Source organism: Paenarthrobacter sp. UW852, assembly GCF_024608385.1.
In the GTDB taxonomy this organism is placed as follows: Bacteria; Actinomycetota; Actinomycetes; order Actinomycetales; family Micrococcaceae; genus Arthrobacter.
In genome coordinates this window covers 343,478-397,786 of record NZ_JAMSGY010000002.1, presented here as the reverse complement: position 1 = coordinate 397,786, position 54,309 = coordinate 343,478, and the positions used below count along the sequence as shown (strand labels likewise).

Genomic DNA, 54,309 nt, shown 5'->3' with positions numbered 1-54,309 from the left:
CCTCCGCAGGCTGGACCTCACCGGCAGCCCTCGGCTTGCTGGCTGGCAGCATCGCGTCCTTCGCGGCCTTCTGGCTCATCGAAAAGAAGCGCGAAACCCCGTTGGTTGCAGTCCACCACCTCCGTTCGCGCCAAGTGTGGCCCGTTATCGCCACCACCGTGCTGACGCTTGCCGGCATCTTCGCCATCATCAACTTCACCGTGGTGCTGCTCAGCCAGGACAAGGAAAACGGCTTCGGCCTCTCCGCGTCCGTTGCGGCGCTCCTGTTCCTCACCCCCGCCGCGTTGATCGGCGTGTTCGCTGCACCGCTGGCCGGTTGGATCGCCGACCGTCGCGGCTGGATCAAGACCGTTCGCGTTGGCACCGCCACCAGCCTCGCCTGCGCGATCGTGGCCGCACTGTTTGCGCACAACCAGGTCACAGTCCTCATCGCCATCGCCGCACTGGGCATCTTCTACAACGGCTTCTTCCTCACCGCGATCAACGGCCTGTCCGTCCTGCTCTCGCCCAAGGAAGCGCCGGCCGCGTTGCCGGGCATCAACGGCGCCTCCTTCGGGATCGGGGCGAGCCTCGGCGTCGTGATTGTTGCGCCGTTCGCCGGCTTGGGCACTGCGGCCGGATACTCCACGGCCCTCTGGATTTCGGTGTCCATCACAGCGCTGGCGTTCATTGTTAGCCTGTTCATCGCAGCGCCGAAAGGCGAAAAGATCTAACGCACGACGCCGGCTCCCACCTAATGCGGGCCGCCCACTGCCGCTTCACCACAGTCCACTTCACCCGAATCGAGAGACCTCAATGACCCAGCCCGCACCCTTCTTCCTTGATTGCGACACCGGCATCGACGATGCCCTGGCCCTCGCCTACCTCCTGGCCACCCCACGGGCCAACCTGGTGGGGATCGGCACCGTCAGTGGGAACGTCTCCGCCGCCGGTGGCGCACGGAACACCCTGGATCTGCTGAACCTGGCAGGCCACCCGGACATCCCCGTGGCCGTCGGTGCGCACGATCCCCAAGTGGGCACGTTCCATGGGGGCGCTCCGCACGTCCACGGCGACAATGGGATTGGCGGGGTGGACCTGGCGCCCTCAGACCGGGAGCCTGTCACGGCCTCGGCAGCGGAGCTGTTGGTCCAACTGGCACACCAGTACGCAGGGGAGTTGCGGGTGGTCGCCATCGGTCCGCTGACCAACATCGCCGACGCCCTGCGGCTGGAACCCAAGTTGCCGGAACTGGTCGCCGAGCTCACCATCATGGGCGGCGCCGCGCTGGCTCCGGGCAACATCACGCCCGTGGCCGAAGCGAACATCGCCAACGATCCTGAAGCTGCGGCAGAAGTCCTGGCCGCCGACTGGACCGTCACCATGGTGCCCTTGGATGTCACCATGACCAATGTCCTGGAGGAAAACCACCGGCAGGAACTGCTCGCAAACGATCACCCGGTTTCGCAGGCCCTCGGTGAAATGCTGGGGTACTACTTCGGTTTCTACATCGACATCTTCGGCCGTGCATGCTCGGCCATGCACGACCCCCTGGCCGCAGCCATCGCCGTCAGGGGAGTGGAGCTGGCCTCAGCTCCCACCGTTCGCGTCCAGGTGGACACCACGGACGGACCCGGCCGCGGCCAAACGGTGTGCGACCTTCGTGGACAGTACGCCGGTTTCCCGGAACAACGCGGTGCCCGTTGCCGGGTGGTGCTCTCCATCGGCGAGGACTTTGCTCCGCATCTGCTGGGCACACTGCAGGCGGCGTGGCTTACTGAAGTTCAGGTCGCTTAGGTCGGCTACGCGTACATGAGTGAGCCGGGTGTGGTGAGGGTTTCGCCGGTCTCCAGCCAGGTCTTCAAGCCTGAGAGGATCATGGGCCAGCCGCCGTACAGTTGGTCGTTGGCGCCCTCGCGGAGTTGATCGTGCGTGACGGTGAGGTGGCACGAATCGCCGACCGGTTCGATCTCCCAAGTGATCCGGGACGTGCCCTCGGCCTTCACATCCTCGCCCCACAGCGCGGTCATGGTCTGGACGAGCCTGCGCGGAGGATCAACCTCGATGTTCTCGCCCTCGCCCAGCGGCGCATCGGCTTTGGGGTTCCGCATTTCGAAGTGGCCGCCCTGGGTCCAGTCCGAGGTCAGGGTGTTCCCGAACTGGTACTTGCTGCGGATCTCGCTGTTGGTGATGGCCTCCCACAACCGTTCCGGTGTGGTCTTGATGTAAATCTCGAAGATCTTTTCCATGGGACTTTCCAATCTGGATTTGAGGTCGCTGAGTGCAGCGGCCCATGGTTCTGCGAATTTACTCACCCAGCGGTCGTGGATGAGGCGGATGGGGACCGGGTTCAGGAAATGCAGCTTTTCACGACCACGACGGCGGGTAACCACCAGCCCTGCATCTTCGAGCAGCTTGAGGTGCTTAGCGATGCCGAACCGGGTCATCTCGAAACGTGCTCCCAAGGCGGAGGCAGACTGGCCATCCTCGCGGAACAGTTCGTCCAGGAGTTCCCTGCGGGTGGGGTCTGCCAGCGCCTTGAACACGGTGTCCATGGCCTCAGAATAGGTGACTATTTGGTCACGTGTCAACGGATTTTCGGCGGGTCCCGGTGAGTTCGCGGGAAGCGTGCGAGTTCGCAGGGTCCCCTCCCGCGAACTCGCGGCATTCCAGCGAACTCGACCCGCCCTACGCGTCGGCGCTGGTGATTTGTTCGCGCAGGATGTCGGCGTGACCGCAGTGCTGGGCCAGCTCCCGGAGCATGTGGAGGTACACCCAACGCAGCGGGAGCGGGCCGCGGCGGTTTCCGAGGACAAGATCGTCCAAGGCCAGCTGCGCCGCCGCTCTCCTGGATGCTTCGCATGCCTCCACATGGGCTGCCCGAATGCTGGCGATCGTGTCCTGGTCATCCAGGATGAACGACTCGTCAGGCGACGCCGGGATGCCTATTTCGGCACGGGACCGGCCCGTGATGGCTTCGTCGAACCACACCTTTTCCACGAAGGTGGCGTGCTTCACCAGGCCCAGCAGCGTAGTCCGGGACGGGACCAGCCGCCGTCGTGCCTGTTCTTCAGTGAGCCCATCGAGACTGTCGTTCAGAGCCCGACGGTGCTCGTCCAGGAAGGTATCGAACTGGACCCGTTCGCTGTTGTTGATGACGTCCTCCGTTGAAGTGTGCGTGCTCATCCGAAAACCACCGTGCCGTCGTCGTTGATTTTCCAGCCGGGGTTGTGCGCGATTTCCCAGACGATGTCGTTGGGGTCCTTGACGTGCCCATGGAAGATGCCGCCGAACGCGCCGGCCTGGGCGGGTTTCAGCAGCATGGCGCCGGCTGCGACCAGGGCATCGATGGTGCTGGTGACGTCCTCCGCGCTGCCGACATTATGGGAGAGGGTGACTCCGCTGACTCCGGAGGTGGCGGTGGTGTTGTTGAGGTCCTGGTCGAACTTTTCGGCGTCGAACAGGCCGAGTACCAGGCCCGGCGCAACCTGGAAGAAGAGGATCTCGCCAGGGACATCCATGAGCGGTTCCCACCCGAGGCCGGCCTTGTAGAACGCGCGGGCGGCGTCGAGGTCCCGCGTGGCAAACGTGATGAAGTGCAGTTGCTGGTCCATAGGGGAATAGTAGCGAGCGGTCCTGTCCTGTTGAGTGCCCGTCCTGTTGAGTGCCCGTCCGGGCCGGTGGGAGGATGGAGCGGTGGAACCCCTCTTCGATTTCCTTGGTCATTATTGGTGGCTCATCTTTCCCATTGGCGGCATGGCTGGTGGCTGGGCGAGGTCGTGGTCCAAGGCCAGCGAAGAGCGGCACCGCCGCAAGGTGGAGTTGCTCAAGCTGAGGAACCAGCTCGCCGTGCACGAGGAAGCCAACCAGGCAGAGGTCGTCTCGCTCATAGCCGCCCACGATTCCGTGAACCACCGATGGCTGGACTACGAGCTGGACGTCGGCAACCTCATCGACTTCCCCCTCATGACCGATGTGCGCGAGCCCCTCACGGTCGCCTTCCTCAAGGCCAAGAAAGAGGCCGACGGCTTGAGGCCCGCAGCGCCGGAGGACATCACGACGCCGGCCCGGCTGGCTCAATATCGTGCAGCGGTCCACAGTTACGAACTCGCTTTCGATGTCGCCGAGCGCGAAGCCCGACGCATCAAGGACGGCAATTTCAGCGGCCCCGAACGCCAACGGCTGGCGACCGCGCGCAAGCTGCTGCGCATTGCCGAAGACACCGCCGCGACCCCTGCCGAACGTCAGACCGCATACAAGCGTGCACGCAAGGAACTCGACGGGTTGATCGTGCTTCCCGAGGCCACGGTCGCGGCGCTGGAAGGGAAGATCGCGGGGATGCTGGACACCCGGAAGGACCCGGACACGGACGCTCGGTTCGCTTGATGGGGGAGTCCGGAAGCGGTAGCTAAGCCAGCTGCACACCCATCACGGTCCGGGTTACCGGCCCGTCCGTGTCATCCTCGATGTGGCGCATGCCGATCCGTTCAGCGACCCGGCGGGAGGCGGCATTTTCGGGATGAATGATGGCGACAAGTGAGCTCGCGCCGACCACGTCCGGCGCATATTCAAGGCAGACCGTAGCTGCTTCCGTGGCGTAACCCCGGCCTTGAAGGTCCAGGCGGACGTGGTAGCCAACCTCAAGCTCGGACCTGCCGTTGACCTTCTGCCATGTCAGCCCGCAGTCTCCGACGAAGTCGCCGGCGTGCGTTTCCACGATCCAGAGTCCGTAGCCGTGCTGCGCATAGTTCGCCTGGTTCCCGTCGATCCAGGCCGCTGCTTCGTCCCGGGATTTCGGTGCCGGGTAATACGTCATGACGTCGGGGTCGCCCAGCATGGCGCTCATGGCGTCGAGATCATCCGGTGTCATCTCGCGGAAGCGCAGCCGGTCGGTGGGGTGGGGGAGCATGCCCACAGCTTACGGACTGCGATCAGACGGGGCCGGAATACGCTTAGCCCCGGCCCAGGCTGGTCGAGGGGTCGCCGCTGCCCTCGGAGGGGTCTGCGCGCAGATCGTCGGGGTCGCTGCTGGGCAAGCCGGCTGGGCCTGCGACGTCTCCCGAGGAGGCTTCGGACGTGGCGTCAGAGGTGACGTCGTCGCCCCGGTGAGTGCCGCCGTCGGAATCCGATGACGCGGCGCGAGTCCCGCCGTCGGGTTCTCCCGGCGCGCGACGGCGACCCGTGGGCTTTGGGGAAAGGTCCTCGTCCATGGCATTGGAGCCTTCGCTGATGGAGGAGTGGACCTGGATATCGTCGTCCTTCTCGCCCGGCTCGGGAACCTGCTGGTCGTTCACTGGCTTGGAGGTGTTCGCCAGGTCTTCCATCGCGTTTTCGGTGGCCTTGCGGATGCTGTCTTCGACGCCCATGAGATGACTCCTTTGCAGAAATGGTCCGGGATCGAACCCGGCTCACATAGTAAGCCTACTTAGTTGTTGCACAAAGCGACACCCTGCACTGACTTGACAGGAAGGCGGTAAGTGGGTCGTGTCTGTGCAGGTCAAGCCGTCACGGGCTGAACTTTGTACCGTCGTTCGTTGGGCGATAAGGTATTTCCAGACCGTTTTGCAGAGGGCGGCAATTTTCGCTCCTTTGCTGTCTGCTGGGGACGCATTTCAGTCAGTAGGAACGTCTCATATGTCTAACCCCCGCCCCGAGCAGGAAGCTCTCCGCAACGGATACTTCCTCGATCTGGTCCTCGGCAGCGAAGATGTCGAGGCGTTCCTCACAGATCTAGCGGCATTCTCCGCCGAGAGCCTCTCCCACGGAACGGACCCCGTTTTCTCCGGGATCACGGTGTTGCGCCGAAAGAAATCAGCCACGGCGGCCAGCAGCGATGAGCGCGCCCGCGTCATGGATGAATTGCAGAGCGAGTATGACGGCCCCTGCTTGACGGCCATGGATAAGCTCACGTCCGTCCTGGTCCCGGATCTCGCAAGCGAGCATCGCTGGCCGGACTATGTCGAAGCCGCTTCACAGCAGGGCCTCGCATCCATCCTGAGTGTGCCGCTCCTGGTTGAAGGCGACACCCGTGCCGCACTGAACCTCTACTCGGAACGCACCCACGCTTTCGGCCCGGACGACGTGGAGAGGGCAGAGGTTTTCGCGTCGCACGCTGCCAAGTCGCTTCGCCTTGCGTTGAAGATCGCCCAGCTCAGCGATGCCCGGAACGACCTCGCCGCCGCGATGCAGTCGCGCACCGTCATTGACCTTGCGGTGGGCGCCATCATGGCCCAAAACCATTGCAGCCAGGAAGAGGCGTTCACCATCCTCCGCACCGCCTCGAGCAACCGCAACATCAAGCTGCGGCACCTGGCCCGGTCCATCATCGCGGCCGTTTCCTCGGGTAAGATCACAACCCACTTCGAGGAGTAATCACCGACGCAGCGCGCCCTCCCACACCAGCTTCACCGCGTTGCGGACGCGTTCCCGTGTCTCAGCAGCAGTGGCAGCATCGGAACCTGGGGGGCGCACTACGAACTGGTAGTAGTACAGTCCGTTGATGAGGTCGATCATGGCCTCGACGTCCACGTCCGGCGCCAGTTCTCCTGTGGAGATACCCCGCCGGATCTCCGCCGCGATGGGTTCCCGCCGCCGGGAGACATGCCGGTCCCATGAGAGGGCGCGGAGATCGTCGTTCTCCAGGCCCATGGCCACACGCTTTTTCACCAGCGCACCGACGCGGCCGTCGACGTCGATCGTGGCTTCCTCGTAGGAGTTGAGGATGGTCTCCAGCGTCGTGGTCGCGCGCTTCAGGCCAATACCGGATCGGACGCTATCCAACGCCGCGGCCAGCAGTTCCTCGCGGCTGTTCCAGCGCCGGTAGAGCGCTGCCCGGCTAACGCCCGAGCGCTCGGTGATCGCCGAGACAGTGACTTCGCGAGTGTCCCGTTCCAGCAACAGTTCCACCGTGGCGGACAGGACGGTGGACTCCAGCGCGGTGTCGCGTGGCCGCCCGGGCCGCCGCTCAGCAACTGCTACGGAATCATGCATCCGCAACCACCAGTCGCTCATGAAGCTGCGCAATAGTCGCGTCGGTTAGTCCGGCCTTGCGGATCGGCGCCAGCACACTCCCATGACGCTCAATCAGCACGTTTTGCATGGCTTCCATCGACTCCACGTGCGCGCCCATCATGGCACCCATGCCTTTGATAGCTTTCTCGTCCAGGACCCGGTCCGGCATGAGTCCGCCCATGATGGCGCGGAGCCTCGGGAACAGCTGTGGCAAGCGTGTGGCCGTGACTGCGTAGTCCGCGGAAATGGTTTCGGGAGTGGCGCCCAAGGCCGAAAGCACGACGGCGGCGAACACTCCCGTACGATCCTTGCCTGCCGCGCAGTGGAAGACAGTTGCGCCGTCCGCCATGGCCACGAGGGTTACGCCGAGGGCGAGCTGCCGGGCCTGGGTTTCAAGGAGGTTCGCGTACCAGGCACCCACATGTTCAGGAGTAGTGGTGGAGGACATTATTTCGTGGCTGATGTCCTCTGGCGATGAAACGGAAGCCGTCAATGCGAGGTGGTGGTAGCTCACGCCGGGCACAGTGAGGGGTCCACGCCCGGTGAACAGCGCCTCTTCGGGGGACCGGAGATCAATGACGGACGTGACGCCGTCGTCGATCATTTGCTGGGCGAAAGCGGCAGGCATGACCGAAACGTCATCGCTGCGGAGCAGCACACCTGGGCGGGTGGTGCCACCGTCTACGGGCAGGCCGCCGAGGTCGCGCAGGTTGACGGGGGCGAGGTCCAGAGTTTCCAAGTGGGATTTCCTAGCTGAGTTTGGCGCGGATGAAGGCGCTGACCCGGTCGATGATGGTCACCAGCACGACGATGCTGATGATGATGGCGCAAAGGTGTCCGTAGTCGTACATGCGCATGGCGGTAGTCAGCTCCAGGCCGATGCCGCCAGCCCCCACCAATCCGAGGATGGTGGCACCGCGCACGTTGCCTTCGAACAGGAGCAATGTGTAGCTGACCAGCAGGGGGGCGGCCTGGGGGAGCACTGCGTAGGTGATGATCTGCCGCTTGTTGGCGCCGACGGCGGTGAGTGCTTCCACTGGTCCAGTCTGCACGGATTCCATGGCTTCGGCGTACACCTTGCCGATGGACCCGACCGAGCCCAGCACGATCGCCAGGATGCCGGCGAACGGTCCCAGGCCCACAGCGGAGACGAACATCAGGGCGAAGATTAGTTCCGGAATCGAGCGCAGAACGTTCAGCACCGCACGGCAGGACGTGTACACCCAGCGCGGGGCGACATTGCTGGCCGCCCCAAAGCTAAGCAGCAGGGATGCCAGCGCGCCAAGCACGGTACCAACCAGCGCCATCTGGAGCGTTTCGACCAGCAGCTTGATGATGATGCCGAACTTGTCGAACGTGGGCGGGAACAGGCGGCCCAGGAAGTTGCCCATGTTGGGGATACCGCTGAGCAGCTTGTCGGGGTTGAACCCCGCTCCCATTCCGGCCCAGACCAGCACGACGGCAACAATCACCCAGAGCGCAGCGCCTCGTGGTGTGGGGAGGCCGAAGGGGCGGGAGAGCCGGAGGCGGTCAGCCTCGGGGAGTGTGGTATTGATGGTCTTGGATGCATCTGCGGGGGCTTCAGTTTTCGAGGAGCTCAGTGTCTGTTCCATAAATCTGGTGCACCTCCTTTTCCGTGATGTTGGTGGCGGGTCCGGCGAACACGAGCTCACCCGAGTGGAGGCCGAGGACCCGATCGGCATAGCGGCGGGCGAGGCCCACGACATGCAGGCTGACGATCACGGGGATCTGTTCTTCGTGGGCGATGTCGCGGAGCAGGCCAAGGATGTTCCCGGCGAGCCGCGGATCCAACGACGCAACGGGCTCGTCGGCCAGGATGAGGCGTGGCTGCTGCATGAGCGCCCGGGCGATTGCGACGCGCTGCTGCTCACCACCGCTCAGGCTGCGGCACGGCTGCTTGGCCTTATGTGCCAGGCCCACACGGTCCAGCAGTTCCAACGCCATGGTCCGCTGCGCCCTGCTGAACGTGCCTAGCATGTTCAACGGCCCTGCCGAGTGGAGGCCGCCGGACAGCACGTTGGTGAGGGCGGTCAGTCGCGGCACCAGGTTGAAGTGCTGGAAAACATATCCGACGTCGGATCGCAGCTCCCGCAGGCCGCCCGCGTTTTGCCGGGCTACTTCGCGGCCGGCCACTTCCAATGCGTCGGCAGTAAAGGGTGCAATGCCAGTGAGGGTTTTCATGAGGGTCGACTTGCCCGAACCGGAGTGGCCCAGCAGTGCTACGACTTCGCCCGGGTAGACATCCAGGTCGACGCCTGCCAGCGCTACCTGCTCGCCGTACTGGACCCGCAACCGGCGTGCGCGGACGGTGGGCGAGCCGCTCAAGGTGACTGCCGCCGTCGTGCTTTCTGCTGGTGACAAGAGGCTCATCGGAGGTCCTGGAGGTCCACGCCGATGGATTCGGCCACGTCCACCAGGGGAGCGTAGGTGCTGAAGTCCGGATCGGCAGTGGGTTGGCCGGTGATGCCGAACGTCTTTGCGATCTTCTCGTTCCCGGCCATGAGGGCGGGGAGTTTGGCCTTAAGGGCTTCCCGGGCCTCATTGTCCAAGTCCTTGCACACCACGATGGAGATGCCGACGGGGATGGGGTCGGACTTGGCGATGATGGTGACCTGGTCCTCCTTGATGACGCCCTTCTGGACGAACGTGGGGTAGAGCTGGCGGGCGGTGCAGGCGACGTCCACGTTCCCGTTGGCCATGGCCAGGACGGCGGAGTCGTGGGAGCCGGCGAAGGTGCTCTTGTAGTCAGTGCCGTCGGTGAGCCCGGCCTTGGCGAGGAGCGACTTGGGCATGAAGTAGCCGGTGGTGGAGCCGGGATCGATGAACGCCACCTGCTTGCCCTTGACGTCAGCGAGGGACTTGATCCCACTGTCCTTCTTGGCGAGGCAGAAGCTGGCGGGCTCCGTGCTGGCGGGCCAGACCAGCAGCGGATCAACGCTTTCCGTCTTGTAGGCGAGGGCGGCGGAGAACTGGCTGAGGACGGCGACGTCCACGGATCCGTTGCGGACGGCTTCGACGACGCCCAGGTAGTCGGCCGGCTGCTGGTTGGTCACGGTGCGGCCGGATGCGTCGCCCACCATGGTGGCGAGGTCGGCCATGATGGCTTGCTCTTCGGGATCGTCGGTGCCCGGAGGGGTGGCGAAGACCAGCTCGGTCCTGCTCTTGTTTGCTCCGGCCGCGGTGGCGTCGCCTGAACAGCCGGCGAGGGCGCCGATGGCCAGGAGGCCGATGAGCGATGTTGCGATGATGCCTGCACGAGCGTGCATGGTGGTGCCTTCCGTCATGTGTGGGGGGTGACGGGAATTACGAAACCAGCAGTATCTGAATCGGAATTACGAGACTGCCGTACTTCAAATGGCGGGGAGGTTAACTGTTTGGGATGGCGTGCGAAGTCCGCCCTGTGAGCCCGTTTCGTGACCCGAGGCAACCATGGAGCAAACTTGGGTAGGTGACCGCCAACAACCCCCGCCCCGGCTTGGCTATTGCTGCGTTGAGCCTGGGGACGGCGCTGAACCCGTTGAACTCATCCATGATCGCCGTTGCGTTGGTGGTGCTGCGGGAGCATTTCTCGCTGGACGTCGCCACGGTCACCTGGGTCATCACCTCGTTCTACCTGGCATCCGCCGCCGGGCAGCCGTTGATGGGCAGGCTCGCGGACCGCTTCGGCCCCCGCCGACTGTTCATGTTCGGCATGGCTTTGGTCGCAGTCACCTGCGCGATCGCCCCGTTCCTGCCCAACTTCGCGCTCGTCTGCGTGGCCCGCGCACTGATGGCTGTCGGGACCGCGACGGCGTACCCATCCGCCGTCGTCATGGTCACCGAGCTGAGCCGGCTGTCTAAGCTGCCGCCCACGCGGCCGTTGGGCCGGATCCAGATGGCGAATACGTCCGCCGCTGCTGTTGGACCAGTAGTGGGCGGGCTGTTGGTGAGCCTTGTCGGGTGGCAGGCGCTGTTCGCGATCAACGTGCCTATCGCTTTGCTTGCGTTGTTCGTGGTTCGGCAGACGGCGCCCGCGGACGCTCATCGCGAGACCGGTTCCTTGGGGACGCTGATCCGGGACTCTGATATCCCCGGCATCTTGGCCTTCGTTACCTCGCTCATGCTTGCGATGATGGCGCTGCTCAACGTGATGCCCGGCTACCGGTGGTACCTGCTCGGCGCTGCCACAGTGATCGGGGCGCTCTTCGCCTGGCGTGAGCTGCGCTTCCGTCCGCCATTCCTGGACCTGCGTTTGCTGGGGCGGAACCGTCCGCTGTTGCTGGTTTACTTGCTGTTTATCGTCTTCAGCGGCGTCTACTATTTCGCGTTCTTCGGCCTTCCGCAGTTGCTGCAGGAAGCTGGCCATTACGACGCCGGGATAGTAGGCCTGCTCATGCTGCCCCTTGCGGCGTTGTCGGTTGTGGTGACGCCGCTGACTGTGCGGTTCATTGAGCGGTACGGCGTCCGGCCTGTATTGATCACCGGGGTTCTGATTCTTACTGCTGCGGCAGGAACGTTGGGTGCGCTGACGCTGACGCTGTGGGCGCCGCTGGTGTTCGTGCTCACCGCGTTGATGGGTGTGCCGTATGGCGTGGTCAGCACAGCATCCAATCAGGGTCTCTACGTTTCCGCCCGGCCCGAAGAACGCGGAGTGGCCGCCGGGATTTTCCAGACCTGCCGCTACCTTGGCGCGATCACGGCGACCGTACTGATCGGCGTGTTCTACGGCCCTGGTGTGAACCAGGCCAACTGGGGGCTCATGGTACTGGTGATGCTGGGGCTCAGTGCCGTGGTGCTGGTGCTCGCAGTGATGTGGCGGAAGCCGGCGACGTAACGCTTCAGGCCGGCCATTTCGATGATTCGCTGCGTATTCGACGTTTCCTACCGTCTTATACGCAGCGAGTCGTCTAAACGGGGCTCAGCAGTCCCACCGGCGCCCTCTCCCGGGGTAGCGTGCGGGCATCTCCGATGGGGGAGGTCCGGAGCTTCCCTTGCTTAAATTACTGAGTAGACTCATAATTGAGTTAAGTCAGAAATCAACCACGGGAGACCCCTTATGAAAGCCTTCGTCCTCAACCAGTACAAGGAACCGCTGCAGCAGGTTGACGTTCCCGAGCCGGTGCTCGGAGATCACGATGTGTTGGTGGAGGTTCACGCAGCCGGCCTGAACCAGTTGGACGAGAAGATCAGGCTGGGGGAGTTCAAGCAGATCCTCCCGTACAAACTGCCGCAGGTTCTTGGTCACGACGTCGCTGGCGTGGTCCTGCAGGTGGGGCCAAAGGTGCGGTCCTTCACGCCCGGCGACGAGGTCTTCGCTCGCGCAGGGGACCACCGGATCGGCACGTTCGCGGAGCGCATCGCGGTGGCCGAAGAAGACCTGGCCATCAAGCCGGCCACCATCAGCATGGAAGAAGCGGGCTCGCTTCCGTTGGTGGCCTTGACCGCGTGGCAGGCGCTGGTGGAGCGCGGAAACGTTGGCCCCGGGCAGAAAGTGTTCATCCATGCCGGTGCCGGGGGAGTAGGCTCCATCGCCATCCAGTTGGCCAAGTACCTGGGCGCAACCGTAGCGACGACGGTCAGCGCCGGGAACAAAGACTTTGTCCGTGAGCTGGGCGCTGATGTAGTGATTGACTACCGCGCCGAGGACTTCGTGGAGATCCTTCACGACTACGACCTCGTTCTGGACAGCCTCGGCGGCGAGAACCTGGAACGGTCCCTGAAGGTCTTGAAAAAGGGTGGCAAAGCCATCGGCATCGCGGGTCCACCGGACGCAGACTTTGCTCGGCAGCTGGGCGGAAACCCTGTGCTGCTGGGTGCGACGACCCTGCTGAGCTCGGGTATCCGCCGCAAGGCCCGCCGCCTGGGCGTTAGCTACCAGTTCCTCTTCATGCGTGCCGACGGCGACCAGCTTCGGCGCATTGCGGGACTTATCGATGCGGGGGAGATCAAGCCGGTCCTTGGCCGGGTGGTGCCGTTCGATCAGACGGCCGATGTCCTTGCTGCCATGGAAAAGGGCGGCGTCCGCGGCAAGACCGTTGTCAGCCACCTTTAGCCAGAAACCTTTAGCCAGCAACAACCACAGGACAGGACGAACATCATGAGCAGTGAAGAACAGTCATATTTGCAAGTACCCGCTAAGACCGTAACAGCAGGCGGAGTCACGTACGCGTACCGGGAGATGGGGCCCAAGGGTGGGGTTCCGGTGGTCTTCCTGATTCACCTCGCCGGGACCATGGACAACTGGGATCCGCGCATCATCGATCCCATCGCCGCGAAGCACCACGTCATCACCTTCAGCAACCGAGGAGTAGGCGTGTCCACTGGCACCGTTCCGGACAGCATCGACAGCATGGCCGACGACGCCGCCACCTTCATCCAAGCTCTCGGATATCAGCAGGTGGATCTCTTCGGCTTCTCACTCGGGGGCATGATCGCGCAGTCGTTGGTGCTCAAGCACCCCGGTTTGGTGCGCAAGCTGGTTCTCGCCGGTACCGGCCCTGCCGGTGGAGAAGGCATCCAGAAGATTATGGGAACCACGTACTACGACGTTCTCCGGGGCAGCCTCACCCGGCAGGATCCCAAGGAGTTCCTGTTCTTCAACAGGAATGCCACCGGTAAGCCTGCCGCCCGGGCCTTCATTAACCGACTCAAGGAACGCACCACCAATCGCGAGGCTCCCATCAAGCTCAGCGCTTTCCAGACGCAACTGAAAGCGATCCGCCGGTGGGGGCTGTCGCCGTCGGTCGATCTGGGCGTCATCACCCAGCCGACCCTGATCGCCAACGGCGACAACGACCGCATGGTGCCCTCTGTGCTTTCAAGCGACATGCACCGCCGGATTCCGGGCAGCGAACTGGTCATCTATCCTGATTCCGGACACGGTGGCATCTTCCAATTCCATGACAGGTTCGTCCCTGTAGTCCTCGAGTTCTTGGGCCGCTGATACGGTAGCTGAATGCAGCCTGCGCCCCAGACCCTTGGCCGACGCGAGCGGAACAAGCAGGAAAAGCTTGACCGCATCACCGCGGCCGCCCGAGAGCTTTTCACCCAGCACGGAGTGGATGAGGTCACCACCCAGCAAGTGGCTGAGAAGGCCGACGTCGGATCGGGAACCTTGTTCTTGTATGCGAAAACCAAGGCGGAGCTGCTGCTTCTGGTGCACAACGTGAAATACGCTGAGGCGCTCGCCGCGGGAGTCGAAGCGGCCGCTGCCGAAGCCGAGGTCCTTGACGCGGTGATGGCCATCGTCAACCCGATCATCACCTGCAACCGGGTCCAGATTGAGAACGGCAGAACCTATCTGAAGGAGATCGTCTTTGGTGATCCGGCAGAGCCGCACCACGCAGAGGCGCTGGCCCTCACCCAACGGACGGAAGCCGCCGTCGTCGATGTCCTGAACCGTGACAAGAATCTGGCGGCGCGGGGAGCTGAAAAGCTGGCCGGAATCATCTCCGCGATCATGTTCATCAGTATGACGTCGGCAGCCAACCTGGGCCTGAGCGATGCCCAGGTTGGCGACGATATCCGTGCCCAGGTCAGCGTGCTGCTGGGCGGCTAGCTTTAGCGGTTGAGGAACGCCTCGTGCTGGCGGTGCGCCTCGGCCACTTGCTCGCGGATCTTCTCCACGTCCTTGGCCTTGTTCCGGTACTTCAGCGGCATCTGAACGATCTGCGCTTCCTCAGCCGTCAGTGCGCGGTAGATACGCTCGCGCTCGTTGGCGTCGGCGGTGTAGTCGAGGTCCAGATAATCGACGGCGTGGCGGCGTGCGTTGTTGATGGCCGTCTGCGCCTTGCCGGCCGGGCTAATCAGGGAGAGAACCACGGTGATGACCAGGACACCGATGATCACGCTCAGCGAGAGGCCGGTGGTGATTTCGATGACGTTGACGTGCTCGCCGTCGTTGATGAACGGCAGGTTGTTCTCGTGCAGCGCGTGCAGGATCAGCTTGACGCCGATGAACGCCAGGATCGCCGCGAGGCCATAGGAAAGATAGATGAGGCGGTCCAGCAGGCCGTCGATCAGGAAGTACAGCTGACGGAGGCCCATCAGGGAGAACGCGGTGGCGGTGAACACGACGAAGACGTTCTGGGTCAGGCCGAAGATGGCTGGGATGGAGTCGAGCGCGAAAAGGATGTCCGTGCCGCCGATAGCGACCATCACCAAGAGCATCGGCGTGAGGGCACGCTTGCCGTTGACCATGGTGAAGAGCTTGTCGCCGTCGTACTTATCCGTGGTGTGGAAGAGCTTCTTGGCCACGCGGATGATGAAGTTGTTAGCCTGATCGTCCCCGTGGTCGCCGGGCTTGAGCAGGTTGCCTGCCGTGAGGAGCAGGATGAGGCCGAAGATGTAGAACACCCAAGCGAACGAGTTGATCAGCGCGGCGCCCAGGAAAATGAAGCCAGTGCGGGCGATCAGCGAGAACACGATGCCGAAGAGCAGGACCTTTTGCTGATCCTCGCGCGGCACTCGGAAGCTCGCCATGATGATCAGGAACACGAACAGGTTGTCGACCGAGAGGGCCTTCTCCGTGATGTAACCGGCGAAGTACTCGGACCCCATCTGGCCACCACCGAAGATCAGCACCAGGATGCCAAAAACGATCGCGAGGCCCACATAGATGGAGGACCAGATGGCCGCTTCCTTCAGCGATGGGACGTGGGCCTTGCGGATGTGGAAGAAGTAGTCGAAGGCCAAAAGCGCCAAAATAACGACGATGGTGATGCCCCAGATGAGGGGAGAGACGGTCATGTGATCCTGCTTTCGTGAGGCGCGCGAATGGTGTTGCTCACCGAGGGTCAAACTCGTGGAATCAAATTTACCGGGTCTGGTGGGGCGCGTGTTAACGGTGATCACTGGAAAGTACTTGACAACATGGAAAGTACTTTCCTACTGTTGAGACATCAGATTCGAAACTTTGGGGGAAGCATGAATGAGACCACCGGCAGCCCATCCGCTGCAGAAGCACGTGAACTGCTGGCCAAGGCAGAGGCCATCGGCGCCACCTCAACCAACGCCGCCGCTTGGCCGGTTGCTGTCACCTTCACCAGCCTCGCGATCATAGGGTCGCTGCTCATGATCGGCATGCACATAGTGCTCGTCACCGGCTACGGCGCTCCGTTGCTGGCCTGTTCCGTTGGTGCATGGGCCGCAGTGACGGCCAGTATTTGGCCCATGTTCCAGCGTTCCACGAAGGCTGGGTACACCAAGCGCTTCCTGACATCCTTGGTGGCGTATTTCGCCCTGTATGCGGTGGCCTTGGCGGCAGGAGCCATCCTGTTCCAGGACGGAAACCTGTGGTTCTACCTACCGGCGGGCATCGCGCTTGCTGTCGTGGGCTTGGCCGCGGCCTTCCGGGAGCTGCGCGCATGAGCATGTCGGCGGAACACCCGCGCCACAAGCTCAACGAACTCGTCCACTCACCCGTCCGGTTCTCCATCATGGCTGCGCTCGCCAAAGCCGAGTCGCTGGACTTCAAGGATTTGCGGGACGCGATCCAGGTCAGCGACTCCGTACTGAGCAAGCAGCTTGCCATCCTGGAGAAGGCCGAGTTCGTGAAGATCAAGAAGAGCTTCGCGGGGAAGATGCCTCGGACGTCGGCGAGCCTGACGGCTGCCGGGCGCGAGGTGTGGGCCGGTCATCTGCAGACGTTGCGGGAGATTGCGGGCGGCTGACCGCCTTGTGCTCCGTGAAGGGTACGACGGCGGCGGGCGGCTTGGCGGCCTAGGTTTAGCTTGCGCTTTTAGAGGGTCTTCTTGAGGCGGACGCTGTTGGAAGGGCCTACGAGCCTCGGTTTGGCGTAGAGCCACGCCAGGATGCCACGCCGTCCCCCTAGAACCAGCCGCATTCGTGCGCGGCCCCACTGGGCTTAGCTCCCGCGCAGCGCCCTGAGATGTGCGCCCAAGTCTTCGGTTGTTAGTGCCAGTGACGCTTCGGGGGCGCTCGTCCTGAGCCGCATATACACACGGTTTCCGGTATGGACGACAAGGCCGTGCAGCTCATGATGCTGCAGACTCCACCCGGCAGTATCGATCCCGTTTATTCGGATGGATGCGGGCTGAGCGCTGCCGCGTCCAAGGGCCGCCGCCACGTCGTCACCGTATGGAACCATATGGCTGCACGCGAAGTTTGTAAGTTCGTTTGCATAGAGGTCCACAATGTGCACGCTCCGCATGGGCAGGTTCTGCGCCGGTATGAGGGTTATCAGGCACAGCGCGCCCTTGTTCGCGTCGGCGAAGTTCGCAGAGACCATGATTCCCGCTCGGACCTTGGATGGGCCGGAAATGGAGGACGGGCCCGGATCCGTGAGTGACAGTCGCACTGCGAATTCGCCGAAGTCTTGCGCGCGGGCGGCGCGTTGCTTCCAGGCAGCATCCCGAGCCGGATTGTCAGTTGCCAATTGGTACATTGATCCACCCATACCCGCGATTCTCCACCCTGATCTGGGTAATTACGGGAGCGAGCCGATTGTCGGTGGTTCCGTCCTTAGGTTTGGTGCGATTTGGGCTGATAACGTGAGTTCGCTTCACATCGCCATCGCGTTCGGAAGGTAGGCCTCATGGCAATCGATCTCCTAGAGTGTTCCCGCTGTCAGACTGACGAACACGTCGGGCTCGTCGAACGGTTGACGGGAACTCAGAAAAGGCTGAGATGCGCGAAATGCGGGCTGGAGTGGCTGCGCGGCGAGCCTCTGCGGCCGAAGATTCAACTTCCCCGCCTGGAAGAGATCAAGAAAAGGTTTCCTCAGCCAACGGATGTCGACCCCGAGAGGCTCGCGGTTGTCCGGCAACTAAAGACTGAATTTCTTCGCCGGGAGCCCGAGCCAGTGCCTAATGTCGCTCCTTATTGGGCGCGATACCAGGAGATTTTCAGCGCTGAGGGCCTCCAAAAGGCGGACCCTCAGGAGTTTAAAGACTTTGGCAACTCCAACGTGGGGGCAAATCCAGGGAACATGTCCGTCTTCAACGAAGCGTGGAAAGAATTGGGCCCAGAAGCCAGTGCAGCGCGAGTTCGTAAGGTGGTGGAGTATCTGCTCCGGGGCACGTCCCCAGTCGATCTTGAGGACCGCCTTACAGCGCTGATCCAGGACACGAAGCCCTTCGGAATGAAGGGGTTCAAGGAATCGCTGCTCACGAAGGTCCTGTGCATCGTTTACCCTCAGAGGTACCTGACAATCCTCAAGTACACCGGAGAAGCTGGAAAGCGTGAGATTGCCCTTTCCCTCTGGGCCTGGAATTGCCCGACCCTGAGAAGGTTGACTGGACCATAGGACGTCTTATCCTGTGGAGCAACGACCTGCTGCTGGCACTCCTCGGAGAGGGCTTTAGACACCAACAACATGCTTCCGAGTTCCTGTGGTGGGCCAAGGACAAGGCCTAAACGAGCCGTTCTAACCTGCCTTGGAACGCACCCTAGCTTGCGTTAACCAAAACTTGGTCGATGCGCGCGAGGAGGCCCGGCCAGCCGTTGCCCATGCCCTCGATGGCCTGGCGTCCCATGGGGGAGTCCACGTTGAAGCCGGCGTGTTCGAAGTAGAGGGTGGTTCCGGCGTCGACCGTTTTCAGTGTCCACGTGATGGTGGTGTCCAAGGTTCCTTCGGCGAAGCTGAAGCTGATGGACGTGCCGGGCTCGACCGTGAGGACTTCGCAGGACTGTTGGCCCCAGGCGCCCATGTCCATGGTGAACCGGTGGCCGACCACGGGCGCGATATCGCCGGGTGCCCACCAGCGGGCGAGGAGGTCGGGCGTTGTCAGGGCTGCCCACACGGCGTCCTGGGGGTGCGGGAAGGTGCGTTCCAGCCGGATTGCGTTGTCAGTCATCGGTGTTCCTGTTCAGTAGATCGGCCAGGGCGTCGAGCCGCTGGTTCCAATATTGCTCGTAGTGCTTCAGCCAGCCGCTGACTTCCTGCAGCCCGGCGGCTTGGAGGTGGTAGATCCTGTGCCTGCCTTGCCTTTCCTCCCGGATCAGGCCGGCTTCCTTGAGGACGCTGAGGTGTTCCGATGCCGATGAGCGGCTGAGTTCGAGGCGGCCGGTGAGTTCGCCCGCAGTCAGGGGACCTCCGAGGAGGCTGTCGAGGATGGTGCGCCGCGAGGGGTTCGCGAGGGCTCCGAAGACGTCGGGAAGCACTTGATGAGGATATGTCGGAAATTTCCGACAGGACAAGTTCGGGGCTGATTGGTGGCACCTAGAGGGCCTGCTATGCCACTCATTTTTGGGCCTTTTAGCACCTATTTTGGCTGGCCCGCCACCTAGTTCGGTGCTTTTGGGCACCTAGCCGATGGTTCCCGGCGCAGGCTGTGCGGGTCAAGCAAGATCGTTCTTCACTAGGAGCAATAATGATCCGGAGGTACCTCAGCAAGATAGCAATCGTCCTGACCGCAAGCGCCGCTTTAATTCTCACGGGGTTGGCTCCGGCCACCGCAGCTGAGCCGCCAGCACAAACCCATGCGGCCGCCGTCGAAATACCCGCCGAGTTGAACAGCCCGGCGCCGCCGGAGCCGGCAGGGCAGTACTACTCGTTTTGCACGAACCTGGGCATGTCGTTCAACTGGACCAGCAACGATCCGGCCACTTGTCCCGGGTACCTGGACGTGTACATCGGGGGACAGCAGGTCTCGCACCTGAACATCGGTGGAAGCCCGGGTTCGGTCCTGTGGAGCTGCGCGTTGGGCGTGGGAGTCAGCATGGTCACCATCTTCGCGCCGGGCGGTGCTGTCGTTGGCTGGGCGCTCGCTGGAACGTTGTCGAGCATTGGGCTGACGCTCATGGGCTGCGCGGGTTGGTAGCGTGCAGCGATGACTGAAGGCAGCCCGATGAAACGGATTCCGTCGCCGTTGCAGGTGGTGTTGTTCTTCGTGATGGCCGTGATCTTCGCGACCTGGCAGCCTCTTGTTTGGTGGCGGGGCGTGGGTGCTGCTGTGATGCTAGCTGGTGGCATTTATGGCTGGTGGCTGCTGCGGCGAAGCAAACGTAAACAGGTCAATTAGATGTCCAGAGAGCTCGAGTGACCATGAGGTTGAGGATGGCCTGCAGACGGTCATTTGCAGGCCACCTCTACTGGTGAGTGTCTCCGTCGGGGCGGAGGTGGTTCTGAAATTCAGCGTCTCCGGAGCCAGCCACAAATCCGAAGTCGTACTTTCCGTTCTCCGGCGGGACCTCGCGCTCCAGTTTCAGTGCCGTCGTCGGTGTGAAGAGCGTCTTCGCGATACCGCTTTCCGTATCAAAGGTGAAGGACCCGAAGATGGTCGGATCAAGGCGGTGCCTGAGGAGGAGTGTTGTGTCCAAGCCATTCATCTCACAAGCCACCGGGTGATAGTCGTCCAGCTGTCGGCCCCATATGGGCAGCGAGAGTGGAAACGAAAGCTGGACGGCTTCAGGAAAGGAAAACGGGATGCGGTCAATTGACAGGCTGAAATTATCGACGCCATCCGTCTGAATGGTGAGGGAACGCGGGTCGAATGTTCTCGTAGGCCCGTCCGGCAACTCCTTCGCAGACCACATGAAGGCCCTTGGGTGCACCGAAACGGCATGCCTCACCAAGTGGTTGCCGTTCTGGCAGTACGACGTGCCGGTGTAGGCGCTTGCTTGCCCACCACCCAGTGCTTTTCCGATTGCGATCGCAAGCTGCTCAGAGGAAGTGTCCACGCCTCATCCTCGCATGGGCCCTCTTAGGAGGGTTCGCCGTCGTTGTTTGTTAGCAAGAACTTACGCAGGAGGTTCGCCAGCTGGGTCTGCTCCGTCCTGGAGAGCCCCTCGAGCATTTTCTGTTGGTTCTCGACGTGGTGCTCCACCACGTCATCCACCAGGGCGAGCCCTTCGGGCGTGAGACTGATGAGGAGTTGCCGGCGGTTCTCGGGGTTGGTCTCGCGATGAACCAGGCCGCGGCTTACTAACCGGTCCACTCTGTTGGTCATCGCCGCCGAGCCGATCATGGTCAGGCTGGCGAGCCTGCCCGGCGTCAGTGGAGCCTCGGGCGCCGACCGCCGGAGCGTTGCCAGGACGTCGAACTCCCACGGCTCCAGCCCGAACTGGTTCATGAATTTCTGAACCTCGAGGGAGGCGAGGCGACTCGCCCTATTGAGCCGGCCCAGAACACCCATGGAGCTGACGTCCAAGTCTGGCCGCTCCTTGTTCCACTGCTCAAGAATCATGTCCACTGCGTCGCGGTCCATCGTCCTCCAATGCTTGACCTCAAACAGTACAGCACTTACATTGTCTTACATCAAATAGTTTGACATCGAAATGTGTGGAGTTGAAAGATGAGTTCATCTGCAGCGGTTGCCAGCAGGGCGGGAGCTGGGGCGCCCAAGGCATCCCGTCGCGACCTTTTCATCACCGCCCTTGCCCCGATGGTTTGGGGTTCAACCTACCTGGTGACCACGGAGTTCCTCCCCGCCGACCGGCCGCTCTTGGCTGCGACCGTGCGGGCCCTGCCAGCTGGGATCGTGCTCATGGTGGTCACCCGAACGTGGCCGCGGGGGAGTTGGTGGTTCAAAGCGGCGGCGCTGGGCGCGCTCAACATTGGGCTGTTCTTCTTCCTCCTGTTCTTCACTGCGTACCAATTGCCGGGTGGGCTCGCGGCGCTGGTCATGTCCATTCAGCCCTTGTTCGTGCTCTTCCTCGGCGTGCTTTTGCTGGGGGAGAGGATCCGCAAGGCGCACATCCTTGCCTGCGCAGTAGGAGTTGCGGGTATCGGTTTGCTCGTCCTGCGATCCGACGCGACGCTGACTATTGTGGGTGTGCTCGCCGGAATGGCGGCGGCGCTGAGCATGGCGGCCGGCATCGTCCTCACGAAAGGCTGGGGAAGGCCCGACGGCGTGGGGCTGCTTGGGTTTACAGGCCTGCAGTTGGCGATGGGTGGGGTGATGCTGCTGCCCGTGACCTTGGCAGTTGAAGGGCTGCCGGGGTCGGTGTCGCTGTCTAACCTGGCGGGCTTTGCTTACTTGAGCGTAATCGGTGCCTTGGCTGCTTATGCGGTGTGGTTCCGGGGTATCCAGCGGCTGCCGACGATGGTGGTGTCGTTCCTGGGATTCCTGAGCCCGCTTGTGGCTACGGTGCTGGGGTTTGTGTTCCTAGGGGAGGCGTTGTCGGGGTTGCAGTTGATTGGGGCGGTATTGGTGCTGGGGTCGGTGTTTTTGGTGCAGAGGCCTTTCCGGGTCGGACGCCATTTCCCTAGCCGCGACCCATCAGATTGATGCTTGCGGCTGAAACTGCAAAAGCGTAGTATCCAAGTCCCAACTCCCGAACTCCGACATGAGCGTGAAATGTCAAGAATCGAGCAGGCCATCAGACGCTGTCTTTGTGCCCAGAAGCCAGTCGTCACACATTCGTAAGATGCCCATAGCGTCATGGGGCAGAAGCGATAAACATTTGCGGCGAACGGTTAACCGAGCAGGATAGCAGCAGCCCACGTGCTGCGGCCTTCGGGCCATTGTGCAGCAGCGTTGCATGTGGCGGTCGCAGATTCGGCGTTGGACGACTGGTACCGACCGGACCACCGAACTCTCTGAGAGAGCCACTTGAGAGTACCGCTTGTGGCCTCTAGGACTATAGATTGAGAGTCATGAGTTCAACCTCGCCGTCCTCATCTATCCCTGAGGGCTTCAAACTGCCCAAGTCAATTCGCGATGTACTTCCGGAAGGCATCAGAGCGACTGCTCCGGAAACCCTTTGGCGCAAGTCGGAAGGTCGGTGTTCGCTTTGTGGCGAGGCGCTTCCTGCCGACGGATCCATGGTCGATGTTGATCACATGGTCGCCAAGAAGGAAGGCACTGGTGGGAGCAATGAGATCCAAAACCTCTACCTTGCACATAGGTTTTGTAACCGCAGCCGCAAAAACGTCCCCTTCGAACTTGCAAAGAGGATCATTCCCTTTTCAAAGTGGTGCATAGCCCATCCCAGAACATCATTCAATCATGTGATTGATAGGTATTTGCCCGGGGGTAACCAGAGAGTGGGCGTAACATTCTCAGAAGGGCTTGTAGAACTTACATTTGGTGGCGAAAAGCGTCAAGCACCCGTTTATATAGATCCAGCCACCCAAACGAAGTTCTTCTTCATGTCCGCGCCAATGCAGTTTATCCAAAATGATGATGAAACTCAACCACGGTACATTGAACACGACCACGTTCGGGCTCTTGCTATCGATTTTGCGGGCAAGCCAGTGCATGAGCCGAGCAATTGCCGCCTTGTGTCGATTGGTGATGACCTCGCCGAGCTCAAACAATTCGATGGTCAACACAAAACGACAGCTCAGATACTTCTTGGACGAACGGAGGTGCCTATGAAATTTTACGTGGACCCCGATCTGCCCATGATGCAGAACCTTGTTGTGCAAATTCAGCAGGGTATAAAGAAACGACCATTATCTACTACTGATACCTTAAAAAAATTAGATGATGTGGTTAAGGACAAGGTTGCGGAATATAGGTCGAAAAATAACGACAAAAGTCCAAATGAAATCGAGCTGGTTAAAGCTCAGCCGGCGCAGAACCAGGCTGCTTTCAAGAAAAGACTCCTCGAGAACTTTGAATTTGCTATATTAGACCATGAAGATCTTACAATCAAAGAATTCTTGAGCACAAAGGCTGATCGCAACTCGCCGCTAACAGATCGTGTTTTGGTCACCAAGATAATCCGACCATTGGTTTGTCAGGAATTACTCGCTGCGCCATTGGACGACTCATTACCTCGCGAGAATGAGCGTGATGCGATAGTGCAATTTATTAATCGCATTACAAGTAATGTCCTTTCTGACAAATGGAATCCGAAAGCGGCCGGCATTCAAGAAGATATACACACTCGTCGGGCTCGAAATTTCTTCATGCAAGGTTCGGTCGGTTGGTGGTTGAAGGCGATCCTAATTCCCGCTTTTCAGCATCAATTTGTAAAAGCGAAGTGGAATCGGCTTTTTCTTGAGCCTCTGACGGAACCACAACAGGAACGCTTGGATGGCTATGTTGACATCATTTGTGGCTGGGACATCTGGAGCACTACCAATGAAGACCAACTGACCGCCCTACGTAGCAACACATTAACTAATACCCAGAAGGCTTTCCCGGATTACACAAATGTTTCTCTTCAGGAGGAGTACGGCAGCCTTTAGGCCCATTGAGGTGCGGCCTATGAAGAATCCCATACTTTTCAATTTGATTTGCGTATAACCAGATATCATGCTGACCTTGCGTGCGCTCAAATTAACTTCCGCCTTAGTGTGGACCTGACTTCAGGCCGTCGAAGGCGTTTAGCTCATTGCTCCGGCGCAGCTACACAATATCTAGTGATTTCTAAAGACCAATTGAGGCACGCCACGTAGCCTCGCGAGTAATTATGGATTCTATCCTGCAGGTGACATCTTTATCTGAGGTTGTGAAGAAGGGACCCTTTCAGCCAAAGAGCAACTTGTTGTCAGTGCAACATTCCTTGCATCGGTCCCCGGCTATCGCGTTCCCGAGCCGTTTTGATGAAGTCGTCTACATTCATGAGCCACTCCTGTTGCTGTGGCTTGTATGGCTCATGGAGGGGTTGCGGAATTACGAGCTGGACCCCGTGTTCTTTCATTTCGTCGGTCTGGGCTGGGCTTATCGGGCTTTCCAGCGTCAAGAGATGCTTGTCTTCTATGCGCTTGGCTTCACTCAGGATCTGTCTCCATCGGTCTTTGCAGGTGGTTTTCACGCCCAACATGGTGAGTTTGACGGATGGAAATCTGAGATCGCCGTATTCGTCGATGCTTGGGAAGATAAAGTCCGGTCGTGCCCGGTTCTCCGTCACTGGGTTAAAGCTATTGCGTACGTTGAGAGCCCCAAAAAGTGCTATTAGATGATTCTCCAACCCCTTGCCGGCGCGGCTCTTGCGCCGGTTGTGGAGGGATAGTGAGACCTCGATGAAACTGTCGACATCCACATGGCCATTTGTGTAAAGGGCATCAAGTGTGTCGGCCGCCAAGTAGCGTTCCAAGGTTCGAAAGAGCATTTCTTCCTGCTCAATCCACGCCAAGAGGACCCCGTCCGGGTCGTCGGTTGGGTCGAGGCCTGGCAACGTAGAACGAGCGAACGCCCCGAATTCAGCCGAAGTAGGAAATCGGGGGCCAAACTTTGCCAAGATTCTTTCAAGCCAATCGTCATTGGCTGGCTCGACGGCAATTCCGAGCATGTCTAGGAGGTACATAGCAGTCAAGCTGAGAGTATCGTGTCCGGTCTCAAGTCCAGCGCGGACTGAGAATCCTCGATGTTCGAGGACGTTGGTGCCGAAGAGCCAGTCAAGTTGGGCGGCGATGCTTGAGTTAGCCGGAGCGACAATGAACAAGACGCCAGGGGTCTTCTGCTTAGCGATGAAAACGATGTCACCTGGCTGGGCCATCTTCATCGCATTGATGGCGGCCGGATAGTAGAGCCGGTATTCGGATCTGTTCGGGATGTTGCTGCGGGCGTCGTAAAAGGTTAACGTCCCATCTTCCACGGCGGGTTGATCCGTGTCATCGGTAACTTGAAGAAACCGAGTGGGAATGAACAGTTTCTCGGTCGGGCGGCCAAATAGTTCTTGGAGTGCCCGCACTCCGTCTAGCTCGTGTTGATTCGAGCTGCGACCAACCGTTTCGACCGTGCTGAGTATCTTTGCCGCAACTCCATCGAAGTGGTCTGCCAAATCCCCAAAATCCATGCCGTCCCCTAAAGCCGAGTTCGTTGTGCCCAGAAACTGACCGTATCGCGTGCCCATGTAAGCCAGTGCGCCACGACACGGCCAGCGGCTCTCGTTTAGGCCGAAATGGCTTCCGAAGAGGAATCGGACTGGTCGATGATTTTCGAGACATGAGGGGTCATGATGCGTGCGATTTCGCTCATGACGGGCGTAACGACACTGTTTCCAAACTGCTTATAGGCTTGCGTGTCGCTTACGGGGATCCGGAATGAGTCCTCGTAGCCCATCAGGCGCGCACATTCGCGCGGCGTTAGCCTGCGAGGGCGAAGTCCCTCTTGCGCAACCAAGATCTCGGAACCGTCCTTATAGTATCTAGCGGACAGCGTCCGGGTCGTTCCCGTGGGGTGAACAAGCCCGAAGCCAAAACCGTTGCCCGCAGCCTTGTGCTTTGCGGCATAGGCCTGTAAGTAAGCCCAAAGCTTGGGGGTTAGGGTGAATTTAGACTGAACTTCCGCGTTTTCGTGGTCGAAGAAGCGGTCACCATCCCATTCGAGGAATGGTTCAGTTCCGTCGGTCTTGTGAAGAATGGTGTTCAGTTTCGGGCCCACAGGTGGAATCTCAAGATCGTCCCAGCTGAAGTCAGTTGGCTCCCTGAACCCAACAATGATTATGCGTTCTCTGTGTTGAGGAGTGAACTTGATGGCATCTATTACCTTGGTATGAACCTCGTAGCCAAGTTCCTCCTGCAGCGTTTCCATGATCACGGCAAAAGTCCGACCCTTGTCGTGGGATCGGAGGTTCTTGACGTTCTCCAGCATGAACGCGGCAGGGCGCTTTTCATTAATTATCCTGGCAACATCGAAAAATAGCGTGCCTTGTGTGGCGTCTTCGAAACCGTGCAGTCGTCCGAGCGAGTTCTTCTTGCTCACCCCCGCTATCGAGAACGGCTGGCATGGGAAGCCACCCAAAAGGATGTCATGGTCGGGGACTTCTTCAGCAGCGAACGGCTGTATGTCACCAACAAACGTATGAGCGTCTTCATGGTCATCGGGAAAATTGGTCAAGTAGGTCTTTTCGGCGTACTTGTTCCACTCGCTGGTAAACACACAGCGACCTCCATGTGCCTCGAAGCCCTTTCGGATCCCGCCGATTCCTGCAAATAGATCGATGAACTTGAAAGCACCCGAATCACTCTTGATCCTCATGCCTAGGAGTTCCTTGAGTGCGGGGGCGAGCATCGTCGGGCAGGCTGTATCTCCATTTTCCCAGCGCGCTACCGTCCTCTCGGAGACGTTTAGCTGCTCTGCGAGCTGTCGTTGTGTGTATCGTGCGCGTGCTTGCCTGAGAAGCGTGAGTGCGTTGTCCATCATGTCCTATCTGGGTTGTTCACCCGACATTCTGTCGTATATCTGACCCAGTGTGCGAATGACGCGCCGAGCCACCAGCAAGACTTCTGCCACCGAAGAATCAGCTTTCCTCTTCAAGTTCAGCTGAGCTCCGGCCGGACATGCTGCCGGGTCTTTCCCACCTTGCCCGTAGCCCCTGACAATTTCGGCGTAGGCCGAGTGACGTTCGCCTTCAGCGCATTATCGAAGTTCGGCCCGAGGGCGTGGCGTAGTCGGGGCGTGGGCAGAAAGGAAGCAGCGTAGTTGGTCCGTGTTCTGGTCTGGCCGAGTATCGTACCAAGCAAGTGGCTTGCCCGCGTTAGGTCTCCGGGCGGAATCGCTCAAAATCTCGACCTCTGGCAATCCTGCCCGTCCCGTACTCTGCGTCCAGCCCCTCTCCGCTGACTGTGGCTGAGTAGTGCTTGGTAAGCCATGGCAGACCCACCACGTATATGCCAGGAACCTCTGGAACTTCTCGGTCGTGTTTCGGGAAGCCCCATTCATCGACCAGAGGTATGCCGACCAACCCGAAGTCGAGTTTTGTACCCGAGAGCCGGCCACCGGCCGGTACGGGTTCCTGCTGGGGCGCATCAATCCGCGCCGCCGCGCTGTACGCATCAATCGCCTTTCCGGACCGCTTCGCGAACATCGACTCAACGGCCGGAATGCGGTCGGGGAGGTCATCGCTAAGGCTGATGTCGTCGTCGTCGATTGATTCCAGATGGCCGTGCAGCTGCATGCCGCGGCGGTCGAGTTCGCGGAGATGAATTCCGTGGCCGCCGTCGGTACCCCCGGAGCAAGGGGTCGGGGGCGAAGCGGGCGGCGGGGGAGGGGAGCGCTTCACGGGTGAGGGCGTTGACGCCGAACTCGGGACCGTGCTTGTCGGTTTCGAGCATCCAGTAGATGAGGTCCTGGGCCCGATATCTGCGGGCCGCTTCGGAAACACTTGAGACGGAGGGATGGACTTCGCGCAGGGATCCTGGCTGACAGGGCGGGGGACTTTGGGTTTTCTGATGCGTCGGCACCTGCGCTCAAGGAGCTGAAACGGAAGATTGACACCATCGAGCGGGCGTTGAAATACCTTACTGACCACGGGTTGGAGCCCCGCATCGATTCTCCTCAGGGGGACGAGTACCCAACAGCAACTTTCTCTGAGAGGGAACCTTGGTTTTCTAAACAGGGAGGGTGACTGGCCTCAAACGCGGCACAGAACCGCCACTTCCATCCGAAGTCTTTGATGGGCGTTAGCCTTTAGGCTTCTTGGACGACATCGTAGGGGAAACGATTCTGAAAATGACTACTGCACGTAAGCTCCGCATCTTGAACATTGCATCCACAGTCCTGTTGATGGCCGTCGTGATTCTGCAATCCACCCAACTGATCAGCATGTTCTGGGGCATGGCGCTCTTGGTACTCATCGGGCTCCCGACGACGGTAGTTTGGGTGATCCTTGAGCGGCGCCAGGGCGCCGAGAAGATGAGGGACGGGGCGTAGTCCGTCGCCGTCGTCGTAGCTAGTCAGGCTGTCACGAGGGCAACCCGGCCTGCCACGTACTCCGCATCCAGTCCCACCCCGCCGACAATGGACGAGCAGTGCCTGGTCAGCCATGGCAGCCCCACCACGAACAATCCGGGAATCTCCGCGACTCCGAGGAAGTGGTTACCGTACACCGCTCGTCCACCAAGGGCAGATCCACGAACTGAAAATTGATCTTGTAATCGGTCGCCTTCAGCGCCGAGGTGACGTCTTAGTGGGGCAGGTTCGCCTGAGCAGGCTCAGTTGGGGGCAAGCGATCTGCCTCTAAGGGCACCTCCTCCGGAGCGTCGCTCCCCGCTGCGGCAGCGTACGCAGCGATCGACTTGCATGAGCGCTGTCCAAACGCGGACTCAACTGCTGCCGGGCGTTCGGAGAGGCCGTCGCTGAAGGTGACGCCGCCGTCGTGTATCGCTTCAAGGTGGCCGTGCAGGTGCATGCCGTGGCGGCCGAGTTCTCTGAGGGGGATGGCGTGTCCGCCGTCGGTGCCGGAGAGCAGGGGGCTGAGGCGAAGCGGGCGCGGGGAGGGCGGCGCCTGGAGGGCGAGCCGATGGCGCCGTACTCGGATCTCGTGTGCTGCTGTCTGAAGATCCGTCCTTCATATATTGACTGTGACCCGCCTCACCGTCACACTAAATGAACGCTATTCATTTCACGTTCACAAGACCAGAGGCTTCCACCACGCGCCCACGAGTCAACCCCCAGCACTTCAGGATCTCGGTGACCCCGTAGATTCGGTCGCAGCTACGAAGTTCTGCAGCGTCGCAGCTTCCCAGCACACCAGCATGACCATCAAGGATCCCCAATGACCCCCACGTTTGAAACTGATACACCGGCAGGCGAGAAGCCTGTGGGGCCCGCGTCTACGGAATCAGCGAACCAGGGTTGGCGCCGTGTCCTCGGTGTTCCATCCCTGGTCCTGCTGGGCTTGGTCTACATGGTGCCGCTGACTATCTTCAGCACCTACGGCATCGTCGTGGAACTTACGGGCGGGCGGCTCTCGGCTGCCTATGCCGTGACCCTGGTGGTCATGCTGTTCACGGCTCGCTCGTATGGCCGGATGTCGCAGGCGTTCCCGTTCGGGGGATCCGCGTACACGTATGCAACCCGTTCCTTCGGGCCGGGCCTTGGCTTCATGGCCGGATGGTCGCTCCTGCTGGACTATTTGCTGTTGCCGATGATCAACTACCTGCTGATCGGCATTTACATGGAAGCCGCATTCCCGGCTATCCCGGCCTGGGTGTTCATGATCGTCTCGATTGTGGCAGTGACCGTGCTGAACATCCTCGGCATTACTGCGATTGCGAAGGCCAACTTTGTGGTGGTGGGTCTCCAAGCGCTCTTCATTGTGTTGTTTGTGGCCCTGGGGCTTTCCTCAATCACGGGAACCGGCAGCGTTGATCTGCTGGCCCCCTTCACCGGGGCCGAAGGTGCGGAAGGCCTTTCGCCCGTCTTCGCTGGCTCAGCGATCCTCTGCCTCTCCTACTTGGGGTTCGACGCCGTCTCGACCTTCGCCGAGGAAACAAAGGACCCGAAGCGGAATCTGCCCCGCGCCATCATGATCACCACGGTGCTGGCCGGCATGATCTTCCTTGGACTCGCGTACATCAGCCACCTGGTTCTCCCCGTCAGCACCTTCAAGGACGTGGACTCGGCGGCCATCGAGGTCATTGGAGCAGCGGGCGGCGAGTTGCTGGTTGCCTTCTTCACGGCTGCCTACATTGCCGGCAGCCTCGGATCAGCATTGACCTCCCAAGCCTCGGTCTCGCGGATCATTCATTCAATGGGTCGCAGCGGAGTTTTCCCGGCAGCCTTGGGACGGTTGCACGAACGATTCCGGACTCCCGTTCTGCCCATCCTGCTGACCTCTGCGGTGTCCCTACTGGCGTTCGTATTGGACCTTTTGACCATCTCATCGCTGATCAGCTTCGGAGCCCTCGTAGCGTTCTCCGTGGTCAACCTTGCCGTCATCAAGCACTACTACTTCGACCAAAAGGCCCGCGGAGCTCGCGGCGTGATCCATAACCTTGTGCTTCCGGGCATTGGGTTTGTACTCACGATCTGGCTATGGACGAGTCTGAATGGCCTGTCGATCGGATTCGGTCTGGCATGGGCTGCCGTTGGCTTGGTCTGGCTCGCCTACTTGACGCGTGGTTTCCGCAGGCCTGCGCCGCAGTTGGACCTGAAGGAGGCGTAGGGGCCTGAGCGGAAGCTCAGAGGATCTTCGCCAGACGGGTGCATTCCTCCCACAGCCTCCTTCGCGCCGCCGGGTCCGACCCCATGCCCGGCGTCGGCAGTTCCTTGCGCTTGGCCCAGAGCTTGCCGGGCACCGCAGCAGTCTCCGGCGAAGTGGCCAGCCAAACGGGCGTATCAGCCGCTTCCTCGGCAGGCTTGCCCAAGGTGTTTGTCAGCCAGCGGAATGGTCCGCCAACGTCCTGCAGCAACCCCGTGTTCTTTACCAGGCCCGGGTGCACGGCATTCACCACAACGTTTGAGCCCCGAAGACGCTCCGCGAACTCCTGCGTCAACAGAACCCGGCCAAGCATCGTTGGTGGGGTAGCGCGCAGGTAGCTGTACTTGCGTTTGGTGGTCTGAAGGTCGTCGAAATCGATCGTGGTAACTGACGGCCCACCTGAATACTTGGACGCGATATTGACCACCCGCGACGTCAAGGCATCGTCTTTACTCGCGCCTTGTTTCAGCGAATCCACGAGCAGATTGGTGAGCAGGAAATAGCCCATCACGTTGGTGGCGAACGTGACTTCAAGGCCGTCCGGAGTCACTTGGCGTTCCTTACGGAACACGCCGGCGGCGTTGACGAGTACGTTGAGCGTTTGGTGACGGGAGTGGAACTCGTCAACCGCCGACCGGATTGTGGCCTGACTCGAGAGGTCACACGCAAGCGGCTCCAGCGCCGCGTTGGGGACCACAGCCTGGATGTCGCGAATCGCGTCTTCTGCCCGCGCTTCTGAACGGCCAGGCACGACGACGGTCCCTCCTTCGCGGGCCAGCGCAGTTGCGATGGCCTTGCCAAGGCCGCCCGTAGCGCCCGACACAAGGCACACTCGCCCATTCATAGATGCCATAGCAGGATCACAGCACTTCCGGATATGTTTGGCGAGGGCTTTTGGGTGCAGGTTTGCCTATTTCTTGGGCTGCTTTGCCCTGGATGCCTTGGGCGTTTTGGGCGGTAGCGCCGCCACGTTCGCAAAGGCCTTGGCCACCCATTCCGCAGTTTGCTCGGCGTCGTCCTGCCACGACTCCGGAAGTCCGACGTAACCGCCCATTGGACGTTCTGCGGGACCAAAGGGTTGCGTCTGGTGATTGGACTCCAGTTCCTGCTGGTCGGCCTCGGAGAGCTTCACGCCGATGGTGGGCCCGAACAGGCCGGCGAACATGTTGCCGTTGACGAAAGCGCCGAGGTTCCCGAACATCGGCTTGACCTCCACGTCTGAATTTTCGGGGACGGCAGAGCGGAAGCGTTCTTTGTCCGCCTCTGAGGGCTTGGGCATTTGCATGGATCGTCCTCCTGGGAGCGTATTGACTGAGTGGGAACAGTGTTCATAGGCCGGAAATTCGCTCAGCGATAAATCTGGCGTCTAAGCCCACACCACCGACTATCGCTGAATAGTGCCGCGTGAGCCAGGGCAGCCCGACGACGAACAGTCCAGCTGCCTCCATCACCCCACCCATGTGCTTCGGGTAGCCCCACTCATCAACCACCGGCATGTCAACGAAGCTGAAGTCGAGTTTGTACCCGGTTGCCCACAAGACGGACGTGATGTCGGCGTCGGCCAGGTTCAGCTGCGCCGGCTCATCCGGCAGCCAGTCATCCGCTGCCAAAGGTGGCTGCGACGGCGCATCAATCCCCGCTGCCGCAATGTAAGCATCAATCGCCTTTCGCGACCGCTGTCCAAACGCGGACTCGACGGCGGCGAGGCGCTCGGGGAGGTCGTCGCTGAAGGTGATGTCGCCGTCGTCGATTGCTTCAACATGGCCATGCAAGTGCATGCCGCGGCGGCCGAGTTCGCGAAGGTGGATGCTGTGCCCGCCGTCGATGCCGGAGAGCAGGGGATTGGGGGCGAATCGCAGGGAGGGGGAGGGGAGTGCCTTGGCGGTAAGGGCGTTGATTCCGTAGTCGGGGCCGTGCTTGCCCGTTTCGAGCATCCAATAGATGAGGTCCTGGCCCCGGTACCGGCGGGGCGCTTCGGGAACGATCGAAACCGCGAGGTGGACCTCGCGTCCGGCTGCGTGGAGTTCCTCGGCGATCTGGCCGCCTGATTGTCCGGTGCCGACGACGAGCACGCCACCGTCGGGTAGTTGCTCGGGATTGCGGTAGTCGTGAGTGTGCAGCTGGGTGACACCGCTCGGGAGCTTCGCGGCGAGAGCCGGGATCCTGGGAACTTGGTAGGCGCCCGTTGCAAGAACAACGTTGCGCGCCTTCAAGCTGCCCAGAGACGTCTCAATCTGGAAGCCTCCGTTCGAGGTCGGGGATAACTTGGTCGCGTCGACGCCGGTGTGAACTGGCGCTGCGATCAGCTCCGCGTACCGCCTGAAGAGGTTCACCGCGGCATCGCGGGGGATGAACGCGTCCCGGTCGTCGCCGTCGTACGGCATCCCAGGGAGGTCCAGCGAAAGGTTGGGAGTGTTCATGTAGAAACCGTCCCAACGATCCTGGAAGGCGCCGCCCAGAGTGGCGCGCCGCTCGAGGATTTGATGCTCGACGCCGAACTGCGTGAGCCAGTAGCTCGTCGTGAGGCCGGCTTGGCCTGCGCCGATGATGACCGTGTCAGGTGTCGGTCCCATGGGGTGAACGTTACGCTTGCGGGCGGCGTTTGGGGATGGGCGAAGAAGGTTTTGAAAAGACGTAGGCTTTCCGGAAGACAATCTGGGGGGATGATTTGCAGATGTCGACCACAAGCTTGATTCGGGCTCTCGATATCGCGACGTGGGTGGTGGCGGCCCTTAGCCTGGTTCTGCTCTTCAGCGGACTATTGGACAACCTCTGGGCAACGGCGTGCCTGATAGCGACTGCCGCTCCGGCGATTTCCAGCTGGGTGATCGAGGAAAGGCTCCAGGGTGTAGGCAAAGGCGACGAGCGGCAGTAACGCCCAAGTGGGGTTGCCGGGACTGTCTCCGGAACGCATCTGATGGATAAATATTTCCCAGCACTAGCCATCTGCTCAAAACTCTGTAGACTTGACGGTGTTGTTGTGTTTGGCATTTGGTAGTTCAGGCAGTCCCCACGATCCTTCCGGATCGTGACCTTCTGAAGTAACGGTGGAGAACACCCCACACCCGGAGACCCGAAAGTCGGGACAATCTCCACCTTCAGTAAGGACTGAAAAAATGGCTACAGGTACCGTGAAATGGTTCAACTCCGAAAAGGGCTTCGGCTTCATCTCTCCTGAAGATGGCAGCCAGGACGTTTTCGCTCACTACTCTGCGATCAACTCCTCGGGCTACCGCTCCCTCGAAGAGAACCAGAAGGTTTCCTTCGACGTCGAGCAGGGCCCCAAGGGTCCCCAGGCAGTAAACATCCAGGCTATCTAGTCTTCGGATAACTCAGAAGCACGGCCGGTCACTGACCGGCCGTGCTTTTTTGTCTGCCCACGTGGCCGGTTACACAAATTTCGTCATTCGTGACCAAATAACGACGGACACCAGGGAAACAAAGACCAATCCGCCGGCCATGGCTGCCAAGCCGAGTTCGATCTGCACTGGGAATGGCGGGCGTGGACTGAACCCGCCCCAGTAGTTGAAGACGCCCTCTCCGGCAGCGGTAAGAATGTTTCGTGGATCGTAGGGCCCAGCGAAAGGTGCCACCATAAGCAGCCCGCCGGCGGCCAAGCTCGGTATCAGCATGCTTCTGGCCACGAGTCCGACAAACAGACCCAGTAGCCCGAACATCATTGCCGTAGATGCACTGAACGCGATTTGGACTGCGGGGCTTTCAACAGCCACTGTTGCCACAGGGTAGGGAAAGCTGCGATCGACAGAGGGTAGAAAGGCGGCTCTGACGATAGGCGCAGCAGCAAGGCTCAACGTCGCCGCGATCAGGATCGCGGCGAGGGAAACGGCTACGACAGTCGCCGCCTTGGCAACGACGTATGACGTTGCGCCTTGTATGACCACTCGATCCTTCAAAATACGAAAGCGGGCGTCGCCGGCCGCCACGCCGCACCCGTACACGAAAAAGAGTAGCGGGATGACCAAGAAGGTGATCATTTCAAGTCCGGTTCCGACTCCATTCGTTCCTTCGAGGGCTTGGTACGCAAGGTAGGCCCTTTCGTAGTCATAGCGAAGTGGATTGTCCACCAGCTTCTGACCGTCCTGAACCACCAGGCTCATGGGCTGTTCCATGGCCTGAGCCAGGGACAGTCCGTTGGCTGCAGCTTGTGCTTCAGTCGCCTCAAGACGAGTCATGCTGGCACCGACGTTGCTGGCACTCCCGGTGAATGCGAATACGAGAGCCAAAACCAGGCCACAGAAGGGAAGCCAGAGCATTCTGCTCCAGTGCTGGTATCTCAGTTCTGTTCTTATGGAACGAAGTAGGCTATTCATCAAAATCATCACTCTTGAACGCCTCGTTGCCTGGATCCCGATGAACCTTGCCATGTCGAATGGTGAACTCAGATGAGGAAACGCTGCGGTAGAACGCGGATTCGTGATCTGAGATCAGTACACAGTTGGTGTCGGCGCTGGATTCAAGCAAATGCAGCAGGCCCTCTCGACCGGATTTGTCCAGCCCAGACAGCGGCTCATCCAACAAGATGCATGGTTTCCGTGCCGCGAAAGCAGCTGCTATCTTGATCTTTTTTCTTTGTCCGAGAGAGTAGGTCGCAGACCTCTTCTTGAGAAGATCATGATTTAAAAACATCCGAACTGCAGGAGTCTCTTCAATGACTTTTGGTGATGCATCCAGTAAGGCTTGCAGATTCTGTAGACCTGTGAGTCGGCCGTGCACTGTGGAATCATCAAAGGCTGCAGCAATGTTGTTCAACAATGGATCTCTGTGCCAGAGAATGCTTCCTCGGTATCGTTCAAGCCCAGCCAAACACTTCAGGAGGGTGGTCTTGCCGGTCCCGTTTTCACCTCGAAGTACGTAAATTCCACTTGACGGAATAGTCAATGATACGTTGTGCAATACGTTTGTGCGCCCGTACCGTTTGGAAAGATCTGTTATGCGTAACATGAGTCCTCGTTTATGGAGGGTCCGGCCGCTCTGGACCGGCCCCTACGGGCTATGAGTCAGTGACTAGCCCTGCCACGCATACCAGGCGCCGTCGCCGTATACGTTTGCGCTCTGGATGACGGTTGAGTGATAGACGTTGACATTTCCCCAAGGGGTCGGGGTGCCTACGCCTGCGTCGGTTAGTGCTCTGAAGGAGTGCTGCCAGTTGCTCACGTAACTTCGATTGATGCCCAGCGCCTGAACCGTGTTGAACCCGAAAGCGCCAACGCGTTGATATCCGTAACTACTCGTCACCCGGCTCCAGGGGCTCATCAGCTGCATGGGCCGGAGTTGCCAGGGCTGCGATGAATACTGACAAACATATTGCTGTGATGCTAGTGCGAAGTTTCATGATCTTGTGTCCCCCAATGGACATGATCTCAAGTGCCACACAGGCCTACTTGATTGAGATTTTCCCAACACCTTCTCGGGCATTGAGCTTGGTTTGAGTGCATTAACAAGTTGATGCTAGCGACATCACTTTCACTTTTTCGGTCGCTGTTCCGCTAGCCGTTCAAGTGATTGAGCAATACTCTCAACCCCAGATCTGCATTTGTCAAACGTTCACATTGGGAGCAGCACAAACAATCCAAGGGTTGTTTCAGTGCGATCACTGAGTTAGCAAAGCGTTCACCACCTAGAGGAGACGCGCCACCACCTACTTTTGGCTAAATCACCACCTAGAGGGCCCGAAAACGGGCTGTGCAAGGACGAATTACCACCTAGTTCAATTTTCTCCCTCTACCCGTAGAAGAGGGCTGCGTATGTAGATTCATAAAAGAAGGCGAGGGCGAATTGTGATTCTCGAGATTCGATGATCTGGCGACTGCGCAGTGGTGAGCGGGTGCATCCCGTCTGCGTGCCGGCCGGCGGTAGCTCACTACTCTCTGATCAACTCCTCGGCGTACCGTTCCGTCGAAGAAGACCAGGAGGGTTCCTTCGACGGAGACGCAGGCCCGGTCACGGACCGGCCCTGCTTTTTGTCTGCCCAAGTGGATATATGTACTACTAGGTCGGTAGCTGTTAGAACACATATCCACATAGCGAATTACACCCATGTAATTCGCCGCCAGCCGTCCGTAGCGTAGTACTCAATCACCCACTACGCGAGGGAACCAGATGAACACCCCGAGCACGCGCTCAAGCACTAAAGCAACGGCCTCCCACCACCTAGACGAGTCGGCCCAGCACCTAGTTTGGCCGAAATCACCACCTAGAAGCCCCCAAAATGGCCTGTGCAAGGCCGTTTTGCCACCTAGTCCTGTTTCGTCGATCTAGCCTGCGAAGTGAGCCGCATGTCGGGCGTCCACAGAAACAGAAGGTCAGGTCGAGTGTTCGATTCAGAGGTTCAACGAATCCTCGATTTCGTTGCACGCGGCATAGGAGTGCGCGTCGTCGGTGCCCCTGGAAGCGGCAAGACCGCCGTCGTAAATAACGTGATCGCTAACCTGGAGAAGACGGGCGTCTCTGTCCACTTCATCAGCGGCATGCGCACGCACCGCGGTATTCCGTACTCGGCCATCAAGGGGCTCGGCCTGGACCTGCGCCCGGGCCGAAATGGTGTCTTCGATCTTGCGGACGTGTTCGCCGCGCAGTTGGCCAAACCTGGAAAGCACCTGATGGTGGCTGACGACATCCACCTGGTGGACAACGAGTCGCTGGCTGTCCTGGAAGCCGTCCGGCGCCGCTCCGACTGCCCCTTGGTGGCCACCGCACCGGAGACGTGGGCATTCTCAAAGGGCCAACTCGCTGTCCTCAACCAGGGCCGCGAGGCTCATATGCAGCTGGACCCTCTCCACTACGAGCAGGTCCACATGCTGATTGCCCAGGTGCTTGGTGCGCCTGCAGATGCGGAGGCAACCGCCCGTATACTCACCAAGTCCGCGGGAAATCCCCGGCTCATAGTCCGGATAGCTGAGACGGCCTCAATGAGCGACCTCCTTGTTCTGCGGGACAAACAATGGCGCATGACCAGCCACACCCTATGGAACGAGCACCTTCGGGGAACGTTGGAAGCGCTGCTGGCGGAACTCACCGCCGAGGAGTTCACGGCCCTCCACATCATGGCGATACTTGGCACTGCGCGTATCGATATCCTTCAGAAGGTCATCAGCGCAGAAATCCTGGAGAACCTGGAACGCCGCGGATTTCTGTCCGTGATGAACGATCACCACGGCGGGGCGATCGCCGCCATTAGTCCACCGGTGATCGCCGACTATTTCAGAGGAGCGAAGATGCTCCGCGACCGGCATCTGCTGCGAAGCAAGATCGCGGGGATACTCGAGACCGCTCCCCAGGTGGCTGGCGAAAATTCTTCGACGACCGATTGCCTCACCCAGCTTCTCGCCGAACTCCGCCTTGAGAAGGGCGACGACGACGCCGTGACCGCTCGCCACATCCACGACCACAACGCAGCACGTGAACGCACCCGGTTCGAACGCTGGGAAGGCAACAAGACCGCCGCGAACGCGGTGGCGCTCCTCCGTACGTATTGGGGCGCTCCAGTGAACATTCAGCGCGCCGTCCGTGTCTGTGCGGAGACAACAACCGCCGACGCCGATCCATCAGACCTGCTGTTCCTCACCATCACCAAGGCGATGCTCGCTATCCATACGGGCCAAGGTCCAAGTGCCGCCGTCGAGATTCTGCGGTCCTTGTCGGCGGCCCACCCCGAGCATGAAACGGAAGTCGCCAACGCGGTTCTCTTTCTCAGCGCATCCCATGGTCGTGTTCAGCCCACCGACGGGCACCATCCAGAGGGTTCAGATCCGCAGCCCGGCATGCGGAACCTGGTGAGCGGGCTACTGGAGCTATACCGCCTGCGGCCCGAAGCTGCCGTCAAAGCAGTCGAGGGTGACGGGGATGAAGACGCCTTCACACACCTTCGCCCCTTTATCCGGGGTTTCGCGATGTTCGCCGCCGGCCGCGTGGATGAATCACTCGTCTTCGCCCTGGAGTGGCGTGCCGAGGCCCGCAAGAACCTGGATCAGTTCGGCATAGTCACCAGCAGTTACATTGCTGCCCACGGGCTGCTGTACCGAGGAAACTTCGAAGAAGCCGAATACCTCATGAGCAGCGTCTTCGCCATGGGCCGGCCCGGGTTTGTGGTCGACTCCTTGTACGATGCCATGCTGCGGCTTGCCGGGCTGAGGCACGCAACCAACGTGGTCTCACCGGCTTTCTCCATCGCCGCCCAGGCACGGGAAGACGTGCACGATATCGGACCGCTTCCCGGCATTGGTAAAGGCGCCTACGAACTCATCGCCCACAGCAGCGCCCAACCCGCAACGTTCGATCGCAAGGCAACCAAGCTCGTCAAACGACAGCTGAAGAGTGGATACGTTCTGGAAGCCATGATGACGGCGTTGCTGTGCACATGCCTGTGTCCAGGGCGGCCTGTTCTGGAGTTGCTGCAGAAGATCCTCAGGGAGTGCGGAATAGCCGTCCACGACAAACTCCTGGCCATTGCCGCCGCTGTTGTTGAGGGAGACCACCAGCTGCTGGGCCTCCTCCTGAAGCACTACGAACCCGATCCCGACACTTACCAAATAGGGATGCTGCTCCGCGGCGCACTCAAACGCCACGTCATCGAAGGTGACAGTGTCGCTGCCGACGCCCTTGCCCAGGCCTCGTCGATGTTCGCGGTTCGGTTCCCCTCGGCCAACGAACAACTGTCCTTCAATACCTTCAGGACTACACCACTGACTGAAAGGGAGATCGAGGTGGCTGTGCTGGCGGGACACCGCTCAAATGTCGAGATTGGCGAACACTTGGGCATCAGCGCCAGAACAGTGGAAAACCACATTTCCAACGCACTCAGGAAAACCGGTGCGACGTCGCGCAACAGTCTCTTCATGCTCGTGGGGAATTCACTTCCACCGCGCTGACCCGGGATACGCTCGGAGTAACGCACCTTTTGTGGCGTTCAGACTCCCAACACGTGAAGGGTTTCCGTGAGCAATTCCCCGGCCTTGGCCCGCAGGCTCGGCACCTTCGATGCCTCACTCATCGGCCTCGGTTCCATGATCGGTGCCGGCGTGTTCGCTGCGTTCACCCCCGCTGCGGCTGCTGCAGGTTCGGGGCTGCTCGTGGGCTTGGTAGTTGCAGCCTTCGTGGCGTTCTGCAACGCCACATCGTCCGCTCAACTGGCCGCCACCTACCCGACATCGGGTGGTACCTACGTCTACGGCCGCGAGCGACTCGGGCCGTGGTACGGGTTCCTGGCCGGTTGGGGTTTCATCATCGGCAAGACGGCCAGCGCCGCAGCAATGGCAATGACGTTCGCCGCCTACGCCGCACCCCAAGGCTGGGAACGCCCGATGGCGATTGCCGCCGTCGTACTCCTGACGGCAGTGAACTATCACGGCGTAACCCGAACAGCCGGCCTGACCCGGATCCTGGTGGTTGCTGTGTTGATTGCGCTGGCCATCGCAGTCGGTGCGGTGTGGGGCGGATCAGGGCCTGACTTTGGCAACCTGGTGGGGGATGGGCTGCTGGCCCACGGCTGGTACGGGATTCTGCAGTCGGCCGGGCTGCTGTTCTTTGCCTTCGCCGGGTATGCGCGGATTGCAACGATGGGCGAGGAAGTCCGGGAGCCGCGTCGCACCATCCCTAGGGCCATCAGCATCGCCCTTGGGATCACGATCCTGGTCTATGCGACCATCGCCGTCACGCTGCTGGTCGCGCTCGGTCCCGACGGTATCGCGGAAAATACGACGCCGCTCGCCGCCGCCGTCGAACAGGGAACCATTGCGTGGGCTGCTCCCGTGGTTCGCGTCGGAGCTGCGATGGCTTCGCTGGGCGCACTGCTGGCTCTGATCGCCGGGTTGGGGAGGACAAGCCTGGCGATGGCCCGTGAGCACGATCTTCCGCATGCGCTCGCCGCCGTCCACCCGAAATATAAAGTGCCGCACCGAGCGGAGATGACGCTGGCGGTGGTCATTTGCGTGATCGTTGCGGTGGCTGATCTGCGGGGTGCCATCGGCTTCTCATCTTTCGGCGTGCTGCTCTATTACTTGGTGGCCAACATCGCCGCGTTCACGCAACCTGCCGAGGATCGTCGCTATCCGAAGGCACTACAGGTTGCTGGAGCGGTGGCGTGCGTGGTGCTTGTTGTGACGCTGCCGCCACTGTCCGTGGGGCTTGGTGTTCTCATGTTTGTGGTTGGCATCGTGTTCCGGCTGCTGCGGCTCCGCCGGGCTGGGCACGACTCCACCTGGGGGTAATCGGGTGGAGCCGTGTCGTAGTGCCTCCGACGCCGGGGCGGGTGGGGTTTCCCGCCGGAAACCGGGATCCCGCCCCAGCGGCAGAAGAAGAGACCATGGCTGGTTTGTGGGACTAGGTGGTATGAAGGGATTCCTGCGCGCTGTCGTCATCTCTAGCCATGTACTTGTAGAGGCTCAGAACAGCCACCGTTAGGGCGCAGACCGCAGCGACAAGGCCTATGGTCTCTTGAATTGGCACGGCAAGGAGCGGGGTCAGAGCTACAGAGTTGGCAAAACCCGCGCTGGCGAAGATGCCTGCCCGCAGAACAAGGAGCCGGTCCGGATTCATGAAGTGAAGTGTGATTGGTCCGAGGACACCAAGGATCAGCAATCCGATCATTACTGAGTTGAGAACAATATTGGGGTTGAGCTTTGACAAGCCGGCGGGTGGTGGATTTAGCCCGAGTATCACCGCTGAGAGGCCCGAGCAGCCCGCAACTGCTAAGCCCAGGATGCGGAGTGCAGGCGAAAGGTCGTGAGTCAGCATGAAGCAGTATTCCTGATGTTGTTCAGTGCTAGGAAAATTCCGAAGGACTTGGACAGCCTTAAGACGTTGCTAAATTTCAATTCGTCCTCACTCAGAGCCGATAGTGATATTAGGAACTCGCGCCCAAACACCAGAGTTGGTCGCGGCTTCGGCGGGCTGGGCACGACTCCACCTGGGGGTAATCGGGTGGAGCCGTGCCGGTATGCCTCCGACGCCGGGGCGGGTGGGGTTTCCCGCCGGACACCGGGATCCCGCCCCAGAGGCACAAGAAGAGACTATGGGCGGATTTTGGGACTAGGTGGTGGGAAGGGATAACTAGGTGCTGAGCGCGCCCGGTTTGTGTGGTTCATGGCCCAAGATGAGTGGAGATTCGGCGTCCCTAGGTGCTGGGGGATGAGGTCATCCTGTGCCACGATGGTCCGATGATTGGGGAGAGCCTACTGGCTGGCAGAGCGGAACTCTTGCAGTTCCTGGCGAGAGAAATCGTGGAACTCGGTGAGGGCCGCCGCCTGATTGGCATTGATGGCGCCGACGGATGCGGCAAAACAACGTTCACCGATGAACTTGCATCCGTGATTCAGAGCCGGCCGGTCGTGACTATCCACCTAGACGATTTCCTCAACCTGCAGGAAGTCCGGCACCGGCGAGGACGGACATCGCCGGACGGGTTCTGGCTGGACACCTACGACTACGCGGCCTTCCAGGAAAACGTTCTGACTCCGCTGCGAAGGGGCGGGGACGGAAAGTATCGCCCGGCCGTCACGGATGCCCGTCAGAACCAGAGACTTGAGTTACCTATACGGGAAGCGCCGGAGGAAGCCTTGGTGCTGGTCGAGGGGATGTTCCTTCACCGGGACGAATTGATGGGCCAGTGGGACTACTCGATCTTCCTCGATGTCCCGTTCACCGAAACCGCACGACGAATGTCCATACGCGACGGCGGCAACCCAGACCCCGAACATCCGTCCATGCGCCGGTATGTCGGCGGCCAGCGTCTCTACTTCGAGGCCGTGGAACCGTGGACGCGCGCAACCAGGGTTGTCGACAACACTCAGCCGGACGAACCCAGGTTGCTATCCCTCGGTGAAGCGTCGAAGCGCAGACGCTGATAGCAGTGTGGGGCGACCACGGCACTTCACGCCACGACCGCCCCACAGAAGAAGCTACTTTTCGCAGGCGATTCCGTCGCCGTCCGAGTCGAGCTTGTAGATATCCGAGCCGATGACGGTCACCGGACCCCGAACGTATGCGGGACCATTGCCCTTTCCGCCGGCGCAGTCAACATCGGAAGCTATAGGAACGCAGCCGCTGTAGTTCGGATCGCAGCCATTTTGTGCCTGTGGTGCGGGGGCTTGCGCCTTTGGAACTACCGCGGCTGCTGCCTTGTCAGCAGCCGCTTTAGCTGCCGCAGCTTGAGCAGCTGAGGCCTGCTCTGAAGCCGCCTTGTCCGCTGCCGCCTTGTCCGCAGCGACTTTGTCGGCCGCGGCCTTATCAGCAGCTGCTTTATCGGCCGCGGCCTTATCCGCTGCAGCCTTAGCTGCGGCTTCGGCAGCGCGCTGATCCGAAAGTTTCCGTGCGGTTGCTGAGTCCAACCACACGAATTTCCCGGATTGATCCATGCCACAGACATAGGTGTCACCGGCGCCGACCTGCGTAGCCTTCTCTGTTGTACAGGACGTTCCGGCGACCTTGCTCGGAGTTGGTGTCGGCGTCGACGACGGCGAGGACTTGGACGTGCTCACTGAGCTGGCGGTGGTTGTGGACCCCTGTCCGCAGGCCGTCAGCAGGACAACGACAGAGCCTAAGGCGAGCAGGGCGAGCGATTTACGGCCTTGAGCCAAGGAAGACTTGCGCCGGAAATGCCTATTTTTGGACGTGCGAATAGCACCCTTTTTCAATGTAATGCCCCCTTTAGATGCGCCGATGCGATGGCGCGTGTTGCGACCATAACACCGGCCGAACAGCAAAGGGAGAGGAAGTTATCTATGACTTTGCATGGAGCGAAAGTTACGATCGACTGCTTCCGCGCCATCCGTGCATCAAGCCCGTGCGTGCTTCCGCCGCGCAGGCAGCTTCCCAGTGCCTTCCGCGGAGAGCGCGGCACCCGTCCCCAACCCGCGGACCGTCCACCCGGCGCTCCGCCAAGCCTCAGTGTCCAGGACGTTTCGAGCGTCAAGCACCATCCGGCGTCGTACCAGCGAGCCGACAGCAACGGGTGACAGCGAGACGTACTCGTCCCATTCCGTCAGCAGCAGCACGAGTTCGGCGCCTTCGAGGGCGCGTTTGGTGGAGGCTTCGAAGCGGATCTGCGGGTAGCGGATCCAGGCGTTGTTGATGGCTTTGGGGTCGGTGACGGTGACGTGCGCGCCGGCGGAGGCGAGTTGCTGGGCGACGTCCAGGGCGGGGGAGTCGCGGATGTCGTCGGTGTCGGGCTTGAAGGCTGCGCCGAGGATAGTCACGGTGCGGCCGGACAGGAATCCGCGGCACATCTCACGGGCGACTTCCACTGCGCGGGAGCGCTGATCGAGGTTGACCGAATCAACCAACGCCATCCACTCGTCCACCGAGGGCACCGAAAGCTCACGTGCCTGGGCCCGGAAGGACCGGATGTCCTTGGGCAGGCAGCCACCGCCGAAGCCGAGCCCGGCGTGCAGGTACCGGTTGCCGATGCGCGGATCCAGGCCCATCGCCTCGCTGAGTTCGCTGACGTCCGCGCCCGAAGCGTCGCACAGCTCTGCCATGGCGTTGATGAAGCTGACCTTCGTGGCCAGGAACGCGTTCGACGCCGACTTGATCAGTTCCGCCGTCGCAAAATTGCAGACCAAGCGCGGGATCCCGGCAATGATCAGTGGCTCGTAGACGGCGTCGAGCACGGCGGTGACTGGAGCCCCGGCCGCGGCATCCTTACCACCCGGGACGCCGTAGACCAGCCGGTCGGGGACCAACGAATCCTTGACGGCAGTGCCCTGGCGCAGGAACTCTGGGTTCCAGCCGAGCAGCACGTCCGAGCGACGTGCCAGCAGCTCGCGCAGCTTCTCCACCGTGCCTACCGGCACCGTCGATTTACCGACGACGGCGGCCCCCTTGGCCAGGTGCGGCAGGAGGCTCTTCGTGGCGCCCATGAGGTAGGAGAGGTCCGCGGTATCCGAGGTTTTGGACTGGGGAGTGCCTACACAGAGGAAGTGAACTTCGGCATCCGCGGCGAGAGCGAAGTCCGTGGTGAACTGGAGCCGGCCGGTGGTGCGACCGTCGCTCAGGAGTTCGTCCAGGCCGGGTTCGTGGAAGGGGGCCATTGCCTTGTTGAGCTGTTCAACTTTGGAGGAATCGACGTCGATACCCACCACAGTGTGGCCCATCGAAGCGAGCGTTGCTGCGTGGACTGCGCCGAGGTAGCCGCAGCCGATCACGGAAATCTTCATGAAGTGGGTCCTTTGCTTGAGGTCAATTCGGTGGGGCCGTTTTCCCGCGAGAAAGAGGCGATGACTTCGGTGTAATGGCGGACCAGGTCGGCGCTGAGCACAGGCCACGTCCTGCCCTGGACAGACGCGGCTGCTGCCGTTGCGAACGCGCGGCGCTTGGCGTCGTCGCCCATCAGATCCTGCACGTAATCGCGCAGCTGGGTGAGGTTCCCGGGCTCGTAGAGCCAGCCGGTGCGCGAGTTCTCCACGAGGTCCAAGGGGCCGCCGCGTCCGGTAGCCACCACGGGAACGCCCGACGCCATGGCTTCCTGGATGGTCTGGCAGAAGGTTTCGAACTCGCCGGGATGGACGAACAGGTCAAAGGAGGCAACAGCTTCGGCCAGGGCATCCCCGCCAAGGAAGCCCGTAAATACAGCGCCCGGCAGCGCAGCTTCAAGGGAGGCGCGCTGCGGGCCATCGCCCACAATCACCAGCTTCGTGTTCGGCAGATCAGCGAGCACGGCGAGGTCCTCAACCTGTTTCTCCACGGCGAGCCGGCCGACGTAGCCGATGATGCGGTGACCGTCGGGCGCTACTTGGCTGCGCCACGCCGTCGAACGTTTGCCGGGGTTGAAGCGCGCGGTATCCACACCGCGACGCCACATATCCACGCGCAGGATGCCGCGACCGCGCAACTGATTCAGCGCGAACGTGGACGGCACAAGGGTTCGGGTTGCCAGGAGGTGGATGTTGTCCACACGGTTCCATGCCCAGTTCTCCAGGAACGGCACGCCATAGCGGGCGGCGTAGCTTGGAACCTCGGTTTGATAGATCGCCACGCTCGGGATGCCGAGTTGGTGGGCGGCCTGCACGGCGCGCCAGCCGAGGACGAACGGGGAGGCGAGGTGCACCACGTCGGGCGAGAAATCGGCAAGGATTCGCTTGACCCGATTCACACCACCTAACGCAACCCGCACATTTGTGTAACCGGCCAGCGGCACCGAGGGAAGCCGGTGCACATACGCACCCTTCTCGACGCTCGAAACATCAGTGTCCGACGTCGACGGCGCGATCACCATCACCTCATCCCCGCGCTCCTGCAGATGCTCCAGCACCCGCAGTATCGAGTGGGTTACCCCATTCATCAATGGCAGGAATGATTCGGCGACGATTGCGATCCTCACGCCTTCAACGGTGGTCGGGGCGGTTGGCGGTGCGGGTGCGGGCGGGTGGCCTGTGGAGGAAGAGTTGGTTAACAGGCGGTTCTTAGTTTTGTCCGGGCCCGCTTGTAGACTCCCTTCAACGGACGCGCTCAGGCGTCCTTTATCTGGGGGTTCTGCCATGGTTGCTGCTGGGGATGTTTCGCGCGCGCCTTTTGAGGTTTTGCGACCGGGCTTACGACGGCTAGGTGGGGTACGACGACGGCGCCGGGCAGCGGCGGGAACTGTCGCCGTCGGACTGGCGCTGGGGCTGTTTTTGGGAACCTTGGGTTCGCCCGCTGTAGCGGACGATCTCACCCGCGTTGTCCCCGTCGGCGAGCGCCCTACGGGTATCGCCGTGAATCCGGCCACCAACAAGGCGTATGTGGCCACCTTTGACGGTGTCGATGTGGTTGACGGCGAGCTCTCCAGTGGCCTCCTGTACACGGGGGACATGCCGGTGGACGTCGCGGTGAACCCAGTGACGAACAAGGTTTTCGTCAGCGAAATCGGTGGGGCCGTGGCCGTGGTCGATGGTGCTACCCGCGCCGTGACTTCAGTTCCTGTCGGCGCGAACCCGGGCAGGCTTGCAGTGAACCCGGTGACGAACAAGACCTACGTCGCATGGCAGAACGGCGTGAAAGTGATCGACGGTGCCACCCTCACCGCCACTGCTTTGCCGGTAGCCGGCGCCCAGGAGATCGCGGTGAACTCGACCACCGGCAAGGTCTACATTTTGGGTGGCGGAGTCATCAAGGTGATTGGCGCTGGTGGTGTGGTGACCTCGACCATCAGCATCGGCGCCGGCGGCATCTTGGATCTAGCCATCAACGAAACCACGAACAAGATCTACTTCACCACCCTGGGCAAGTATGGAGCCGGGGTGCGCGTGATTGACGGCATGACGGACACCATTACTGACACGATTCCGACCACAAACAACGTGGGCAAACTGGCAGTGAACCCGGTGACCAACACCGTGTACGTCGCTGGGGACAGCGAGGGCATCGACGGGTTCGTGCAGGTCATTGACCCAGCCACAAAGACACAGGTCGCCAAACTGCGAACTCCCTCTCGTGTCACCGACATTCTGGTCAACTCCAGAGGCAACAAGGCTTATGCGCTCCTGCAAGGGAGGGGAGTCACCGTGGTGGATGGCGACAACCGTTTCTCCGCCGTGTTCTCCGGACAGGATCCCCTGGACGCCGCGGTCAACCCGAACACCGGCAAGGTCTACGTCTCCAACAACGGAAGTGCCTCCGTGTCCGTGATTGACGGCTCTGTTGCAGCGCCTGTGAAGAACGACTTCAACGGTGATTCGCATCCTGACGTGTTGGCGCGCGACGTATCCGGCGCGCTGTGGCTGTACCCGGGCAACGGATCGGGCGGCTGGCTCCAGCGCGTCCAAGTCGGCCAAGGCTGGAACGTGATGACGGCCCTGATCGCGCCGGGCGACTTCAACGGCGACTCCTTTGCCGACGTTTTGGCGCGCGACGGCGGGGGTCTCCTGTGGCTCTACCCGGGCAACGGTGCAGGCGGGCTCGGAACCCGGGTGCTGGTTGGTAGCGGCTGGGAAAACATGAACGCCATCGAGCCCATCAACTTCTTTGGCGCCGGCTTCGGGGACGTCGTGGCCCGCGACCGTGGCGGGGCCTTGTGGCTGTACCGGGGCGACGGAAAGGGTGGCTGGTTGCCCCGGATGTGGGTTGATTCGGGCTGGTCGGCATTGTCTGAAATCACTGGCGCCGACGACTTCAACGGCGACGGCGTCACCGACCTCGTGGCCCGCGACAGCGCTGGGACCTTGTGGTTGTACCCGCCCAAGGGAACCAGCGGATGGCTGCCCCGCCAGGTCACCGGTCAAGGTTGGAACGCGATGAACTCACTGGTTGGACCCGGCGATTTCGACGGCGACGGGCGGGCTGATCTGCTGGCCCGGGACTCCAGCGGTGGGCTGTGGTTGTACTCCGGTCAAGGAGGATCGGCATGGCCCACGGCGAAGCAGGTTGGGGCCGGGTGGAATGTGATGACGGCGATAATCTGACGCGTGCTGCTCGACAAGGTGTCTGAGCCTTGGGTTGTGCGCATGTCAGGCCTTCTCGGCATGTAAACAACTCATGAGCCAGTGCCAGCGCCCCCACTTCGCGCAGCCTTCAAGTCCTTCCGCAGCCCCTTGTTGTCCGCCCGTAGTTCCCGGTTGTCCTGCGTCAGGCCATGGTTGTCCTCTGTCAGTCCACGATTCTGAGCTTCCAGCTCCAACACGAGCTTCACGCCGGCCAGGTTCAGCCCCTCATCCAGCAACACCCCGATCCGGCGCAGGGTCGCCAGGTTCCGTTCGCTGTAGCGGCGGGTGCCGCCGTCGGTCCTCTCGGGGGTGAGTAGCCCTTTACGTTCGTACAGCCGAAGGTTTTGCTGGCCGGTGCCCACGAGCTCAGCTGCAACGGAGATCGCGTAGACGCCGAGCGCGTCCCGGTCGCCGGTAGAACCCGACCCGCCGTCGGACGCGGCGGCGCCCAATCCGCCGTCGTGCCCTCCAGATGAACTGTCCGCAGCACCCATCCGAAACCTCTCCAAAATTCTTCCGAAAACCTACTTGCACCACTCTCTCACCAGTGCTATAAAAAATCTATACCAGCCAACACAGATCTGGAAGGCTGGACCAACAGAAGAGTCAGCATCAAGATCTAAGGAGTGAGAACAAAATGCTGATGCGCACTGACCCGTTCCGCGAATTCGACAGGCTCGCCCAACAGGTTTTTGGCACAACAGCACGCCCCGCCGGCATGCCGATGGACGCCTGGCAGGAAGGCGAAGAGTTTGTGGTCGCTTTCGATCTGCCTGGTGTAAACCCTGAATCGGTGGACCTCGACGTCGAGCGTAACGTCCTGACCGTTAAGGCAGAACGGAAGTCGCCAGCGGGCGAGAACACCGAACTGATCGCCGCCGAACGCCCCCAAGGCGTTTTCAGCCGCCAACTCATCCTGGGCGACACCCTGGACACCGACGGCGTCAAGGCCAGCTACGACGCAGGTGTGCTGACACTCCGCATCCCCGTCGCCGAGAAGGCCAAGCCCCGGCGCATCGAAATCACGTCCAACGAGCAACGACAGGAAATTAACGCGTAATCCACCCTCTCCGCTGAGGGCTCGCCCGGGGGTGGCCCTCAGCGGAGCGCAGGACGGGAGCTTCGGATCGGCCGCAGCATCGGAAAATGGGCGCAGGCTTCGCGCCACGCCACAGCGCTTGACGCGCAGAGGAAAACGCGGCCCCTGACGTCGCCTCCCGATCGGATGGCCCTCGGCTTCGGCCGGGGGCCATCTCCCATCCACCGCATCCCACCCGGAACCAGCAGTGAACACCCAGCCAGACCACTACGCCACCCTGCACGTGACACCCGACGCCACCCCGCGCGAGATCGCACGCGCCTACCGGGCGCTGCTGCGCACCCACCACCCGGACACGCGCCAAGCAGCCGACGACGGCGGCGCCCCCTCAGCGAGCGACGTCCAGGAACTGCACGCCATCATGCAGGCGTACGTCGTTTTGTCGGACCCAGGAAAGCGGGCGGCATACGACCGTGAGCGGCGCTCCAGTGCTCCATACGGTGATCGTGGAACGCCTGTGAAGGTCCGAGTCCATCGATCGCCGGAAGCTACGCCCGGTCCCACCTCGGGGCAGGGGCCGCTGTCGTTTGGCCCGGCCCGATGGGAGCCCCTGCCCCGAAGCACCCGACTTCCAAGGAGACATTCATGAGCGCATGGCGTCCCTACGACGGCCACATCATCCCGGCCTTCTACGAACGGTTCGAGAAACGCTGGGGGAGGGGGACCGCGCCGTTCCTCGATCCCGAGGTCCATGAGCAGCCCATGCCCCGTGCCCAGTGGATCAACCCCGATACGGGCGCGGCCGTGGCGGTCGTTCCTATCTGGACCGACGACCCCGAGCACAGATCCTTCGGCGTCTTCTACCTACCGCCAGCCGGCGATATTTGGATGCTGCGGCCTGGACCCACCACGTTCCTGGAACCCAGCGGGGGAGCGAGTCGAGAGCAGGTGACACTCCGGAATGACGCGTTCAAGAAGGCGGTCAACCATGCCAAGGAGTTCATCTACGGGCCACAGTTGTAAGGGCGTGCCGCGCGAGGGCGGCTATTCCTGCAGGACGTCCGGCAGTTCGTCCACGTAGACCGATTGCGGCGGTTCGAAGTAGATCACCAGAACTTTCTCGCCCACGGTAAAGACACTCGTCTTGTCAAATGGGTAGGCGAAGAAGGCGCTGGTCCCACCATGGAAGGGAAGCATGACTTCGCCAATGGTTCCAGGCGCGACGGTGCCTGTGACCCTGCCGATCTTTCCGGTCAGACTTCGATCCACCGCTCTAGGCATCTGGTGCCTTGCCGGAAGGGGATTGAGCGGGTGGTGCCTTGACCGGAGCTGGGCGGGGAGAAGGAGCAGGCGTTTCCTTGCCCCGCAGCGCCGAAGCAAGCGACGGCAGGAAGTTGCCCACCTGGGACAGGATTCCGCCCACCATGCTGTTCAGCCCCTCGCCACCATTGAGTACTGTAAGCTGCCCAATCCGTGAGAACGGCTCAGCGGCTGCCGACACGATCGCGGGCATGTTCTCCGCGATCTGCTGGGAGATGACGGCATCCTGGTTGGTTTCGAGCGCTTCACCGCGTGCCTTGATGCCTTCAGCTTCAGCCAACGCCTTGGCCTTCACAGCGGAGGCGGCCGCATTGCCGCGCGCCGTCGTCGCCGCTGCCTCGGCCTCACCCGTGACGCGCGTTGCGCCTGCCATGGCTGCGGCTGCCCCGGCGTTGGCTTGGGCTTCGAGCTCGACCCGCCGGGCGTTGGCTTGGGCCTCGAGTTCGGTGCGCTTGGCCAATGCTTCCGCGGCGCTGATGTCAGCCGCCTTCTTGGCTTCGGCGTCGGTACGTTGGGCGTATGCCCGGGCATCTGCGGGCTTACGGATGGTGGTCTGCAGTTTCTGCTCTTCGCGATCGGCCTCAAGCTTGGCCACTTCGGTCTCCTGAACCACCACCTGCTGACGGGCGGTGGCGTCGGCCAGCGGCCCGGCTTGCGCGGCCTGGGCGCGTGCCTGCTCCGCGTTGGCCTGTGCTGCGGATTGCTTGATAGCGGAAAGGCTCTGTGCGTCCGCGATCAGGGCCGCGGCTTCCGCTTCTTTCTCTGCAGCTTCCCGGTTGCTGGTGGCCTCCGCTATGCGGGCCTCCATCTTCACCTGCGCGATGTGCGGCTTTGCCAGGTTCTGGATATAGCCGGTGGGGTCCTGCAGGTCCTTGATCTGCAGTGAATCCACCACCAGGCCCAGTTTCTCCATCTCCACGCCGCTGGCACTGCGAACCAAAGAAGCCAGCTTGTCGCGCTCGCGGATGATTTCCTCCACGGTCATGCTGCCGATGATCGAACGCAGGTGCCCTTCGAAGACGTTGTAGACCTGGCTCTCCATCTTCGGCTGCTGTCCCAGGAACCGCCGGGCAGCGTTGGCGATGAACGGGGGAGCGTCGCCGATCTTGTAGATCACCACACCGTCCACGATCACTTGGATGCCCTGCGAGGTCACGCACGAGACCTTGAGTTCAGTTTCATTCAGGGTCAGGGCAAGGCTGCGGACCGTCTGCAACCCCGGGACCACCAGGGCGCCCTTTCCGGTGACGATCTTGAAGTCCATGCCGTCTGTATTTTCCAGTGTTCCGCGCGTAAGGCCCGAGATGATGAGAGCCTCATTCGGTTCCGCCACCTTCCACATCGCCTTCGTGGCCAGCCAAATGAAGCCGATCACGAGTACGACGCCCAGAATGATGGCGATCAGCGGGAAGAAAGCTGCGAGGTCGTCCATTGACCTTGTCCCTTCAGACGGTGTGAGCGACACACTTTGGTTGACCCCCAATAGGCCAAATGGTTGCTCGTGTACACAGTCTCGTTGCGCCGAAGCGGGGAGTCCAGCACATTTGTGCGTCATTTGTGCGGCAACCCGGCGGGTCCAAAGTGCCGAGACGTCGCCCCTCGGCGGGAGTGGCACTTAGGTGGGCCGGCCGCCGTCGTGCGTTTCTTCGCGAGGGGTGAGCTTTCGCGACTTAGAAGGGCTTCATAGGGGTGAGACGTCGCCCCTCGGCGGGGCGGGAGGGGTTAGAAGTCGCCCCTCGGCGCAAGGAAGGAGGGAACAAAAGAAGGCTGGTGCAGCCTGGGAAAAGATCCGAAGGTGGCTGCACCAGCTGCTAGTACGACTTTCCGTTTAGAAGTTGTGACACCTATTCATTGGCCGCTCCTAGTTCCCGGCTTCGTTTGTTTCCGGGTCTTTCAACATCAGTTGGGGGCCGTCATCCGCCCCGGGAGAACACCTCCCATCTTACGGCGGCCCATAGGAAAAAGCGCAGGAATTCGCGGTATTTCGGGGGAGTCTGACGGGCGGGTGCTGCCCACCGTGGCACGATAGATCACGATGAAACTGCGCGCTGATCAGACCGGAAACCGTGGCCTCCCCATGCCCCTTTGGCTGCAGGGCGGTTTGGAAGCGGCTCAGTCGGCGTTCATTTCGGCCATTGTTGTTGTGTTGCCGCTGGTGGGGGTGTGGGCGACCGACGGTTTTCAGGACCGCAACGTCGACACCCTGGCCCGTCTGGCCGGCCAGGCCTGGCTGCTAATCCACGGTGTTCCGCTTGGACTGGCACACGTCGATATGGGCACGGCGGCACAACCGGGATCTGGCCTGTTGTCCCTGCACCCGCTGGGGCTGACGCTCGTCCCGTTCCTGCTTGCCTGGCGTGCAGGCCGGCGACTCGCCCGTGCCTCGTACACGGACCAGCTGTGGCAGGCGTTCTTGGGCGCTTTCGTTGTGTACGCGGCGTTCGGGATGGCTACCGGGTTTGTGTGCCGCACCCCGGAAGTGGTCATCAACCTTTGGTACGCCATGACCATCCCGCTCATTTCCTTCGCCCTGGGCATGATCGTCGGTGCCCGGCGTGAGGCTGGTTCGTGGAGCCGGCTGATTGGCGTGGATGCCGTCGCCTGGCTTTCGAAAACCAGTCAGCATTCACGGTGGGCAGGCTCGTATGTCGGCTCCGGGTTGAAGGCCGGTTTTGTGGCGATCACGGCCGCGGTGAGCTTGTCGGCGGTACTGCTGGCTGCCACCATCGTGTGGCACTGGACTGACATTATTGCCGTCTACGAGGGCATCCAGGCCGGCGCGTTGGGCGGCGCCGTGCTCACCATTGCGCAGCTCGGTTTCCTGCCGAACCTGGTGATCTTTGCGCTTTCCTGGTCCTCCGGCGCGGGGTTCTCACTGGGTGTCGGCTCCACGGCAGGTCCACTGGGCACCACGGTTGGACCGCTCCCGGCAGTCCCCATTCTGGGTGGTCTCCCGGCCGGGCAGCTCGACTTCGGCTCCGCCGCCCTGGCACTGCCGGTAGTCGCCGGGATCTTGGCAGGGTGGTGGTTCCTGCGCGAAGGCGAAAACCACTTTGACGAATGGCTCTCCATCAAAATCAAAGCCCGCTGGTTCACTGCCGCGGCATCAACGCTGTTCCTCGGCGCGTTCATCGGCACCGTCGCAGGGCTGCTCGGCGGCGCGATGGCCTGGATCGCCCGCGGTTCTGCCGGTATTGGCCGGCTCACGGAAATCGGACCTCACCCGCTGTGGACGGCAGTCTGGCTTGCCGCCGAAGTGGGGATCGGCGTCGTGATTGGGTACGCAGTGGGGCCCTGGCTGGAACGCAGCCAGAAGCAGCGCGAGGCGAACCTCGACGAAGCAGCGTACGACGACGAACACGCCTAAGCGGTCAGCGGCCGCCAAGCGGACGCCGGGCTACCGCAACGGCCCCGGCATGGAGTTTTCCAGCTGGGTCAGGCACTGCGACTTCGCGGTTTCCGTGAGCGCACTGCGGGAGCAATCCTGGTAGGTGCTGACCTGCTTGAAGAAAAGCACGGACGTCAGGATGAGCAGGCACATCACGGCGGTAACGATCAGGCCGGAGATGGTCCCGAACAGGATCAGGCGGGGCTGCTTGAACTTCACTGTCCGCACCAGCACCACAACGCCCAACACCCCGGCGGCGAGCGTGAGGATGGCGCTCAGCCAGACGTAATCCACGTTCAGGGAGAACACGAAGAACGCGCCCAAGGCCGACAAAAGGAAGGCGCGGAACAGGATCTGGGTCACGCCGAGCGCGG

At 61.2% G+C, this 54,309-nt stretch carries 60 protein-coding genes (2 of these 60 only partly in view); 27 read left to right on the top strand and 33 right to left on the bottom strand.

Annotated elements, in window-relative coordinates; translation table 11 throughout:
* Both NEK97_RS04995 and NEK97_RS04990 read left to right on the top strand, forming a co-directional pair.
* A protein-coding gene (locus tag NEK97_RS04995; RefSeq protein WP_257368827.1) for an MFS transporter crosses the window boundary here: on the top strand, positions 1–713 show its 3' end. 748 nt of this gene lie to the left of the window's left edge; the window shows 713 of its 1,461 coding nt (coding positions 749–1,461); its start codon lies off the left edge, out of view; the stop codon is at positions 711–713.
* Between the two features lie 82 nt (positions 714–795).
* Positions 796–1,776 (top strand): nucleoside hydrolase, encoded by a 981-nt coding sequence (locus NEK97_RS04990; protein ID WP_257368826.1) that lies wholly within the window; start codon positions 796–798, stop codon positions 1,774–1,776.
* A 5-nt stretch (positions 1,777–1,781) separates the two neighbouring features.
* Here NEK97_RS04990 and NEK97_RS04985 read toward each other — a convergent pair whose 3' ends face one another.
* The 3 genes from NEK97_RS04985 to NEK97_RS04975 form a co-directional block, all read right to left on the bottom strand.
* Positions 1,782–2,534: a metalloregulator ArsR/SmtB family transcription factor gene (locus NEK97_RS04985; RefSeq protein ID WP_257368825.1), complete on the bottom strand. Its 753-nt coding sequence runs from the start codon at positions 2,532–2,534 to the stop codon at positions 1,782–1,784.
* Between the two features lie 133 nt (positions 2,535–2,667).
* Positions 2,668–3,165, bottom strand: a complete 498-nt coding sequence (locus NEK97_RS04980) for a DinB family protein (RefSeq protein WP_257368824.1) — start codon at positions 3,163–3,165, stop codon at positions 2,668–2,670.
* Positions 3,162–3,593 (bottom strand): VOC family protein, encoded by a 432-nt coding sequence (locus NEK97_RS04975; protein WP_257368823.1) that lies wholly within the window; start codon positions 3,591–3,593, stop codon positions 3,162–3,164. Before NEK97_RS04975 ends, NEK97_RS04980 begins: the two co-directional genes overlap by 4 nt.
* A gap of 82 nt (positions 3,594–3,675) precedes the next feature.
* Here NEK97_RS04975 and NEK97_RS04970 point away from each other — a divergent pair, with 82 nt between their 5' ends.
* Positions 3,676–4,365: a hypothetical protein gene (locus NEK97_RS04970; RefSeq protein WP_257368822.1), complete on the top strand. Its 690-nt coding sequence runs from the start codon at positions 3,676–3,678 to the stop codon at positions 4,363–4,365.
* 22 nt (positions 4,366–4,387) lie between these two features.
* Here the strand turns inward: NEK97_RS04970 and NEK97_RS04965 are convergent, their stop codons facing one another.
* Positions 4,388–4,888, bottom strand: a complete 501-nt coding sequence (locus tag NEK97_RS04965) for a GNAT family N-acetyltransferase (RefSeq protein ID WP_257368821.1) — start codon at positions 4,886–4,888, stop codon at positions 4,388–4,390.
* A gap of 43 nt (positions 4,889–4,931) precedes the next feature.
* Positions 4,932–5,345 carry a hypothetical protein gene (locus tag NEK97_RS04960; protein WP_257368820.1) on the bottom strand — a complete coding sequence of 138 codons (414 nt, stop codon included), beginning with the start codon at positions 5,343–5,345 and terminating at the stop codon, positions 4,932–4,934.
* Positions 5,346–5,613: 268 nt separating this feature from the next.
* On the opposite strand from NEK97_RS04960, the gene NEK97_RS04955 reads away from it, so the two are divergent.
* Positions 5,614–6,351 carry a GAF and ANTAR domain-containing protein gene (locus tag NEK97_RS04955; RefSeq protein ID WP_257368819.1) on the top strand — a complete coding sequence of 246 codons (738 nt, stop codon included), beginning with the start codon at positions 5,614–5,616 and terminating at the stop codon, positions 6,349–6,351.
* Here NEK97_RS04955 and NEK97_RS04950 read toward each other — a convergent pair whose 3' ends face one another.
* The 5 genes from NEK97_RS04950 to phnD are packed head-to-tail and all read right to left on the bottom strand — an operon-like array spanning position 6,352 to position 10,277.
* Positions 6,352–6,969, bottom strand: coding sequence for a TetR/AcrR family transcriptional regulator (locus NEK97_RS04950; RefSeq protein WP_257368818.1), 618 nt, complete (start codon positions 6,967–6,969; stop codon positions 6,352–6,354).
* Complete coding sequence (locus tag NEK97_RS04945; protein WP_257368817.1) at positions 6,962–7,729, bottom strand: tyrosine-protein phosphatase; 768 nt, start codon at positions 7,727–7,729, stop codon at positions 6,962–6,964. Before NEK97_RS04945 ends, NEK97_RS04950 begins: the two co-directional genes overlap by 8 nt.
* A 10-nt stretch (positions 7,730–7,739) precedes the next feature.
* Positions 7,740–8,603, bottom strand: coding sequence for a phosphonate ABC transporter, permease protein PhnE (gene phnE / locus NEK97_RS04940; protein WP_257368816.1), 864 nt, complete (start codon positions 8,601–8,603; stop codon positions 7,740–7,742).
* Positions 8,572–9,381, bottom strand: a complete 810-nt coding sequence (phnC, locus tag NEK97_RS04935) for a phosphonate ABC transporter ATP-binding protein (RefSeq protein ID WP_257368815.1) — start codon at positions 9,379–9,381, stop codon at positions 8,572–8,574. Before phnC ends, phnE begins: the two co-directional genes overlap by 32 nt.
* Entirely contained in the window at positions 9,378–10,277 is a 900-nt protein-coding gene (phnD, locus tag NEK97_RS04930) for a phosphate/phosphite/phosphonate ABC transporter substrate-binding protein (protein WP_257368814.1), read from the bottom strand. The genes phnC and phnD overlap by 4 nt, the downstream gene beginning before the upstream one ends.
* A 182-nt stretch (positions 10,278–10,459) precedes the next feature.
* On the opposite strand from phnD, the gene NEK97_RS04925 reads away from it, so the two are divergent.
* The 4 genes from NEK97_RS04925 to NEK97_RS04910 all read left to right on the top strand — a co-directional run bounded on the left by NEK97_RS04925 (position 10,460) and on the right by NEK97_RS04910 (position 14,548).
* Positions 10,460–11,824 carry an MFS transporter gene (locus tag NEK97_RS04925; RefSeq protein WP_257368813.1) on the top strand — a complete coding sequence of 455 codons (1,365 nt, stop codon included), beginning with the start codon at positions 10,460–10,462 and terminating at the stop codon, positions 11,822–11,824.
* A gap of 222 nt (positions 11,825–12,046) precedes the next feature.
* Complete coding sequence (locus NEK97_RS04920; protein WP_257368812.1) at positions 12,047–13,042, top strand: NADP-dependent oxidoreductase; 996 nt, start codon at positions 12,047–12,049, stop codon at positions 13,040–13,042.
* A gap of 45 nt (positions 13,043–13,087) precedes the next feature.
* On the top strand, positions 13,088–13,933 hold the full coding sequence (locus tag NEK97_RS04915; protein ID WP_257368811.1) for an alpha/beta fold hydrolase: 846 nt from the start codon (positions 13,088–13,090) through the stop codon (positions 13,931–13,933).
* 12 nt (positions 13,934–13,945) lie between these two features.
* Complete coding sequence (locus NEK97_RS04910; RefSeq protein ID WP_257368810.1) at positions 13,946–14,548, top strand: TetR/AcrR family transcriptional regulator; 603 nt, start codon at positions 13,946–13,948, stop codon at positions 14,546–14,548.
* A 2-nt stretch (positions 14,549–14,550) separates the two neighbouring features.
* On the opposite strand, the gene NEK97_RS04905 is transcribed toward NEK97_RS04910, so the two are convergent.
* The gene (locus NEK97_RS04905) at positions 14,551–15,738 is read right to left on the bottom strand and encodes a TerC/Alx family metal homeostasis membrane protein (RefSeq protein ID WP_257368809.1); all 1,188 of its coding nucleotides are present in this window, start codon (positions 15,736–15,738) and stop codon (positions 14,551–14,553) included.
* A gap of 177 nt (positions 15,739–15,915) precedes the next feature.
* Here NEK97_RS04905 and NEK97_RS04900 point away from each other — a divergent pair, with 177 nt between their 5' ends.
* Both NEK97_RS04900 and NEK97_RS04895 read left to right on the top strand, forming a co-directional pair.
* A complete protein-coding gene (locus NEK97_RS04900; protein ID WP_257368808.1) occupies positions 15,916–16,359 on the top strand; it encodes a hypothetical protein in 444 nt (147 codons plus the stop codon).
* The gene (locus tag NEK97_RS04895; protein WP_257368807.1) at positions 16,356–16,661 is read left to right on the top strand and encodes a transcriptional regulator; all 306 of its coding nucleotides are present in this window, start codon (positions 16,356–16,358) and stop codon (positions 16,659–16,661) included. The genes NEK97_RS04900 and NEK97_RS04895 overlap by 4 nt, the downstream gene beginning before the upstream one ends.
* Positions 16,662–16,855: 194 nt before the next feature.
* Here NEK97_RS04895 and NEK97_RS04890 read toward each other — a convergent pair whose 3' ends face one another.
* Entirely contained in the window at positions 16,856–17,407 is a 552-nt protein-coding gene (locus NEK97_RS04890) for a hypothetical protein (protein ID WP_257368806.1), read from the bottom strand.
* Positions 17,408–17,545: 138 nt separating this feature from the next.
* Between NEK97_RS04890 and NEK97_RS04885 the strand changes: the two genes are divergently transcribed.
* Positions 17,546–18,256: a hypothetical protein gene (locus tag NEK97_RS04885; RefSeq protein ID WP_257368805.1), complete on the top strand. Its 711-nt coding sequence runs from the start codon at positions 17,546–17,548 to the stop codon at positions 18,254–18,256.
* 142 nt (positions 18,257–18,398) lie between these two features.
* Here the strand turns inward: NEK97_RS04885 and NEK97_RS04880 are convergent, their stop codons facing one another.
* Complete coding sequence (locus tag NEK97_RS04880; protein ID WP_257368804.1) at positions 18,399–18,806, bottom strand: SRPBCC domain-containing protein; 408 nt, start codon at positions 18,804–18,806, stop codon at positions 18,399–18,401.
* Positions 18,799–19,113, bottom strand: coding sequence for a metalloregulator ArsR/SmtB family transcription factor (locus NEK97_RS04875; protein ID WP_257368803.1), 315 nt, complete (start codon positions 19,111–19,113; stop codon positions 18,799–18,801). Before NEK97_RS04875 ends, NEK97_RS04880 begins: the two co-directional genes overlap by 8 nt.
* Positions 19,114–19,322: 209 nt before the next feature.
* On the opposite strand from NEK97_RS04875, the gene NEK97_RS04870 reads away from it, so the two are divergent.
* Both NEK97_RS04870 and NEK97_RS04865 read left to right on the top strand, forming a co-directional pair.
* Entirely contained in the window at positions 19,323–19,772 is a 450-nt protein-coding gene (locus tag NEK97_RS04870) for a hypothetical protein (RefSeq protein WP_257368802.1), read from the top strand.
* A 9-nt stretch (positions 19,773–19,781) separates the two neighbouring features.
* Positions 19,782–19,973, top strand: a complete 192-nt coding sequence (locus NEK97_RS04865; RefSeq protein ID WP_257368801.1) for a hypothetical protein — start codon at positions 19,782–19,784, stop codon at positions 19,971–19,973.
* A 67-nt stretch (positions 19,974–20,040) separates the two neighbouring features.
* On the opposite strand, the gene NEK97_RS04860 is transcribed toward NEK97_RS04865, so the two are convergent.
* Positions 20,041–20,631, bottom strand: a complete 591-nt coding sequence (locus NEK97_RS04860; RefSeq protein ID WP_257368800.1) for a hypothetical protein — start codon at positions 20,629–20,631, stop codon at positions 20,041–20,043.
* A 23-nt stretch (positions 20,632–20,654) separates the two neighbouring features.
* Entirely contained in the window at positions 20,655–21,158 is a 504-nt protein-coding gene (locus NEK97_RS04855; RefSeq protein WP_257368799.1) for a MarR family winged helix-turn-helix transcriptional regulator, read from the bottom strand.
* An 87-nt stretch (positions 21,159–21,245) separates the two neighbouring features.
* Here NEK97_RS04855 and NEK97_RS04850 point away from each other — a divergent pair, with 87 nt between their 5' ends.
* Both NEK97_RS04850 and NEK97_RS04845 read left to right on the top strand, forming a co-directional pair.
* Positions 21,246–22,181 carry an EamA family transporter gene (locus NEK97_RS04850; protein ID WP_257368798.1) on the top strand — a complete coding sequence of 312 codons (936 nt, stop codon included), beginning with the start codon at positions 21,246–21,248 and terminating at the stop codon, positions 22,179–22,181.
* Between the two features lie 368 nt (positions 22,182–22,549).
* On the top strand, positions 22,550–24,091 hold the full coding sequence (locus tag NEK97_RS04845) for an HNH endonuclease (RefSeq protein ID WP_257368797.1): 1,542 nt from the start codon (positions 22,550–22,552) through the stop codon (positions 24,089–24,091).
* A gap of 302 nt (positions 24,092–24,393) precedes the next feature.
* On the opposite strand, the gene NEK97_RS04840 is transcribed toward NEK97_RS04845, so the two are convergent.
* From NEK97_RS04840 to NEK97_RS04825, 3 genes are all read right to left on the bottom strand, one after another.
* On the bottom strand, positions 24,394–25,644 hold the full coding sequence (locus tag NEK97_RS04840; RefSeq protein ID WP_257368796.1) for a type II restriction endonuclease: 1,251 nt from the start codon (positions 25,642–25,644) through the stop codon (positions 24,394–24,396).
* Positions 25,645–25,739: 95 nt separating this feature from the next.
* Positions 25,740–26,993 carry a DNA (cytosine-5-)-methyltransferase gene (gene dcm / locus NEK97_RS04835; protein ID WP_306672808.1) on the bottom strand — a complete coding sequence of 418 codons (1,254 nt, stop codon included), beginning with the start codon at positions 26,991–26,993 and terminating at the stop codon, positions 25,740–25,742.
* Between the two features lie 334 nt (positions 26,994–27,327).
* Positions 27,328–27,747, bottom strand: a complete 420-nt coding sequence (locus NEK97_RS04825; protein WP_257368795.1) for a hypothetical protein — start codon at positions 27,745–27,747, stop codon at positions 27,328–27,330.
* A gap of 554 nt (positions 27,748–28,301) precedes the next feature.
* On the opposite strand from NEK97_RS04825, the gene NEK97_RS04820 reads away from it, so the two are divergent.
* Positions 28,302–28,502, top strand: coding sequence for a hypothetical protein (locus tag NEK97_RS04820; RefSeq protein WP_257368794.1), 201 nt, complete (start codon positions 28,302–28,304; stop codon positions 28,500–28,502).
* A 23-nt stretch (positions 28,503–28,525) separates the two neighbouring features.
* On the opposite strand, the gene NEK97_RS04815 is transcribed toward NEK97_RS04820, so the two are convergent.
* Complete coding sequence (locus tag NEK97_RS04815) at positions 28,526–28,678, bottom strand: hypothetical protein (protein ID WP_257368793.1); 153 nt, start codon at positions 28,676–28,678, stop codon at positions 28,526–28,528.
* Positions 28,679–29,346: 668 nt separating this feature from the next.
* On the opposite strand from NEK97_RS04815, the gene NEK97_RS04810 reads away from it, so the two are divergent.
* On the top strand, positions 29,347–30,738 hold the full coding sequence (locus NEK97_RS04810) for an APC family permease (RefSeq protein WP_257368792.1): 1,392 nt from the start codon (positions 29,347–29,349) through the stop codon (positions 30,736–30,738).
* 16 nt (positions 30,739–30,754) lie between these two features.
* On the opposite strand, the gene NEK97_RS04805 is transcribed toward NEK97_RS04810, so the two are convergent.
* Genes NEK97_RS04805 through NEK97_RS04795 form a run of 3 tightly spaced genes read right to left on the bottom strand, consistent with a single transcriptional unit; the run spans position 30,755 to position 33,347 of the window.
* Positions 30,755–31,627 (bottom strand): SDR family NAD(P)-dependent oxidoreductase, encoded by an 873-nt coding sequence (locus tag NEK97_RS04805; protein ID WP_257368791.1) that lies wholly within the window; start codon positions 31,625–31,627, stop codon positions 30,755–30,757.
* Between the two features lie 57 nt (positions 31,628–31,684).
* Positions 31,685–32,059: a TfoX/Sxy family protein gene (locus NEK97_RS04800; RefSeq protein ID WP_257368790.1), complete on the bottom strand. Its 375-nt coding sequence runs from the start codon at positions 32,057–32,059 to the stop codon at positions 31,685–31,687.
* Between the two features lie 43 nt (positions 32,060–32,102).
* Positions 32,103–33,347 carry an NAD(P)/FAD-dependent oxidoreductase gene (locus tag NEK97_RS04795; protein ID WP_257368789.1) on the bottom strand — a complete coding sequence of 415 codons (1,245 nt, stop codon included), beginning with the start codon at positions 33,345–33,347 and terminating at the stop codon, positions 32,103–32,105.
* Positions 33,348–33,448: 101 nt separating this feature from the next.
* Here NEK97_RS04795 and NEK97_RS04790 point away from each other — a divergent pair, with 101 nt between their 5' ends.
* Together NEK97_RS04790 and NEK97_RS04785 are read left to right on the top strand one after the other, a co-directional pair.
* Positions 33,449–33,649: a hypothetical protein gene (locus NEK97_RS04790; RefSeq protein WP_257368788.1), complete on the top strand. Its 201-nt coding sequence runs from the start codon at positions 33,449–33,451 to the stop codon at positions 33,647–33,649.
* Between the two features lie 241 nt (positions 33,650–33,890).
* The gene (locus tag NEK97_RS04785; RefSeq protein ID WP_011773907.1) at positions 33,891–34,094 is read left to right on the top strand and encodes a cold-shock protein; all 204 of its coding nucleotides are present in this window, start codon (positions 33,891–33,893) and stop codon (positions 34,092–34,094) included.
* A 69-nt stretch (positions 34,095–34,163) separates the two neighbouring features.
* Here NEK97_RS04785 and NEK97_RS04780 read toward each other — a convergent pair whose 3' ends face one another.
* Positions 34,164–35,114, bottom strand: coding sequence for a hypothetical protein (locus tag NEK97_RS04780; RefSeq protein WP_257369020.1), 951 nt, complete (start codon positions 35,112–35,114; stop codon positions 34,164–34,166).
* Positions 35,098–35,736, bottom strand: coding sequence for an ATP-binding cassette domain-containing protein (locus tag NEK97_RS04775; protein ID WP_257368787.1), 639 nt, complete (start codon positions 35,734–35,736; stop codon positions 35,098–35,100). Before NEK97_RS04775 ends, NEK97_RS04780 begins: the two co-directional genes overlap by 17 nt.
* 1,370 nt (positions 35,737–37,106) lie before the next feature.
* On the opposite strand from NEK97_RS04775, the gene NEK97_RS04770 reads away from it, so the two are divergent.
* Together NEK97_RS04770 and NEK97_RS04765 are read left to right on the top strand one after the other, a co-directional pair.
* Complete coding sequence (locus tag NEK97_RS04770; protein WP_257368786.1) at positions 37,107–39,662, top strand: LuxR C-terminal-related transcriptional regulator; 2,556 nt, start codon at positions 37,107–37,109, stop codon at positions 39,660–39,662.
* A gap of 66 nt (positions 39,663–39,728) precedes the next feature.
* Positions 39,729–41,000 carry an APC family permease gene (locus NEK97_RS04765; RefSeq protein ID WP_257368785.1) on the top strand — a complete coding sequence of 424 codons (1,272 nt, stop codon included), beginning with the start codon at positions 39,729–39,731 and terminating at the stop codon, positions 40,998–41,000.
* A gap of 112 nt (positions 41,001–41,112) precedes the next feature.
* Here the strand turns inward: NEK97_RS04765 and NEK97_RS04760 are convergent, their stop codons facing one another.
* On the bottom strand, positions 41,113–41,526 hold the full coding sequence (locus NEK97_RS04760; RefSeq protein ID WP_257368784.1) for a hypothetical protein: 414 nt from the start codon (positions 41,524–41,526) through the stop codon (positions 41,113–41,115).
* Between the two features lie 422 nt (positions 41,527–41,948).
* On the opposite strand from NEK97_RS04760, the gene NEK97_RS04755 reads away from it, so the two are divergent.
* Positions 41,949–42,635 carry a uridine kinase gene (locus NEK97_RS04755; RefSeq protein WP_257368783.1) on the top strand — a complete coding sequence of 229 codons (687 nt, stop codon included), beginning with the start codon at positions 41,949–41,951 and terminating at the stop codon, positions 42,633–42,635.
* A gap of 54 nt (positions 42,636–42,689) precedes the next feature.
* Here the strand turns inward: NEK97_RS04755 and NEK97_RS04750 are convergent, their stop codons facing one another.
* The 3 genes from NEK97_RS04750 to NEK97_RS04740 form a co-directional block, all read right to left on the bottom strand.
* Positions 42,690–43,268, bottom strand: coding sequence for a hypothetical protein (locus NEK97_RS04750; protein ID WP_257368782.1), 579 nt, complete (start codon positions 43,266–43,268; stop codon positions 42,690–42,692).
* A gap of 297 nt (positions 43,269–43,565) precedes the next feature.
* Positions 43,566–44,945: a UDP-glucose/GDP-mannose dehydrogenase family protein gene (locus NEK97_RS04745; protein WP_257368781.1), complete on the bottom strand. Its 1,380-nt coding sequence runs from the start codon at positions 44,943–44,945 to the stop codon at positions 43,566–43,568.
* The gene (locus NEK97_RS04740; protein ID WP_257368780.1) at positions 44,942–46,108 is read right to left on the bottom strand and encodes a glycosyltransferase family 1 protein; all 1,167 of its coding nucleotides are present in this window, start codon (positions 46,106–46,108) and stop codon (positions 44,942–44,944) included. The genes NEK97_RS04745 and NEK97_RS04740 overlap by 4 nt, the downstream gene beginning before the upstream one ends.
* Positions 46,109–46,409: 301 nt before the next feature.
* Here NEK97_RS04740 and NEK97_RS04735 point away from each other — a divergent pair, with 301 nt between their 5' ends.
* The gene (locus NEK97_RS04735) at positions 46,410–48,167 is read left to right on the top strand and encodes an FG-GAP-like repeat-containing protein (protein ID WP_257368779.1); all 1,758 of its coding nucleotides are present in this window, start codon (positions 46,410–46,412) and stop codon (positions 48,165–48,167) included.
* A gap of 71 nt (positions 48,168–48,238) precedes the next feature.
* On the opposite strand, the gene NEK97_RS04730 is transcribed toward NEK97_RS04735, so the two are convergent.
* Positions 48,239–48,682, bottom strand: a complete 444-nt coding sequence (locus NEK97_RS04730; RefSeq protein ID WP_374111509.1) for a MerR family transcriptional regulator — start codon at positions 48,680–48,682, stop codon at positions 48,239–48,241.
* Between the two features lie 143 nt (positions 48,683–48,825).
* On the opposite strand from NEK97_RS04730, the gene NEK97_RS04725 reads away from it, so the two are divergent.
* The 3 genes from NEK97_RS04725 (at position 48,826) to NEK97_RS04715 (ending at position 50,250) form a co-directional block, all read left to right on the top strand.
* Entirely contained in the window at positions 48,826–49,248 is a 423-nt protein-coding gene (locus tag NEK97_RS04725; protein ID WP_235519155.1) for an Hsp20/alpha crystallin family protein, read from the top strand.
* 226 nt (positions 49,249–49,474) lie between these two features.
* Complete coding sequence (locus NEK97_RS04720) at positions 49,475–49,876, top strand: J domain-containing protein (protein ID WP_257368778.1); 402 nt, start codon at positions 49,475–49,477, stop codon at positions 49,874–49,876.
* On the top strand, positions 49,873–50,250 hold the full coding sequence (locus NEK97_RS04715; RefSeq protein WP_141283126.1) for a hypothetical protein: 378 nt from the start codon (positions 49,873–49,875) through the stop codon (positions 50,248–50,250). The genes NEK97_RS04720 and NEK97_RS04715 overlap by 4 nt, the downstream gene beginning before the upstream one ends.
* Before the next feature lie 21 nt (positions 50,251–50,271).
* On the opposite strand, the gene NEK97_RS04710 is transcribed toward NEK97_RS04715, so the two are convergent.
* Positions 50,272–50,508: a hypothetical protein gene (locus NEK97_RS04710; protein ID WP_257368777.1), complete on the bottom strand. Its 237-nt coding sequence runs from the start codon at positions 50,506–50,508 to the stop codon at positions 50,272–50,274.
* The gene (locus NEK97_RS04705) at positions 50,501–51,979 is read right to left on the bottom strand and encodes a flotillin family protein (protein ID WP_257368776.1); all 1,479 of its coding nucleotides are present in this window, start codon (positions 51,977–51,979) and stop codon (positions 50,501–50,503) included. Before NEK97_RS04705 ends, NEK97_RS04710 begins: the two co-directional genes overlap by 8 nt.
* 603 nt (positions 51,980–52,582) lie before the next feature.
* Between NEK97_RS04705 and NEK97_RS04700 the strand changes: the two genes are divergently transcribed.
* Entirely contained in the window at positions 52,583–53,914 is a 1,332-nt protein-coding gene (locus NEK97_RS04700; protein ID WP_257368775.1) for a DUF6350 family protein, read from the top strand.
* 30 nt (positions 53,915–53,944) lie between these two features.
* On the opposite strand, the gene NEK97_RS04695 is transcribed toward NEK97_RS04700, so the two are convergent.
* Positions 53,945–54,309 carry the 3' portion of a hypothetical protein gene (locus NEK97_RS04695; protein ID WP_257368774.1) on the bottom strand. 85 nt of this gene lie beyond the right edge of the window, so 365 of the gene's 450 nt are visible here — the last part of the coding sequence; its start codon lies beyond the right edge, outside the window; it ends in the stop codon at positions 53,945–53,947.

Excerpts from the sequence above, each read along its gene's own strand:
- NEK97_RS04990 (WP_257368826.1), top strand. The coding sequence starts at position 796 with ATGACCCAGCCCGCACCCTTCTTCCTTGATTGCGACACCGGCATCGAC.
- NEK97_RS04985 (WP_257368825.1), bottom strand. The coding sequence starts at position 2,534 with ATGGACACCGTGTTCAAGGCGCTGGCAGACCCCACCCGCAGGGAACTC.
- NEK97_RS04980 (WP_257368824.1), bottom strand. The coding sequence starts at position 3,165 with ATGAGCACGCACACTTCAACGGAGGACGTCATCAACAACAGCGAACGG.
- NEK97_RS04975 (WP_257368823.1), bottom strand. The coding sequence starts at position 3,593 with ATGGACCAGCAACTGCACTTCATCACGTTTGCCACGCGGGACCTCGAC.
- NEK97_RS04965 (WP_257368821.1), bottom strand. The coding sequence starts at position 4,888 with ATGCTCCCCCACCCCACCGACCGGCTGCGCTTCCGCGAGATGACACCG.
- NEK97_RS04960 (WP_257368820.1), bottom strand. The coding sequence starts at position 5,345 with ATGGGCGTCGAAGACAGCATCCGCAAGGCCACCGAAAACGCGATGGAA.
- NEK97_RS04955 (WP_257368819.1), top strand. The coding sequence starts at position 5,614 with ATGTCTAACCCCCGCCCCGAGCAGGAAGCTCTCCGCAACGGATACTTC.
- NEK97_RS04950 (WP_257368818.1), bottom strand. The coding sequence starts at position 6,969 with ATGCATGATTCCGTAGCAGTTGCTGAGCGGCGGCCCGGGCGGCCACGC.
- phnE (WP_257368816.1), bottom strand. The coding sequence starts at position 8,603 with ATGGAACAGACACTGAGCTCCTCGAAAACTGAAGCCCCCGCAGATGCA.
- phnC (WP_257368815.1), bottom strand. The coding sequence starts at position 9,381 with ATGAGCCTCTTGTCACCAGCAGAAAGCACGACGGCGGCAGTCACCTTG.
- phnD (WP_257368814.1), bottom strand. The coding sequence starts at position 10,277 with ATGCACGCTCGTGCAGGCATCATCGCAACATCGCTCATCGGCCTCCTG.
- NEK97_RS04920 (WP_257368812.1), top strand. The coding sequence starts at position 12,047 with ATGAAAGCCTTCGTCCTCAACCAGTACAAGGAACCGCTGCAGCAGGTT.
- NEK97_RS04915 (WP_257368811.1), top strand. The coding sequence starts at position 13,088 with ATGAGCAGTGAAGAACAGTCATATTTGCAAGTACCCGCTAAGACCGTA.
- NEK97_RS04910 (WP_257368810.1), top strand. The coding sequence starts at position 13,946 with ATGCAGCCTGCGCCCCAGACCCTTGGCCGACGCGAGCGGAACAAGCAG.
- NEK97_RS04905 (WP_257368809.1), bottom strand. The coding sequence starts at position 15,738 with ATGACCGTCTCTCCCCTCATCTGGGGCATCACCATCGTCGTTATTTTG.
- NEK97_RS04900 (WP_257368808.1), top strand. The coding sequence starts at position 15,916 with ATGAATGAGACCACCGGCAGCCCATCCGCTGCAGAAGCACGTGAACTG.
- NEK97_RS04895 (WP_257368807.1), top strand. The coding sequence starts at position 16,356 with ATGAGCATGTCGGCGGAACACCCGCGCCACAAGCTCAACGAACTCGTC.
- NEK97_RS04890 (WP_257368806.1), bottom strand. The coding sequence starts at position 17,407 with ATGGGTGGATCAATGTACCAATTGGCAACTGACAATCCGGCTCGGGAT.
- NEK97_RS04885 (WP_257368805.1), top strand. The coding sequence starts at position 17,546 with ATGGCAATCGATCTCCTAGAGTGTTCCCGCTGTCAGACTGACGAACAC.
- NEK97_RS04880 (WP_257368804.1), bottom strand. The coding sequence starts at position 18,806 with ATGACTGACAACGCAATCCGGCTGGAACGCACCTTCCCGCACCCCCAG.
- NEK97_RS04870 (WP_257368802.1), top strand. The coding sequence starts at position 19,323 with ATGATCCGGAGGTACCTCAGCAAGATAGCAATCGTCCTGACCGCAAGC.
- NEK97_RS04865 (WP_257368801.1), top strand. The coding sequence starts at position 19,782 with ATGACTGAAGGCAGCCCGATGAAACGGATTCCGTCGCCGTTGCAGGTG.
- NEK97_RS04855 (WP_257368799.1), bottom strand. The coding sequence starts at position 21,158 with ATGGACCGCGACGCAGTGGACATGATTCTTGAGCAGTGGAACAAGGAG.
- NEK97_RS04850 (WP_257368798.1), top strand. The coding sequence starts at position 21,246 with ATGAGTTCATCTGCAGCGGTTGCCAGCAGGGCGGGAGCTGGGGCGCCC.
- NEK97_RS04845 (WP_257368797.1), top strand. The coding sequence starts at position 22,550 with ATGAGTTCAACCTCGCCGTCCTCATCTATCCCTGAGGGCTTCAAACTG.
- NEK97_RS04840 (WP_257368796.1), bottom strand. The coding sequence starts at position 25,644 with ATGGATTTTGGGGATTTGGCAGACCACTTCGATGGAGTTGCGGCAAAG.
- dcm (WP_306672808.1), bottom strand. The coding sequence starts at position 26,993 with ATGATGGACAACGCACTCACGCTTCTCAGGCAAGCACGCGCACGATAC.
- NEK97_RS04825 (WP_257368795.1), bottom strand. The coding sequence starts at position 27,747 with ATGCAGCTGCACGGCCATCTGGAATCAATCGACGACGACGACATCAGC.
- NEK97_RS04820 (WP_257368794.1), top strand. The coding sequence starts at position 28,302 with ATGACTACTGCACGTAAGCTCCGCATCTTGAACATTGCATCCACAGTC.
- NEK97_RS04810 (WP_257368792.1), top strand. The coding sequence starts at position 29,347 with ATGACCCCCACGTTTGAAACTGATACACCGGCAGGCGAGAAGCCTGTG.
- NEK97_RS04805 (WP_257368791.1), bottom strand. The coding sequence starts at position 31,627 with ATGGCATCTATGAATGGGCGAGTGTGCCTTGTGTCGGGCGCTACGGGC.
- NEK97_RS04800 (WP_257368790.1), bottom strand. The coding sequence starts at position 32,059 with ATGCAAATGCCCAAGCCCTCAGAGGCGGACAAAGAACGCTTCCGCTCT.
- NEK97_RS04795 (WP_257368789.1), bottom strand. The coding sequence starts at position 33,347 with ATGGGACCGACACCTGACACGGTCATCATCGGCGCAGGCCAAGCCGGC.
- NEK97_RS04790 (WP_257368788.1), top strand. The coding sequence starts at position 33,449 with ATGTCGACCACAAGCTTGATTCGGGCTCTCGATATCGCGACGTGGGTG.
- NEK97_RS04785 (WP_011773907.1), top strand. The coding sequence starts at position 33,891 with ATGGCTACAGGTACCGTGAAATGGTTCAACTCCGAAAAGGGCTTCGGC.
- NEK97_RS04780 (WP_257369020.1), bottom strand. The coding sequence starts at position 35,114 with ATGATTTTGATGAATAGCCTACTTCGTTCCATAAGAACAGAACTGAGA.
- NEK97_RS04775 (WP_257368787.1), bottom strand. The coding sequence starts at position 35,736 with ATGTTACGCATAACAGATCTTTCCAAACGGTACGGGCGCACAAACGTA.
- NEK97_RS04760 (WP_257368784.1), bottom strand. The coding sequence starts at position 41,526 with ATGCTGACTCACGACCTTTCGCCTGCACTCCGCATCCTGGGCTTAGCA.
- NEK97_RS04755 (WP_257368783.1), top strand. The coding sequence starts at position 41,949 with ATGATTGGGGAGAGCCTACTGGCTGGCAGAGCGGAACTCTTGCAGTTC.
- NEK97_RS04745 (WP_257368781.1), bottom strand. The coding sequence starts at position 44,945 with ATGAAGATTTCCGTGATCGGCTGCGGCTACCTCGGCGCAGTCCACGCA.
- NEK97_RS04730 (WP_374111509.1), bottom strand. The coding sequence starts at position 48,682 with ATGGGTGCTGCGGACAGTTCATCTGGAGGGCACGACGGCGGATTGGGC.
- NEK97_RS04725 (WP_235519155.1), top strand. The coding sequence starts at position 48,826 with ATGCTGATGCGCACTGACCCGTTCCGCGAATTCGACAGGCTCGCCCAA.
- NEK97_RS04715 (WP_141283126.1), top strand. The coding sequence starts at position 49,873 with ATGAGCGCATGGCGTCCCTACGACGGCCACATCATCCCGGCCTTCTAC.
- NEK97_RS04710 (WP_257368777.1), bottom strand. The coding sequence starts at position 50,508 with ATGCCTAGAGCGGTGGATCGAAGTCTGACCGGAAAGATCGGCAGGGTC.
- NEK97_RS04705 (WP_257368776.1), bottom strand. The coding sequence starts at position 51,979 with ATGGACGACCTCGCAGCTTTCTTCCCGCTGATCGCCATCATTCTGGGC.
- NEK97_RS04700 (WP_257368775.1), top strand. The coding sequence starts at position 52,583 with ATGAAACTGCGCGCTGATCAGACCGGAAACCGTGGCCTCCCCATGCCC.